Below are 56,783 nucleotides of genomic sequence, written 5' to 3'. Positions count from 1 at the left end.
GCGTCGCCCATCGGGCCACCGATCTCGAAGCGGCCGGTCGGGTTGACCAGCAGCCGGTAGCCGTCGGTGTCCAGCTTGATGCCGTCCTCGACCAGCTCGTTCAGGACGTGCTCGACCACGAACTCCTTGATGTCCGGAGCGAGCAGCGAGTCCAGGTCGATGTCGGAGGCGTGCTGCGAGGAGACGACGACGGTGTCCAGACGGACCGCCTTGTGGCCGTCGTACTCGATGGTGACCTGGGTCTTGCCGTCCGGGCGCAGGTACGGGATGGTCCCGTTCTTGCGCACCTCGGACAGGCGGCGGGAGAGCCGGTGCGCCAGGTTGATCGGCAGCGGCATCAGCTCGGGCGTCTCGTCGCACGCGTAGCCGAACATCAGGCCCTGGTCGCCCGCACCCTGCTTGTCCAGCTCGTCCTCGTCGCCCTCGACCCGCAGCTCGTAGGCGGAGTCGACGCCCTGGGCGATGTCGGGGGACTGCGAGCCGATGGACACCGAGACGCCGCAGGAGGCGCCGTCGAAGCCCTTCTTCGACGAGTCGTAGCCGATGTCGAGGACCTTGTTGCGGACGAGCGTCGCGATATCGGCGTACGCCTTGGTCGTCACCTCACCGGCGACATGCACCAGGCCGGTGGTGATCAGGGTCTCGACGGCGACCCGAGAGGTCGGGTCCTCCTTCAGGAGCGCGTCGAGGATGGTGTCGCTGATCTGGTCAGCGATCTTGTCGGGGTGACCCTCGGTCACAGATTCCGAGGTGAACAGGCGGCGGGACACATCGCTCCCTGGGGTTGCAGCGGCTGCTGGCTGATCATGGGCGGGACCGCCCGGGGGCTGCGCCCGATGCGGTTCCTGGGCCAGTTTATCCGGCGTATCCACCGGTCGAGCATCCCCGTCCCAAAGGACGGGCAGGCCATGACCTGGAACATACCTCGCCTCGAGCCGAAATACAGCAAGGCCCCCATGACAGAAAGCTGTCATGGTCCGAACGGGCGCTCCCTGCCCTGGATCAACCCACGGTGGCCACAATCCCTACCCAAGGAGGGCCGAAGGTCACGCAAATATCTTGTGAAGATCACGCGAAGAGCGGTCACGGACTCAGCCGAAACGGGCCGCCACCAGATCCCAGACGGTCTCGGCCAGAGCTTCCTTCGGGCCGTACGGAACGGGCGTCTCGGCGCCGTCCGCCGCGAGCACGACCGCCTCGTTCTCCTCCGAGCCGAAGGTCTTGTGCTCCCCCACCTCGTTCACCACGAGTAGATCGCAGCCCTTGCGGGCGAGCTTCGTGCGGCCGTTGACGAGAACGTCGTCGGTCTCGGCGGCGAAGCCGACGACGACCTGGCCGGGGCGGGCGCGATCGGCGGAGATTTCCGCCAGAACGTCCGGGTTGCGCACCAGAGCGACCGGTTCGGGCTCCTGCCCGTCCCGCTTCTTGATCTTTCCCGGGGCGTACCGCGCGGGCCGGAAGTCGGCGACCGCGGCGGCCATCACCACGGCGTCGGCGTCCGCGGCGGCCTTCAGGACCGCCTCCCGCAGCTGGACCGCGGTCCCCACCCGCACCACATCGGCACCGGCCGGGGCGGGCAGCTCGCTGTTGGCCGAGACAAGAGTCACCCTGGCGCCCCGGGCCACGGCGGCGCGGGCCAGGGCGTACCCCTGCTTGCCGGTGGAGCGGTTGCCCAGGTAGCGCACCGGGTCCAGCGGCTCGCGGGTGCCTCCGGCGCTGATCACCACGTGGCGTCCGGCCAGATCGGCGCGGGTCGCCCCGGGGCCGCGGGCCAGCACCCGGCGGGAGACCTCGAAGATCTCCTGGGGGTCCGGCAGCCGCCCCTTGCCGGTGTCCACACCGGTCAGCCGCCCGACGGCGGGCTCGATGACCACGGCGCCGCGGCGGCGCAGGGTCGCCACGTTCTCCTGGGTCGCGGGGTGCTCCCACATCTCGGTGTGCATGGCCGGTGCGAAGACGACCGGACATCGGGCGGTCAGCAGCGTATTGGTGAGCAGATCGTCGGCGAGGCCGTGGGCGGCCTTGGCGAGCAGATCGGCGGTGGCGGGGGCGACCACGACCAGGTCCGCGGACTGGCCGATGCGCACATGCGGCACCTCGTGGACGGACTCCCACACCTCGGTGCCCGCCGGATGCCCGGAGAGCGCCGACCAGGTCGCCTCGCCGACGAAGTGCAGCGCCGAGGCGGTCGGCACGACGCGGACGTCATGCCCGGACTCCGTCAGCCGCCGCAGCAGCTCACACGCCTTGTAGGCGGCGATCCCGCCGCCGACCCCCAGCACGACCCTGGGCTTGTCCGCCATGGCCATCGCTCGCCTCTTCCCCGCCGATTACGATTCCCGCCGCTTACGAACGGATACGTACCCATGACACACCACGAGCCCGGCAGCGAGGCCGCCGGGCCGGTGATGAGTGATTTCCGGGCCTTACTGAGCCGGGCCCTCGATGGCCTCGGAGGTCAGCAGACCCGCGTTGATCTCGCGGAGCGCGATCGACAGGGGCTTCTCGTGGACGTGGGTGTCCACCAGGGGGCCGACGTACTCGAGCAGACCCTCACCGAGCTGCGAGTAGTACGCGTTGATCTGGCGCGCACGCTTGGCCGCGTAGATCACGAGGCTGTACTTCGAGTCGGTCGCTTCGAGCAGCTCATCAATCGGAGGGTTGATGATGCCCTCGGGCGCGGTCATGGGAGAGGACACTCTCTAGCCTTCCTTATTACGCCTCATGGCAAGAATGAATTGAAGATCAAGCCACTCGCATCAAGGCTAGCAGCTCAGTCGCCACGTCCTCGACGGAGGTATTGACCAGGGTCGTATCGAACTCGGATTCGGCGGCCAGCTCGACGCGCGCCGCCTCCAGCCGCCGCTCGATGACCTCGGGGGCCTCGGTCCCCCGGCCGGTGAGCCGACGGACCAGCTCCTCCCAGCTGGGCGGGGCGAGAAAGACCAGCTGGGCCTCCGGCATGGACTCGCGGATCTGCCGCGCGCCCTGCAGGTCGATCTCCAGCAGCACCGGCTCGCCCGCCTCGAGCCGGTCGATGACCGCTTCACGGGGGGTGCCATAGCGGTTACCGGCGAACTCGGCCCACTCCAGCAGCTCACCGTTGGCGATGAGCTTGTCGAACTCACCGTCGTCCACGAAGAAATACTGGACACCGTGCCGCTCACCGGGGCGGGGCCTACGGGTCGTGGCGGAGACCGAGAGCCAGACCTCGGGGTGTGCTTTGCGCATATGCGCGACGACCGTGCTCTTGCCGACCCCGGAGGGGCCGGAGAGCACGGTCAGCCGCGGGCGTACTGGATGTGCTGCCATGCAGCAGATTATCCAGGTTCCCGAGCGTGCCGGGAAACGTCAGCCTGCGGCGCCCCCGAACTCACGCTCGAGGGATGCGATCTGGTTGGAGCCGAGCCCGCGCACACGACGGCTTTCGGAGATGCCGAGCCGCTCCATGATCTGCTTGGCGCGGACCTTGCCGACGCCCGGCAGGGACTCCAGGAGGGCGGAGACCTTCATCTTGCCGATGACATCGTTCTCCTGGCCCTGCTTGATGACCTCATGCAGAGACGCGCCGGAGTGCTTGAGCCGATTCTTGACCTCGGCGCGCTCCCGGCGAGCCGCGGCGGCCTTTTCGAGCGCGGCTGCGCGCTGTTCAGGGGTAAGGGGCGGAAGAGCCACGCCTACGTCACCTCGGATGTCGAACTGTCGGATAGGGACCGGTGAGGAACCTAGTCGGCCCTCACCTGCGGAGCAACGCGCAACGCAACAGCGCGTTCGCTCTCGTCGGAGACTAGCGGCCGATCCCGCTCCAGTCAGCGAGAACAGACGAAAAGTCCTGGTCAGACTCGCTCGACTTGGACATTCAGGGACAAAATAGCCCGGTTATTCAGCCACAGCACGCACGTCATCAGCCATTCGGGCCGCCGCCTCGACCAGCGCGGAGGCATCCGGCCCCTGTCCCAGGACCCCTCGGCTGACGCTCGGAACGACATTGCGGACCGCCGTTCCGAAGACCTCCGGAAGGTCCGCGGGGGTCGCGCCCTGGGCCCCGATGCCGGGTGCCAGCAGCGGCCCGTCGATCGCCAGATCCGCGCCGATCCGCGCCGCGGTGGCGCCGAGGGTCGCCCCGACGACCGCGCCGTACGAGCCGAGCGCGCCCTGTCCGGCCTCCTCGGCGTTCTCGGCCTTGAGGTGGGCCAGCACGGACGCCGCGACGGTCGTCCCGTCGTGCCGCACCGCGTGCTGCACCTCGGCGCCCTCCGGGTTGGACGTCAACGCCAGTACGAAGACCCCCGCACCGCTCGCCCGCGCCGCGTCCAGCGCCGGGCGCAGCGAGCCGAAGCCGAGGTAGGGGCTGACGGTGACCGCGTCCGAGAACAGCGGGCTCCCGGGGTCCAGGTAGGCGGCGGCGTACGCGCCCATCGTGGACCCGATGTCGCCGCGCTTGGCGTCCATCAGCACCAGCGCCCCGGCGTCCCGGGCGTCCGCCACGGCCCGCTCCAGCACGGCGATGCCGCGCGAGCCGAAGCGCTCGAAGAAGGCCGACTGCGGCTTGAGCACGGCGACGCGCCCGGCGAGCGCGTCCACGACGGTCCGCGTGAACCGCTCGAGCCCCGCGACGTCGTCCCCGAGCCCCCAGTCGGCGAGCAGCGAGGCATGCGGATCGATGCCGACACAGAGCGGCCCGCGCTCGTCCATGGCCCGGCGCAGGCGCGTACCGAAGGGGGTGGGCGTGGTCATGGTTCTCTCCTCGTAAAGGTGCGGCTACCAGCAGCGTTCCGGGGCGGTGACGCCCCACTTCCCAGCCCCTCGGGGGGACACCTCCCAGCGGTAGCTGGGGGAGATTGAGGAGCGGGGTCCAGGGGCGGAGCCCCAGCGGGGGTGTGGGGGCGGAGCCCCCACCCACTACTCGGCGCCGACCGCCTCGGCCAACGTGTCGTACGGGGACGCCGCCAGCCGGGCGGCCAGCCCGCGATGGATCGACCGGGCCCAGAACGGCCCGCGGTAGATGAACGCGCTATACCCCTGCACCAGCGTCGCCCCCGCAAGGATCCGCTCCCACGCGTCGTCGGCCGTCTCGATGCCGCCCACGCCCACGAGCGTGAGCCGGTCCCCCACCCGGGCGTACAGGCGCCGCAGCACCTGCAGCGAGCGGGCCTTCAGCGGGGCGCCGGACAGCCCGCCGGTCTCCCCGGTGAGCTCCGCGGAGGACGTGAGACCGAGCCCGTCCCGCGCGATGGTCGTGTTCGTGGCGATGATGCCGTCCAGCCCCAGTTCGACGGCGAGGTCGGCGACCGCGTCCACATCCGCGTCCGCGAGATCTGGCGCGATCTTTACCAGCAGCGGCACCCGGCGCCCGGTGACCGTGCGGTCGGCGGCCTCGCGGACGGCGGTCAGCAGCGGGCGCAGCTGGTCGACGGCCTGAAGATTCCGCAGTCCGGGGGTGTTGGGCGAGGAGACGTTGACGACGAGGTAATCCGCGTGGGCGGCAAGTCGCTCGGTCGAGGTCACGTAGTCGGCGACCGCTTCCGTCTCCGGGACGACCTTGGTCTTGCCGATGTTGACGCCGACCGTTGTACGGAAGGCGGCGCGGCGGCCCGCGAGCCGGGCGGCGACCGCGGCCGAGCCCTCGTTGTTGAAGCCCATGCGGTTGATCAGCGCACGGTCGCCGACCAGCCGGAAGAGCCGCTTTTGGGGGTTGCCGGGCTGCGGCTGCCCGGTGACCGTGCCGATCTCGACATGGTCGAAGCCGAGCATGGCCATACCGTCGATCCCGGCGGCGTTCTTGTCGAACCCGGCGGCGAGCCCGAACGGCCCGTGCATCCGCAGGCCCAGCGCCTCGGTGCGCAGCGCCTTGTCACGGGGGGCGAGGAGGGCGGCGAGATAAGTGCGCAGGACGGGGACGCGGGCGGCCAGCCGGATCCAGCCGAAGGCCAGGTGGTGGGCCTTTTCCGGGTCCATGCGCCGGAAGAGCAGGTGGAAGAGCAGCGAGTACATGAGGGGCTTTCTGCACGAGGGGAACACGCGGGAAGGGGCGCGTGAAGAGGGGGACACCGGCCGGTGTCCCCCTCTCTCGCCTCACTCCTCGCGGGCGGCGGTCAGATGTTCCGCGTGTTCCTGGAGCGACCGGACGCCGACCGTGCCCCGGCCGAGCGCCTCGATGCCCTGGACGGCGGCGGCGAGGGCCTGGACGGTGGTCAGGCACGGGACGCCGCGGGCGACGGCCGCCGTACGGATGTCATAGCCGTCGAGCCGTCCGCCGGTGCCATACGGGGTGTTGACGATCAGGTCCACGTCCCCGTCGTGGATGAGCTGGACGATGGTCTTCGTACCGTCCGGCCCCTCCCCCTCGCTGTGCTTGCGGACGACCGTGGCGTTGATGCCGTTGCGCTTGAGCACCTCCGCCGTGCCCGAGGTGGCCATCAGCTCGAAGCCGAGGGCGACCAGCTCCCGGGCCGGGAAGATCATCGAGCGCTTGTCGCGGTTGGCGACGGAGACGAAGGCGCGCCCCTTGGTGGGCAGCGCCCCGTACGCACCGGCCTGCGACTTGGCGTACGCCGCGCCGAAGACCGAGTCGATGCCCATGACCTCGCCGGTCGAGCGCATCTCCGGGCCGAGGATGGTGTCGACCCCGCGCCCCGAGGCGTCGCGGAACCGCGACCAGGGCATCACGGCCTCCTTGACGGAGATCGGCGCGTCCAGCGGCAGCGTGCCGCCGTCACCGGTCGCGGGCAGCAGGCCCTCGGCGCGCAGCTCGGCGACGGTCGCGCCCAGCGAGATCCGGGCGGCGGCCTTGGCCAGCGGTACGGCGGTGGCCTTGGAGGTGAAGGGGACCGTGCGGGAGGCGCGCGGGTTGGCCTCCAGGACGTACAGGATGTCCCCGGCCATCGCGAACTGGATGTTGATCAGTCCGCGGACGCCGACGCCGCGTGCGATGGCCTCGGTGGAGGCGCGCAGCCGCTTGATGTCGAAGCCGCCGAGGGTGATCGGGGGCAGCGCGCACGCCGAGTCGCCGGAGTGGATTCCGGCCTCCTCGATGTGCTCCATGACGCCGCCGAGGTAGAGCTCCTCGCCGTCGTAGAGCGCGTCGACGTCGATCTCGATCGCGTCGTCGAGGAAGCGGTCGATGAGCACCGGGTGCTCGGAGATGAGGCCCGCGTGGCGCTCCAGGTAGGCGGCGAGCGAGGTCTCGTCGTAGACGATCTCCATGCCGCGGCCGCCCAGCACGTAGGACGGGCGGACCATGACCGGGTAGCCGATCTCGGCGGCGATGCCCTTGGCCTGCTCGAAGGAGAAGGCGGTGCCGTACTTGGGGGCGGGCAGCCCGGCCTCGGTCAGCACGCGGCCGAAGGCGCCGCGCTCCTCCGCGAGGTTGATGGCCTCGGGCGAGGTGCCGACGATGGGCACGCCGTTGTCCTTGAGGGCCTGGGCGAGGCCCAGCGGGGTCTGGCCGCCGAGCTGGACGATCACGCCCGCGACCGGGCCCGCCTGCGTCTCCGCGTGGACGATCTCCAGGACGTCCTCCAGGGTGAGCGGCTCGAAGTAGAGCCGGTCGGAGGTGTCGTAGTCGGTGGAGACGGTCTCCGGATTGCAGTTGACCATCACGGTCTCGTAGCCCGCGGCGCTCAGCGCGAAGGAGGCGTGGACGCACGAGTAGTCGAACTCGATGCCCTGGCCGATGCGGTTGGGACCGGAGCCGAGGATGATCACGGCCGGGGTCTCGCGGGGCGCGACCTCGGACTCCTCGTCGTAGGAGGAGTAGAAGTACGGGGTCCTGGCGGCGAACTCGGCGGCGCAGGTGTCGACCGTCTTGTAGACGGGCCGGATACCGAGCGCGTGCCGCACCTCGCGGACCACGTCCTCGCGCAGCGAGCGGATTCCGGCGATCTGGGCGTCGGAGAAGCCGTGCCGCTTGGCCTCGGCGAGCAGCTCGGGGCCCAGCTTGTCGGCGGCGGCCAGCTCGTCCGCGACCTCCTTGATCAGGAACAGCTGGTCCACGAACCACGGGTCGATCTTCGTGGCGTCGAAGACCTCCTGCGGAGTGGCCCCGGCGCGGATGGCGCCCATGACGGTGTTGATCCGGCCATCGGTGGGGACGTCGGCCCGCTCCAGCAGCTCGGACTTCGCACCGGGCTCGCCGGTGAAGTCGAACTGGCTGCCCTTCTTCTCCAGCGAGCGCAGCGCCTTCTGCAGCGCCTCGGTGAAGTTACGGCCGATGGCCATGGCCTCGCCGACCGACTTCATGGTGGTGGTGAGGCGGGCGTCGGCGGCCGGGAACTTCTCGAACGCGAACCGCGGCACCTTGACCACGACGTAGTCGAGCGTGGGCTCGAAGGACGCCGGGGTCTTCTCGGTGATGTCGTTGGGGATCTCGTCCAGCGTGTAGCCGACGGCCAGCCGGGCGGCGATCTTCGCGATCGGGAAGCCGGTGGCCTTGGAGGCCAGCGCGGAGGAGCGGGAGACGCGCGGGTTCATCTCGATGACGATGACCCGGCCGTCCTCGGGGTTGACCGCGAACTGGATGTTGCAGCCGCCGGTGTCCACGCCGACCTCGCGGATGACCGCGATGCCGATGTCCCGCAGGACCTGGTATTCGCGGTCGGTCAGCGTCATCGCGGGGGCGACGGTGATCGAGTCGCCGGTGTGGACGCCCATGGGGTCGAAGTTCTCGATGGAGCAGACGACCACGACGTTGTCGTGCTTGTCGCGCATCAGCTCCAGCTCGTACTCCTTCCAGCCCAGGATCGACTCCTCCAGCAGCACCTCGGTGGTGGGCGAGAGGTTCAGGCCCTGGCCCGCGATGCGGCGCAGCTCGTCCTCGTCGTGGGCGAAGCCGGAACCGGCGCCGCCCATGGTGAAGGACGGGCGGACGACGACGGGGTAGCCGCCGAGGTGGTCGACGCCCGCGAGGACGTCGTCCATGGAGTGGCAGATGTACGAGCGGGCGGACTCGCCGTGGCCGATCTTGGCGTTGACGGCCTTGACGACCTCCTTGAACTGGTCGCGGTCCTCGCCCTTGTGGATCGCCTCGACGTTGGCGCCGATCAGCTCGACCCCGTACTCGGCGAGGGTGCCCGCCTCGTCCAGGGAGATGGCGGTGTTCAGGGCGGTCTGGCCACCGAGGGTGGGCAGCAGCGCGTCGGGGCGCTCCTTGGCGATGATCTTCTCGACGTACTCCGGGGTGATCGGTTCGACGTACGTGGCGTCGGCGATCTCCGGGTCGGTCATGATCGTGGCCGGGTTGGAGTTGACCAGGATGACCCGCAGGCCCTCGGCCTTGAGCACCCGGCAGGCCTGGGTGCCGGAGTAGTCGAACTCGGCGGCCTGGCCGATGACGATCGGGCCGGAGCCGATGACCAGGACGGACTGGATGTCGGTGCGCTTAGGCACGCTGGCCCTCCAACAGGGTGACGAAGCGGTCGAACAGGTACCCGGCGTCGTGCGGGCCCGCGGCGGCTTCGGGGTGGTACTGGACGCTGAATGCGGGGCGGTCGAGCAGGCGCAGCCCCTCGACCACGTTGTCGTTGAGGCAGACGTGGGAGACCTCGGCCCGCCCGTAGGGGGTGTCGCTGGGCGCGTCGAGCGGCGCGTCCACGGCGAAGCCGTGGTTGTGCGCGGTGACCTCGACCTTGCCGGTGGTGCGGTCCTGCACCGGCTGGTTGATCCCGCGGTGGCCGTACTTCAGCTTGAAGGTGCCGAAGCCGAGCGCGCGGCCCAGGATCTGGTTGCCGAAGCAGATGCCGAACAGCGGGGTGGACCGCTCCAGGACGGCGCGCATGAGCGAGACGGGGTGGTCGGCGGTGGCCGGGTCGCCCGGGCCGTTGGAGAAGAACACGCCGTCCGGGTTCACCGCGTAGAGGTCCTCCACGGTGGCGGTGGCGGGCAGGACGTGCACCTCGATGCCGCGCTCGGCCATCCGGTGCGGGGTCATGCCCTTGATGCCCAGGTCGACGGCGGCGACGGTAAAGCGCTTGGTGCCGATCGCGGGGACGACGTACGCCTCCCGGGTCGCCACCTCGCGGCTCAGGTCGGCACCCTTCATCTGCGGGGCGTCCCGCACCTTGGCGAGCAGCGCGGCCTCGTCGGCGAGCGCCTCGCCGGAGAAGATGCCGACGCGCATGGCGCCGCGCTCGCGCAGATGGCGGGTGAGGGCGCGGGTGTCGACGCCGCTGATGCCGACGACGCCCTGGGCGACCAGCTCGTCGTCCAGCGAGCGGCGGGAGCGCCAGTTGGAGGGCGTACGGGCCGGGTCGCGCACCACATAGCCGGAGACCCAGATGCGCCCGGACTCGGGGTCCTCGTCGTTGACGCCCGTGTTGCCGATGTGCGGGGCGGTCATGACGACGACCTGGCGGTGGTAGGACGGGTCGGTCAGGGTCTCCTGGTAGCCGGTCATGCCGGTGGAGAACACGGCCTCGCCGAAGGTCTCCCCCACGGCCCCGTAGGCGCGGCCACGGAAGGTGCGGCCGTCCTCCAGGACGAGTACGGCGGGGGTCTGGGCCCCCCTGGTGGAGGTCGTCATCGTGCGCCTTCCTGGTTGTGCTCGGTGTGCTTGACGTCTTCGTCGACGTCGAGTGCTTCGACCCAGGCCGCGTGCTCGGCGGCGTGGTCGGAGCGGAATCCGGAGTCGATCTGCCGCTCGCCGAGCTGCCAGGTGATGATCAGCAGCCCGCCCTCGGCGAGGACCTTGCCCGCGATGCCCTTGTCGAGCCGGGCGCCGCGGAGGCTTCCGGCCGGGATGAAGAAGTCCCGCGCGCCGGGCCGTACGGCGCTCACGCCCTCCTCGGTGAGGGTCAGCTCGACGCGGCTGCGGGTGCCGAGGCCCTGGGCCACGATGCGGTCGAGCCACTGCCCCGCGGTGGTGGAGCCGTGGTAGCGGCCGCTCAGCGTCAGCTTCGCGGGGCCCGGCTCGGCCGGGGCCTCGGGCAGCTCGGGCAGATCGCCCTGGAGCGTGCCGCGCCACTTCCAGCCCTCGCGCATCAGCCAGTACACCAGCGCGATGACGAGCAGCAGGCCGACGACCCAGCCGATGCGGGCGGCCCAGTCGGTGACGTCCTGGGACCGCTGCTCGGCCGCCAAGGAGATCAAAGGGTTAGGAGATATCACGCCAGCTTCCCGTCCACGACCGTCGCCCGGCCCCGCAGGAAGGTGTACGTCACCCGGCCCGGCAGCTCCCGGCCCTCGTAGGGAGTGTTGCGGCTGCGGGAGGCGAAGCCCGCGGGGTTCACCGCACCACGGTAAGCGGTGTCGAGGAGGGTGAGGTTGGCGGGCTCCCCGGCGGCGATGGGACGGCCCTGGCCGGTGAGGCGGCCGATGGCGGACGGCCGGGCGGACATCCGGTCGGCGACGCCCGCCCAGTCCAGCAGCCCGGTGTCGACCATGGTGTGCTGGACGACGGACAGCGCGGTCTCCAGGCCGACCATGCCCATGGCCGCCGCGCCCCACTCGCAGTCCTTGTCCTCGTGCGGATGCGGGGCGTGGTCGGTGGCGACGCAGTCGATGGTGCCGTCGGCCAGCGCCTCGCGCAGCGCCATGACGTCGGCCTCGGTGCGCAGCGGCGGGTTCACCTTGTAGACGGGGTTGTACGAGCGGACCAGCTCGTCGGTGAGCAGCAGATGGTGCGGGGTGACCTCGGCGGTGACGTTCCAGCCCTTGGACTTGGCCCAGCGGACGATCTCGACCGAGCCCGCGGTGGACAGGTGGCAGATGTGCACCCGGGAGTCGACGTGGGCGGCGAGCAGCACATCGCGGGCGATGATCGACTCCTCGGCGACGGCGGGCCAGCCGCCCAGGCCCAGTTCGGCGGAGACGATGCCCTCGTTCATCTGGGCGCCCTCGGTGAGCCGCGGCTCCTGGGCGTGCTGGGCGACGACGCCGCCGAACGCCTTCACGTACTCCAGGGCGCGGCGCATGATCACGGCGTCGTCGACGCACTTGCCGTCGTCGGAGAAGACCCGGACACCCGCGGCGGAGTCGTGCATGGCGCCCAGCTCGGCGAGCTTCTTGCCCTCCAGCCCGACGGTGACGGCGCCGATGGGCTGCACATCGCAGTAGCCGGACTCCCTGCCGAGCCGCCACACCTGCTCGACCACGCCCGCGGTGTCGGCGACGGGGAAGGTGTTGGCCATGGCGTGGACGGCGGTGAAGCCGCCGACCGCGGCGGCCTTGGTGCCGGTGAGGACGGTCTCGGAGTCCTCCCGGCCGGGCTCGCGCAGATGGGTGTGGAGGTCGACCAGGCCCGGCAGCAGGACCTGCCCGGCGGCGTCGATCACGGTGGCGCCGTCCGCGTCGAGGCCGGTGCCGACGGCGGCGATGCGCTCGCCCTCGATCAGCACGTCCCGCGGCTCGCCGCCGAGCACCTGCGCGCCGCGCAGCAGCGTCTTGGTCGTGTCGCTCATGGTTACTGGTTCTCCTCGGTGCGGGCGGCGGTGACGGCGGGCTCGTTGCCGCCGAGCAGCAGGTACAGGACGGCCATGCGGATCGAGACGCCGTTGGCGACCTGCTCGACGGCGGTGCAGCGGTCGGAGTCGGCGACCTCGGCGGTGATCTCCATGCCGCGGTTCATCGGGCCGGGGTGCATGACGATGGCGTGCTCGGGCATCCGGGCCATCCGGTCGGCGTCCAGGCCGTAGCGGCGCGCGTACTCCCGCTCGGTGGGGAAGAAGGCGGCGTTCATGCGCTCGCGCTGGACCCGCAGCATCATCACGGCGTCGGACTTGCCGACCACCGCGTCCAGGTCGTACGAGATGTCACAGGGCCAGCTCTCGACGCCGAAGGGGACGAGCGTGGGCGGGGCGACCAGGGTGACGTCGGCGCCGAGGGTGGACAGCAGGTGGACGTTGGAGCGGGCGACCCGGCTGTGCAGCACGTCGCCGACGATGGTGATCCGGCGGCCGGACAGGTCCTGGCCCACGCCGGAGGCCCCGGAGGCCAGCCGTCGGCGCATCGTGAAGGCGTCGAGCAGCGCCTGCGTGGGGTGCTCATGGGTGCCGTCGCCCGCGTTGACGACCGAGCCGTTGATCCAGCCGGAGGTGGCGAGCCGGTGCGGGGCGCCGGAGGAGTGGTGCCGGATGACGACGGCGTCGGCGCCCATCGCCTCCAGGGTGAGCGCGGTGTCCTTCAGGGACTCGCCTTTGGAGACCGAGGAGCCCTTGGCGGAGAAGTTGATGACGTCGGCGGACAGCCGCTTGGCGGCCGCCTCGAAGGAGATGCGGGTGCGGGTCGAGTCCTCGAAGAAGAGGTTCACGACGGTGCGGCCGCGCAGGGTCGGCAGCTTCTTGATCGGCCGGTCGGCGAGCCGGGCCAGCTCCTCGGCGGTGTCGAGGATCAGGACGGCGTCGTCGCGCGAGAGATCGGCGGCCGAGATGAGGTGACGCTTCATCCGGGTGCTCCGTGGGTGAGGAGGTGTGCGGGAATGCGGGCGGGCAGGCGCCTGGTCCGGTGCCGGGCCGCGAGGGCCCGCCCACCGGCGGACGGGGACCGGGTACCCGGGATCGCCGGGAGCCGTCGCCGTCGGTGCCGGGGCGCTACTTTCCGTCCGCTGAGGTGGTCTCGCGCAGGCCGAGGAGCACGCTGTCGCGCCCGTCCTCCTCGGTGAGCTGGACCTTGACCGTCTCCCGCAGCGACGTGGGGAGGTTCTTGCCGACGTAGTCCGCGCGGATCGGCAGTTCCCGGTGACCGCGGTCGACGAGGACCGCGAGCTGGACGGCGCGCGGCCGCCCGATGTCACCGAGGGCGTCGAGCGCGGCGCGGATGGTGCGGCCGGAGAAGAGAACGTCGTCGACGAGGACGACCAGGCGGCCGTCGACACCGTCGTCGGGGATCTCGGTGCGGGCCAGCGCGCGGGCGGGCCGCAGCCGCAGATCGTCGCGGTACATCGTGATGTCGAGCGAGCCGACCGGCAGCTCGCCGGGGGACCTGCCGGTGATCTCCTCCAGCCGGGCGGCGAGCCGCCGGGCGAGAAAGACACCGCGGGTGGGGATGCCGAGCAGCACCACGTCGTCGGCGCCCTTGGCGCGCTCGACGATCTCGTGGGCGATGCGGGTGAGAACGCGCGCGATGTCCGGTGCTTCCAGCACGGAACGCGCGGCATCCGAGGTACGAGCGTCCATAGATACGGACCTCCTTCTCCGCCTCACGGGACGGACCTTAAAGGACGTCGGATTTGCGCCATTCACAGTAGCAGGGGCGCATGGGGCGCTCGTCAACACCCCTGGCGAGAGCCCCTCCGCTCCATTCGGCTTGACGAATGGAGATTACGCTACGTAACCTTCACAGTGAGTTACCAGCCGCGCGGCGGAGCCGCACGTCGATTCAGTGTCCGGGGAGCTTTATGTCCAGCGAATACGCCAAACAGCTCGGGGCCAAGCTCCGCGCCATCCGCACCCAGCAGGGCCTCTCCCTTCACGGCGTCGAGGAGAAGTCCCAGGGCCGGTGGAAGGCCGTGGTGGTCGGATCGTACGAGCGCGGGGACCGCGCCGTGACCGTCCAGCGTCTCGCCGAACTGGCCGACTTCTACGGCGTCCCGGTGCAGGAGCTGCTGCCGGGCACCAGCCCGGCCGGGGCGGCGGAGCCGCCGCCGAAGCTGGTGCTGGACCTGGAGCGGCTGGCCCATGTGCCGGTCGAGAAGGCAGGCCCGCTCCAGCGTTACGCCGCCACGATCCAGAGCCAGCGCGGCGACTACAACGGCAAGGTGCTCTCGATCCGCCAGGACGATCTGCGCACCCTCGCCGTGATCTACGACCAGTCGCCGTCCGTGCTGACGGAACAGCTGATCAGCTGGGGAGTGCTGGGCGCCGACGCGCGCCGCGCGGTCCAGCACGAGGATGTGTGACGCGCGCCCTCAGCGCTCTCGCACCCTCTCCACCAGCAGAAACGTGCCGCCGGGGGCGGTGGAAGTGCCGTACGGCCTCCACCGCCCCCGGCGGCTTTGTGCTGACTGTCGCGCCTTACGCCTGGGTCTCCGAGTCCGCCTGGGTCTCCGCGTCGCGGCGCAGCCCCGGCTTCAGCTCCTTGAGCCGTCCCAGCAGGCCGTTGACGAACGACGGCGAGTCGTCGGTCGAGAACTCCTTGGCGAGCTGCACCGCCTCATCGATCACCACCGCGTCCGGCGTCGCGTCCTCCCACATCAGCTCGTAGGCGCCGAGCCGCAGGATGTTCCGGTCGACGACGGGCATCCGGTCCAGCGTCCAGCCCACCGCGTAGGTGGCGAGCAGCTCGTCGATGCGGGCGGTGTGCTGCGCATACCCCTCGACGAGCTGCATCGTGTATTCGCTGACCGGCGGCTGCCGGTCGTCGGTCCGGGCGTGCCGAATCCAGTCCGCGAGAACGGTCTGCACAGAGCTGCCACGCTGGTCGGCCTCGAAAAGGATCTGAAAGGCACGCTTACGGGCCTTGTTGCGGGCAGCCACGGTTAGTTGTTCACCCGACCGAGGTACTCGCCGGAACGGGTGTCAACCTTGATCTTTTCACCGGTGGTGATGAACAGCGGGACGCCGATCTCATAGCCGGTCTCGAGCTTGGCGGGCTTGGAGCCACCGGTCGAGCGGTCGCCCTGGACGCCGGGCTCGGTGTACTCGATCACCAGCTCGACGGCGGCGGGCAGCTCGACATACAGAGGGTTGCCCTCGTACATCGCCACGACCGCCTCGAAGCCCTCGAGCAGATACCGGGCGTTGTCGCCGACGACCTCGGGGGTGATGTAGATCTGGTCGTAGGTGTCCATGTCCATGAACACAAAGCTCTCGCCGTCCTTGAACGAGAACTGCATGCCGCGCTTGTCGACGTTGGCCGTCTCGACCTTCACGCCGGCGTTGAAGGTCTTGTCGACCACCTTGCCGGACAGCACGTTCTTGAGCTTGGTGCGCACGAAGGCAGGGCCCTTGCCGGGCTTGACGTGCTGGAACTCGACGACGGACCAGAGCTGGCCGCCGTCAAGCTTGAGCACAAGGCCGTTCTTGAGGTCGTTCGTGGATGCCACGGTTGCGGGATCTCCTGGACTACAGCTGGTGGAGACCAGAGAGCCGCGGTGCGCCGTTATCAGCCAATGCCGTCAGCCGAAGACTGTCAGCCAGGACTACAGCGCGAGCAGCTCTTTGGTCGTGATGGTGAGTAGCTCGGGTCCGCCGTCCGCCTCGGGGCGGACGACGAGCGTGTCGTCGATCCGGACACCGCCCCGGCCCGGGAGGTGGACCCCCGGTTCGACGGTGACCGGCACACAAGCGTCCAGTTTACCCATGGCCGACGGCGACAGCCGAGGGTCCTCGTCGATTTCCAGGCCCACACCGTGTCCGGTACGCGCTTCCAGCCCCTCCCCGTACCCCGCGGCGTCCAGCACCTGACGGGTCACCCGGTCCACGTCCCGGTAGCCCGTACCCGGCAGCAGCGCCTCGCGTCCGGCCCGCTGAGCGGCGAAAACGACGTCGTACAGCTCGACCTGCCAGTCCGCGGGCGAGGGCCCGATGACGAACGTACGGCCCACCTGACAGCGGTACCCCCGGTAGTCGGCGCCCAGGCAGATGGTGAGGAAGTCGCCCTCCTCCACCCGGCGGTCGGTGGGCAGATGCCCGGCCCGGCCCGCGTGCGGCCCCGCCGCGACCACGGTGGGGAACGCCGGTCCGTCCGCCCCGTGATCCACGAGTCGGCGCTCCAGCTCCAGCGCGAGATGGCGCTCGGTACGGCCCACCAGGATCGACTCCAGCAGCTCGCCGAGCGCCTGGTCGGCCAGCTCCCCGGCGATCCGCATGCAGGAGATCTCCTCGTCGTCCTTGACGATCCGCAGCTGCTCCACGGTCCGCCCCAGATCGGCGAGGCGCAGCCGCGGAGCGGCGGTGCCGACCGCCCGGTGGCGGGCCACGGTCAGATCGTGCTCCTCGACGGCCAGCGACTCGGCGCCGTCCGCCGCCGCCAGGTCGGCGGCGGCCACGGCCGGGTCGCCGTCCGGCCCGGACAGCATGAGGAGCCGCAGATCCTCCGGATGCGGACCCGGGCCCGGCCCCCATGACCACGAGGACGCGTCGGGCGCCACCAGGACGTCCTGGACGGGCCCGAGCAGCAGGGTGGCGCCGGGGGGCGCGTCGCCGCACAGATAGCGCACGTTGGCGGGCCGGGAGACCAGGGCGGCCTCGCTCCCGGCCGCCGCGTACTGGTCGTGCAGGCGGGCACGTCGGGCCGCGTACACCTGGGACATGTCCCTGAGCGTACGCACTCCGCCCCGCCCCGGCCGTCCGGAAGGGTCCGGATGGGGGCCGGAGGCGAACCGGGCCTCAAAAAGAGGGCGGGCTCGCGATGGAGCGGGCCACCACCTCGTCCAGCATGCGGGCGGTGGTCTCCACGTCGTACGTCGAGTTGTCGATGATCGGCAGGCCCGAGCCGTACCAGCCGGCCATCCGGCCGTGGATGCGGGCGACCTCTTCGTCGCTGAGGCGGCGGTTGCCGCTGCGGGCCGCGTTGCGCTCCAGGACGATTTCGAGGCCGGGCAGCACCACCACGGGGAGCAGGCCGGGGCCGACGTGCCGCTTCCAGCCACCGAGGCCGACGACGGGGCGGTCCGGGAAGACGGCGTCGTCGAGGATGCAGGAGATGCCGTTGGCGAGGAAGTTACGGGCGGCGAAGCCGCAGGTGCGGCGGGCGAGACGATACTGCGCCTCGGAGTTCTCGTTCCAGCCCGACTGGGGGTTGGCGAAGCCCGACCTGACCCATTCGCGGACGTCGTCGAGGCTGATGTGGGCGGTGGGCACCCGGCGGCGGTCGGCCCAGTAGCGGGCGACGGTGGTCTTGCCCGCCCCGGCCGGTCCGATGAGCAGCACGGCGACGGCGGTCTGCGAGGCGTCGGCCATCGCCGGGTCGGCGGGCGGGTGGGGCAGCGGGACGGGCCCGCCGGGCGGCAGCTGGATGTGGCCGGTGGTGTTCGCGCGGTCGACGGGCGGCGCGGGGGGCGGCTGCGGGGTGGGATGCCCGCCGGCCGGTGGATGGCCCGCCACCGGGGGCGCGGGTGCGGGCGGCGCGGGCACCGGGGGCACGGGCACCGGCGCCATGGGCGCCGCGGGGTGGACGGGGTGAGCGGGGTGCACGGGCGGGGCCGGTGCGGCGGGCACCGGAGGTACGGGCGGGGCCGGGTGGTGCGGGTGGGGACCGGGGGGCTGACTCGCGCTCTGGGCCCAGCCTGCGTCCTGCATCCGGTGGCACTCCGTCTCGTACAGGCGGCAGTCGTGACGGACAACTGTCGCGTGGTGACGCGGCGCTGAGGCCGCTCCTACCGAACGGTACCTGCCCAGACCGCCGCTGTGTGAACGCCCGGGAAACCCGATGAGTGCCCGCTTCAACGCGCCAGCCAGGCAATTCGTGCGGCGGCACTCTCAACTGCGGGCATATTCACGGGTATTCGAAAGCCCGCGGCGGTGCCGCGGGCTTCGATGGCGATGACACAGTTGTGACGGAAGCCGGTCAGCTCGGCGAGGTCTCCCGGGAGATCTCCGCGTACGCCGCGAGCAGCACCGCCGGGTCCGGCCCCTCCAGCACGGTCGGCTTGGCGATGCCGTCCAGCACGATGAAGCGCAGCAGGTCACCGCGGGACTTCTTGTCGACCTTCATGGTCTCCAGCAGCTTGGGCCACTGGTCGCCGCGGTAGGTGAGCGGCAGGCCGACGGACTCCAGAACGGCGCGGTGCCGGTCGGCGGTGGCGTCGTCCAGACGGCCCGCGAGACGGCCCAGTTCGGCGGCGAACACCATGCCAACGGAGACGGCGGCGCCGTGCCGCCAGTTGTAGCGCTCGTTCTTCTCGATGGCGTGCGCGAGCGTGTGCCCGTAGTTGAGGATCTCGCGCAGCCCGGATTCCCTGAGGTCGCTGGAGACGACCTCGGCCTTGACCCGGATGGAGCGCTCGATCAGCTCGGCGGTGTGCACACCGCCGGGGACGCGGGCCGCGGCCGGGTCCTGCTCGATCAGCTCCAGGATGGCCGGGTCGGCGATGAACCCGGCCTTGATGACCTCGGCGAGGCCGCTGATGTAGTCGTTGACGGGCAGCGAGTCCAGCGCGGCCAGGTCGCACAGCACCCCGGCCGGGGGGTGGAAGGCGCCGACGAGGTTCTTGCCCTCGGCGGTGTTGATGCCGGTCTTGCCGCCGACCGCCGCGTCGACCATGCCGAGCACGGTCGTCGGAACGGCGATCCAGCGCACCCCGCGCAGCCAGGTCGCGGCGACGAAACCGGCCAGGTCGGTGGTCGCGCCACCGCCGACGCCGACGATGACGTCGCTGCGGGTGAAGCCGGTCTGCCCGAGCGCCTTCCAGCAGTACGCGGCGACCTCGGCGGTCTTGGACTCCTCCGCGTTCGGCAGCTGGATCGCGATGGCCTCGTACCCCTGGTCGGCGAGGTCCTGGCGGATCGCCTCACCGGTATCGGCCAGCGCCTCGGGGTGCAGCACGGCGACACGCTTGGCGTTCTCGATCAGCCCGGGCAGCTCGCCGAGGAGCTGGCGGCCGACCAGCACCTCGTACGGCGCGGTGCCCGCGGTGCCGCCGACCTGGATGCGCGTGGGGGTTTCGGTGCTCATGCCTTCTTCAGCTCCAGTGCGTCCATGACGGCGTCGGCGACCTCGTCGGGGGTACGGCCCTCGGTCGTCACGACGGCCCGGGCGACTTCGGTGTACAGCGGACGGCGCTGCTCCATCAGCTCGCGCCAGCGCTGGCGGGGGTTGACGGCGAGCAGCGGGCGCGGGGCGTCCAGGCCGGTGCGCTTGACGGCCTCGGCGACGCCCATCTCCAGGAAGACCACGGGGAGGCCGGTGAGCAGGGCGCGGGTCTCCGGGTCGAGGATCGCGCCGCCGCCGAGCGCCAGCACGCCCGGGTGGCCGGTGACGGCGGCCCGCACGGCCTGCTTCTCCAGCTCGCGGAAGTGGGGTTCGCCCTCGTCGATGAAGATCTCGGAGATCTCCTTGCCCGCGGACTCCACGATGTCGGTGTCGGTGTCGCGGAACGTGGTGTCCAGCCGCTCCGCGAGCACCCGTCCGACGGTGCTCTTCCCCACGCCCATGGGCCCGACCAGGACGGCGGCGGGCCCCTCCGGTGTGCCGGGGCCGCTCACCGGATGGCCAGGCTGTCGAGGAAGCCCCGCACGTTACGGCGGGTCTCGCCGACCGAGTCGCCGCCGAACTTCTCGGCGACCGCGTCCGCCAGCACCAGGGCGACCATGGCCTCGGCGACGATGCCGGCGGCGGGCACCGCGCAGACGTCCGAACGCTGGTGGTGGGCCTTGGTGGCCTCGCCGGTGCTGACGTCGATGGTGGCCAGCGCGCGCGGCACGGTCGCGATCGGCTTCATCGCGGCCCGTACCCGCAGCAGCTCGCCCGTGGTCAGCCCGCCCTCGGTGCCGCCGGAGCGGCCGGAGGAGCGCTTGATGCCCTCGTCGGTCGACACGATCTCGTCGTGCGCCTGGGAGCCGGGCACCCGGGCGAGGTCGAAGCCGTCGCCGACCTCGACGCCCTTGATGGCCTGGATGCCCATCAGCGCGGCGGCCAGCCGCGCGTCCAGTCGGCGGTCCCAGTGCACATGCGAGCCGAGGCCCACCGGCACGCCGTACGCCAGCACCTCGACCACGCCGCCGAGGGTGTCGCCGTCCTTGTGGGCCTGGTCGATCTCGGCCACCATCGCCTTGCTCGCGTCGGCGTCCAGGCAGCGCACCGGGTCGGCGTCGAGCCGCTCGACGTCGGACGGCTTGGGGTAGACGCCGTACGGAGCCTTGGCGGCGGCCAGCTCGGTCACATGGGAGACGATCTCGATCCCGGCGGTCTCCTTGAGGTAGGAGCGGGCGACGGTGCCGAGTGCGACGCGGGCGGCGGTCTCGCGGGCGCTGGCGCGCTCCAGGATGGGCCGGGCCTCGTCGAAGCCGTACTTCTGCATTCCGGCCAGGTCGGCGTGGCCGGGGCGGGGGCGGGTCAGCGGCGCGTTACGGGCCAGCCCGTCCAGGATCTCGGGGTCGACCGGGTCGGCGGACATGACCTGTTCCCACTTGGGCCATTCGGTGTTGCCGACCATGATCGCGACCGGGGAGCCGAGGGTCAGACCGTGCCGGACGCCACCGATGAAGGTGACCTCGTCGCGCTCGAACTTCATCCGCGCCCCGCGGCCGTATCCGAGCCGCCGCCGCGCGAGGGCGTCCGCCACCATATCGGTGGTGATCGGCACCCCTGCGGGCAGTCCCTCCAGCGTCGCCACAAGCGCGGGGCCGTGCGACTCCCCCGCGGTCAGCCAGCGCAACCTGCTCAACGGTGCTCCCTCATGCTCGCCCCTCGACGTCTCGTGGCGTGGCCGGATGCGGCCCTGGCCCGCCTGCCTCCGATCCTCCCACGTCCGCCGAAGGGCCCGGGGTGGTGGTCCACCAGACGGACCTGTGCGTGAGACGCGGGAGGCGCGTCAGGGGCGGCAGCGAAGGGGGCGGAGGGCGCCGAGGGCCGTCACCGGGAGCGGGCGGCGAGGGCCGCCTCGCCCGCCTCGCGCATCGCGGCCAGCGGCGCCGGGGCGTGCCCGGTGATCTGCTCGACCTGCCCCACGGCCTGGTGGATCAGCAGGTCCATCCCGCCGACCACCGCGCCGCCGCGCGCCGACCAGGCGGCGGCCAGCGCGGTCGGCCAGGGGTCGTACAGGACGTCGAAGAGCGCGCCGGGGCGCTCGGGGACCGACGCCGCGAGCGCGTCGGTCGTTCCGGCGGGGGTGGTGGCGATCACCAGCGGGGCGTCGAACGCCTCGCCCGCGGCGCCCCAGTCCGCCGTGCGCACCGCCACGCCCAGCCGCTCGCCCCACTGCCGCATCTCGGCCGCCCGGGCGTCGCTGCGGACGTACGCGGTGACCTCGCCGTCGCAGACGCGGGAGAGCGCGGCCAGGGCGGAGGAGGCGGTGGCTCCGGCGCCCAGGACGGCGGCCCGTTCCACCCGCTGGACGCCGCGCTCGGCGAGCGCCGCCACCATGCCCGGGATGTCCGTGTTGTCGCCGAGCCGCTGCCCGTCGTCGGTCAGGACGACCGTGTTGACCGCCTCCACCGAGGCCGCCGTGTCGCTGACGCGGTCCAGCAGCGGGATGACCGCGCGCTTGAGCGGCATGGTCACGGAGAACCCCGCCCAGTCCGGCTCCCCCGGCGTGCCGAGCCGCTCGAAGAAGCCCGGCAGCGCCGCCTCGTCCAGTTCGACGGTGCCGTAGTGCCAGCCGTCGAGGCCCATTTTCCGGTACGCGGCGTTGTGCAGCGCCGGGGACAGGGAGTGGGCGACCGGCGAGCCGAGCACGGCCGCGCGGCGGGTGTACGACATGTCTTTCCTCAGCCGTTGTTCTCACGCTGCTGCTTGTTGAACTTGTCGACCCACTTCTGGTGTTCCGCGTAGGTCTTGGAGAACTGGCTCTTGTTGCCGATCGCCACGAAGTAGTACCAGCCGTCGTTGGTCGGGTTCATCGACGCCTTGAGCGCGTCCGCGCCGGGGTTCCCGATCGGGCCCGGCGGCAGACCGTTGTAGAAGTAGGTGTTGTACGGGTTGTCGTAGCCCTTGATCTCGCTGATCGAGATGTCGAGCTTACTCTGGTTCTTGATGTAGTTGTACGTCGAGTCGAATTCCAGCTTGCCGTTGGTCTGGCTATTGCCGGGCTCCAGCCGGTTGTAGACCACTTCGGCCATCTTACGGAAGTCGCTGTGGGTGATGCCCTCCGCCTGGACCAGGCTCGCCACAGTGATGAGTTGCAGCGGGCTCTTGAGGCCCAGCTCCTTGGCCTGGCCCTCCAGGTCCTGCTTCGCGTAGTTCCGCTTGGCCTCGGCGACCATCTTGCGCAGCACGTCCGCGGGCTTGGCGTTCTTGCCGACGCTGTAGCGGGACGGGTAGAGGAATCCTTCCAGCGGATCCTTGATCTTCGCATTGTCATTCGCCCAGGAGGGCAGCCCGAGGTTCTTGGCCTCCTTCTTGGCAATGCCCGCCGTGGTGCCCGCCTTGACGCCGGTCTTCTTGTCGATCGCCGCGTAGACCGCGGCATCGCGCATGCCCTCGGTGACGATCAGCGCGTTGTTGCCCGCGGGGCTGAGCATCAGCTTCACCGCAGCCTCGCCGGACATTTCCTTACGGAGGCTGTAGGCGCCCGGCTGGACGAACTTGCCGCTGTCCTCGACGGCTTCCACAAAGGCGCCGCTGCTCTTGACCACGCCCTTTTCGGCGAGGATGCTGCCGATTTCGGCATTTCCCGAGCCGTCGGGGACGTCCACCTCGACCTGACCGGTGCCCTGGCCCTCGTAGTCCGGCGCCGGGCCGAAGCGGGTCTGATAGAAGTCGTAGGCGAAGTAGCCGCCCCCGCCGACGGCGCCCACCAGGACGACGGTGACGAAGAGGCAGGCGACCCCGCTGCGGCGTTTGGTCCCGGACTTCGCCTTCTTGGACTTCTTGCCCTTCTTGGAGCGGCCCTCGGAGCCGTCGTCCTCAGCGGCGTCCGCCGCGCTGCCGGTGCCGCTGTCGTCACGGAAGAACGGATGGTCGTCCGCCGGGCTGTCCTGCGGGGATGACTGCGGTTCCGGTGCCTGCTGCGGCTCCTGCGTCTGCTGCTGCGGCACCTGCGGCATCTGCTGGGTCTCCCCCGGCATCTGCGCCTGCGCGTTCTGCGACGGCTCGTGCGCCACCTGCTGCGGGAAGCCCTCCTGCTGGGGGAAGACGTCCTGCTGGGGGAAGACGTCCTGCTGCGGGTAGCCCTCCTGGGCACCACCTTGGGCCGCGTAGCCGTAGGGGTCGTTCGGGTCCATCCCGGCGCCGTACGAGCCGTCCCAGCCGCCGGTGTCGTAACCCTGCTGCTGTACCTGCTGGTCCCACGCCGACTGCTGTTGCTGCTGCGGGAACGCCTGGGCGTTCTGCGGGTATCCGTGCGGGTACTGCTGGTGCCCGTAGGGGTCCTGCCCGTAGACGTCCTGGCCGTGGGTACCCGGGGCGTAGCCGTCCTGCGCGTAGCCGTCCGGTGTGTAGGGGACCTGCCCGTAGGGATCGCTGGGGTCCTGCGGGTACGGCTCCTGACCGGTCACCGCCGGATGCCCGCCCCACCCCTGGTCCCCGTACAACGGGTCCTCGGGATGCCACGGTTGGGAGCCGGGTCCCCGGCCGTACTCAGTCATCGAACCCCTAGCGATGGCGGTGGCAGCCACCGAGTGCGCTCGCGGCACAAGCGGCGGCTGCCATGTCGCGCGGAACGTTACCGTATCGCGATCAGATGACCACTTCGACGGCCTCGCCCGGCGCCCGGCCGGAGGCCCGCTCGGTCTCCAGCGCGCTCTGCAGAATGACTACCGCGGCTGCCTGGTCAACGACCGAACGGCCCTTCTTGGACGACACCCCGGACGCCCGCAGGCCATGCGCCGCTGTGACGGTCGTCATACGTTCGTCCACGAGCCGTACGGAGACCGGCTGGACCCGCCGCGCCAGCTCCCGGGCGAAGGTGCGCACCTTGGCCGCGGCCGGCCCCTCGCGCCCGTTGAGCGAGCGCGGGAGGCCGATCACCACCTCGATGGGCTCGTACTCCTCGACGAGGGCCGCCAGCCGCTTGTGGGCGGCCGGGATGTCGCGTCCCGGCACGGTCTCCACGGGGGTGGCGAGGATCCCGTCGGGGTCGCACGAGGCGACCCCGATCCGGGCGTCCCCGACGTCGATGGCGATACGCCGGCCGCGCCGCACGGCTACTGGCCCGATTCCGCGACGAGCCGCTCGACGGCCTCGATGGCGTCGCCGACGGCGGCCGGGTTCTGGCCGCCGCCCTGGGCGACGTCCGGCTTGCCGCCGCCTCCGCCGCCGAGCGTCTTGGCGGCGGTGCGGACCAGGTCACCGGCCTTGAGACCGCGCTCGCGGGCCGCCTCGTTGGTGGCGATGACGGTCAGCGGGCGGCCGCCTCCCACGGTGAACAGGGCGACGACGGCGGGCCGGTCGACGGCCCCCGACTTCTGGTCCAGCCGTGCGCGCACGTCCAGCACCAGCTTGCGCAGGTCGTCGGCGGTCGTGCTGTCCGGCACCCGGCCGGTGGCCAGGGCGACGCCCCGGACGTCCTTGGCGCCCTCGGCGAGCCCGGCGGCGGCCTGCAGCACCTTCTCGGCGCGGAACCGCTCGATCTCCTTCTCGGCGTCCTTGAGCTTGGCGAGCATGCCGGAGATCTTCTCCGGAAGCTCCTCCGGGCGGCCCTTGACCAGGTCGGTGAGCTGGGAGACGACCGTGTGCTCACGGGCGAGGAAGTTGTACGCGTCCACGCCCACCAGGGCCTCCACGCGGCGCACGCCGGAGCCGATGGAGGACTCGCCGAGCAGCTTCACCAGGCCCAGCTGGGCGGTGTTGTGGACGTGCGTACCGCCGCACAGCTCCTTGGAGAAGTCGCCGATGGTCACCACGCGCACCCGGTCGCCGTACTTCTCGCCGAACTCGGCGATGGCGCCCTGCTTCTTGGCGTCGTCCATGCTCATCACCTCGGCGGTGACGTCGAGTTCGCGGGAGAGCACCTCGTTGATCTTCTGCTCGACGTCGGTGAGCACCGTGCCGGGGACGGCGGTCGGCGAGCCGAAGTCGAAGCGGAAGCGGCCGGGCGAGTTCTCCGATCCGGCCTGGGCGGCTGTCGGGCCCAGGGCGTCGCGCAGCGCCTGGTGGGTGAGGTGGGTGGCGCTGTGGGCGCGGGCGATGGCCCGGCGGCGCTTGATGTCGATCTCGGCGTACGCGCCGGAGCCGACCGTCACCTCACCGACCTGGACGACGCCCTTGTGCACGCTGACGCCGGGCACCGGCTGCTGGACGTCCCGCACCTCGACGACGGCGCCGGAGGCCAGCTTGATCTTGCCGGTGTCGGCGAGCTGGCCGCCGCCCTCGGCGTAGAACGGCGTGCGGTCGAGGACGACCTCGACGTCGTCGCCCTCGGAGGCGGCGGGCGAGGAGACGCCGTCGACCAGCAGGCCGACGACGGTGGACTCGCCGGAGGTGTCGCTGTAGCCGGTGAACTGGGTCGAGCCGGAGGTGTCGGCGACCTCGCGGTAGGCGGACAGGTCGGCGTGGCCGGTCTTCTTGGACTTGGCGTCGGCCTTGGCGCGCTCCCGCTGCTCCCGCATCAGACGGCGGAAGCCGTCCTCGTCCACCGAGAGGCCCTGTTCGGCGGCCATCTCCAGGGTGAGGTCGATCGGGAAGCCCCAGGTGTCGTGGAGCAGGAACGCCTTGTCGCCGGGAAGCACGCTGCCGCCCGCGGCCTTGGTGTCGGTGACGGCGGTGTCGAGGATGTTGGTGCCGGCCTTGAGCGTCTTCAGGAAGGCCGACTCCTCGGCGAGCGAGACGGTCTCGATGCGCTTGCGGTCGGTCAGCAGCTCCGGGTACTGCTGGCCCATCGTCTTCAGGACGGTGTCCACCAGCTCGCCGACGACCGGCTCGGCGGCACCGAGGATGCGCATGTTGCGGATGGCGCGGCGCATGATGCGGCGCAGCACATAGCCGCGGCCCTCGTTGCCGGGGGTGACGCCGTCGCCGATGAGCATGACGGAGGTGCGCATGTGGTCGGCGACCACGCGCAGCGATACGTCGGACTCATGGGCGGCGCCGTAGGCGACGCCGGTCAGCTCGGTGGCCTTGTCCATGACGACGCGCAGAGTGTCGGTCTCGTACATGTTCTGCACGCCCTGCAGGATCATCGCGAGGCGTTCGAGGCCGAGACCGGTGTCGATGTTCTGGCTGGGCAGCTCGCCGAGGATCGGGAAGTCCTCCTTGCCCTCGCCCGCCCCGCGCTCGTACTGCATGAAGACCAGGTTCCAGATCTCCACGTAGCGCTCGTCGTTGACGGCCGGGCCGCCCTCCACGCCGAACTCCGGACCGCGGTCGTAGTTGACCTCGGAGCAGGGGCCGCAGGGTCCGGGGACGCCCATGGACCAGTAGTTGTCCTCCATCCCGAGTCGCTGGATCCGCTCGGCGGGGACGCCGACGACGTCGCGCCAGATGCGCTCGGCCTCGTCGTCCTGCTCGTAGACGGTGATCCAGAGCCGCTCGGGGTCAAGACCGTAGCCACCGTCCGCCACGGAGCCGGTGAGCAGCTCCCAGGCGTAGGTGATGGCGCCTTCCTTGAAGTAGTCGCCGAACGAGAAGTTGCCGCACATCTGGAAGAAGGTGCCGTGCCGGGTGGTCTTGCCGACCTCTTCGATGTCCGGCGTACGCACGCACTTCTGCACGCTCACGGCGCGCTTGTAGGGCGGCTGGACCTCGCCCAGGAAGAACGGCTTGAAGGGGACCATGCCCGCGTTGACGAGCAGCAGGGTCGGGTCGTCCGCGATGAGCGACGCCGACGGCACGACGGTGTGCCCGCGCTCCTCGAAGAAGCGCAGCCAGCGGCGGCGGATTTCAGCCGACTCCATCAGTGGTCCTCATTTCGGGCGTTCGGGTAGGGGTGGCGGGACGTGTGGGTGAGCTGGGCCCGGCCGCGCTGGGCGGGCAGCTGCGTGAGGTCGTTGGCGGGCGCCGAGGTCAGGCCCAGGGCGTCCTTGAGGGCCGCCTCGCGGTCGGCCATGCCCTCGCGCACGTCGAGCGCGAAGACCTTGATCCGCCGTCCGGCGAGCACCGCCCGGTCGGCGGCCTGCGCCGCCAGACTCTCGGGGGTGAGCTGATTGAGCTTGCGCTGGACCTTGGTGGTGGCCCACACACCGGCTGCGACGCCGGTGGTGAACCAGAATGTGCGGCGGAACATCCGGTCTCTCAGCCCTTCGATCCACGGTTGCGGCGGCCGCCCCGGCGGGCGGACGGCAGGGTCTTGCCGATGACAACGGTGCGCGGGGGCGCGTCGTCGGGCGCCTTTCGGCCGATCGCGCGCCGGACGCCGTAGCTGAACGCCGCCACCTTGACCAGCGGTCCGCCGAAGGCGGAGGAGACGGTCGAGGACAGCGCGGAGGCGTTCGAGGTGACCTCCTGGACGTCGGAGGCGATCGAGTCCACCCGCGCGAGCTGGGTGTTCGCCTCGCGCACGGTCGCGGACGCCTCGCTGAGCAGCGGCACCGCCTGCTCGGTGACCTCCGCCACCAGCCGGGTGGTCGCCTTGAGCGTCTGGGCGAGCCTCACCAGGGCAAGGGCGAGGAAGGACACCAGGATCGCCCAGAAGACGGCCACAAGGATCCCGGCCACCTCTCCACCGGACACGTTGCACCGCTCCCTGCTGCCGATCACGTCGGTCGTCGTCGTTCAGGTCGTCCGTCGTTCGAGTCGTCCGTCGCCCGTCGGTCTCGGGCGGTCATCCGGGCGCGGGCGGCAGGTATCGACCCTATCGCGCCGGGCAGGTCCGGCCGAAACGCATTCCGCTCGGCCCCCGTCCGGCCAAACAGCCCGCGGGTTCCCCTCGACGCAACGGTCGACGGGGAACCCGCGGGCTGGATGAGCTTGAGTAACAGGCCGCTGGATCAGCGGGCGTAGTACTCGACGACGAGCTGCTCGTCGCAGATCACCGGGACCTCCTTGCGGTTCGGGTCCCGGTCGAGGCGGAAGGCGAGCGCCTTCAGGTTGACCTGCAGGTAACGCGGGGTCTCGCCGTCGGTGTCGTAGCCACCCTCACGCGCGACCTGGAAGGGGTGCTTCTCGCGGCTGCGCTCGCGGACCATCACCACGTCGTCCGGGCGGACCCGGAAGGAGGGCTTGTCGACCTTGCGGCCGTTGACCTCGATGTGACCGTGGACCACCATCTGGCGGGCCTGGTAAATCGTGCGGGCGATTCCCGACCGCAGGACGAGCGCGTCCAGACGGCGCTCAAGCTCGATGATCAGGGCCTCGCCTGTCTTGCCTTCGACCTTCCGAGCGCGGTCGTAGGCACGGGCCATCTGGCGCTCGCTGATGTCGTACTGAGCGCGCAGGCGCTGCTTCTCCAGCAGCCGGACCTTGTAGTCACTGGTCTGCTTGCGGCCACGGCCGTGCTCGCCGGGCGGGTAGGGACGGGCCTCGAAGTACTTGACGGCCTTCGGCGTCAGCGCAATGCCGAGCGCCCTGGACTTCTTGACCTTGGGACGCGACTGGTTCACGTGGAACGAACCTCCATGTAAGTTAGGTGAGCCTTACCTTAGCCGAGGAGAACGCATGTTTCGACCTGGGATCCCCCTGCCCAGCACTGGTCAGAGCCTTCAGGAGGGTCAGCCGCGTCCCAAGGAAGACGCCCTGCGGCCGACGGCGGCAGAGCGTGTACGGACTCTCGTTGATGCCAAGGCTACGGCGTCGTTGACGATTCCCGGAATCGAGGTCCCCGACGAGCTGGGCACCGACGGACCGGCCGCCCGCACCGTAACCCCGGACGGCGATGTGCTGTTGCTGGTGTCCGGCGGCTCACCCGCGGCCCGCGCCGCGGCGTACGCGCAGGACGACGACCTGACCTGCGTGATGGAGATCACGGATGTCGCCCCGGTCTCGGTGCCCCAGCGGATCCGCGGCCGCGCCTGGGTCGCCGGGTGGCTCACCCCCGTACGCGGCGGCGACCGCGCCGCGAGCGCGGCACTGCTCGCCCAGCAGCATCCGGTCGGAGAGCTGCTGGGCCTCGGAGACGCCCTCCAGCCCGACTCCACCGCGGGTCCGCGCGCGCGGACCGCCGCCTGGACGCTGCTGCGGCTGGAGGTCGCCGAGGCTTGTGTGGACGACCTGTGGGGCGCGGACGGCGTCGAGCCGGACGAGTTCGCGGAGGCCACCCCGGACCCGCTCGCCCCGCACGAGGCCGAGCTGCTGCAGCATCTGCACGCGGCCCACAGCGACCAGGTGCGCGGGCTGTGCGCGCTGCTGGGCGAGCGCTCGTCCACGGCGTGCACCCGCGGCCCCGCGATCCCCGTGGCCCTCGACCGCTTCGGGCTGCGCGTCCGCTTCACGGACGACGCCGACCAGCCGTTCGACGCGCGCTTCGACTTTCCGGAGCCGGTGGAGAGCGTCTCCGAACTGCGCCGCGCGATGCACGCCCTGTTCGAGGCGGCCGCCGACTAGGCCCCGAACCCGGGGCGGCCTACGAGGACTCCGGAGGCGGGTCGCCGCGCAGCCGCGCCCGGACCCGCTCGACCACATCGGCGTACCGGGCCTCCGCCCCGTACCGCGTCGGCTCGTAGTAACGCTTCCCGTGGATCTTGTCCGGCGCGTACTGCTGCGCCGCGATGCCGCCCGGCAGATCGTGCGGATACAGATACCCCTGGGCGTGGCCGAGCTTTTCGGCGCCCTTGTAGTGCCCGTCCCGCAGATGCGGCGGCACCGGGCCCGCGAGCCCCGCCCGGACGTCCGCCAGCGCCGCCCCGATCGCCGTCGTGGCCGCGTTGGACTTGGGCGCGAGCGCCAGCGCGATCGTGGCGTGGCTCAGCGTCAGGGCCGCCTCGGGGAAGCCGATCAGCGCGACCGCCTGCGCCGCCGCCACGGCGGTGGGCAGGGCGGTCGGGTCGGCCAGCCCGATGTCCTCACTGGCCGAGATCATCAGCCGCCGCGCGATGAACCGGGGGTCCTCCCCCGCTTCGATCATCCGCGCCAGATAGTGCAGCGCGGCATCCACATCCGAGCCGCGGATCGACTTGATGAGAGCGCTTGCCACGTCATAGTGCTGATCACCGGCCCGGTCGTAGGTGACCGCGGCCCGGTCGACCGCCTCCTCCAGCGTGGTCAGGGTGATCTCCGCCTCGCCCTTGGCCAGCGCCGACCCGGCACCCGCCTCCAGGGCGGTGAGCGCCCGCCGGGCGTCGCCGCCCGCGATCCGCAGCAGATGCCCCTCGGCCTCCTCGGGGAGGGTGACCGCGCCGCCGAGCCCCCGCTCGTCGGCCAGCGCCCGGCGCAGCAGCCCGCGCAGGTCGTCGTCGGTGAGCGACTCCAGGGTGAGCAGCAGCGAGCGGGACAGCAGCGGGGAGATCACCGAGAAGTACGGATTCTCGGTGGTGGCCGCGATCAGGGTGACCCAGCGGTTCTCCACGGCGGGCAGCAGCGAGTCCTGCTGCGCCTTGCTGAAGCGGTGGATCTCGTCCAGGAAGAGCACGGTCTCCCGGCCGTACGCCCCCGAGGAGCGGCGCGCGCCGTCGATGACGGCCCGCACCTCCTTCACCCCCGCGGTGATCGCCGAAAGCTCCACGAACCGCTTCTGGGTGGCCTGGCTGACGACGTACGCGAGCGTGGTCTTCCCGATGCCGGGCGGGCCCCACAGCAGGACCGAGGACGGCCCGGCCGGACCTCCGCTGCCCTCGCCGACCAGTCTGCGCAACGGCGATCCGGGGCGCAGCAGATGCTGCTGGCCCACGACCTCGTCCAGCGTGCGGGGGCGCATGCGCACGGCCAGCGGACTGCTGGACGGGTCCTTCTCCTGGCGGTCCTCGGCGGCGGCGGTGAACAGGTCTGGCTCCACCCGGAAAGCCTATGACACGGCACTGACAGCGCTGCCGGGCGGCGGCGCTGTCAGTGGGGGTGGGCTGTCAGTGGGGGTGGTAGGCCCGCTAGCCCTGGGCTCCGGTCCAGAAGTCCCACCAGCGGGTGAGAATCAGCATCCCGATCACGCCGATCCACATCACCGGCACGACCCAGTGGAACTCCAGCAGTCCGCGCCGCAGCCCGTCCGGTGCCGGGAGGTACCGGTGCTTGAGGTTGTGGCCGGTGACGTAGCAGAACATCACGATGGTGGCGACCCAGGCGAGGGAGCACCACAGGCACAGCGAGCCGATGACGTACAGCGACTCGTACTGGAGCCAGGTCACGAAGCCGACCCCGAAGAGGGTGCCCGCGTTGAACGTCAGCCAGTACCAGCGCGGGAAGCGCGCCCCGGCCAGCAGGGACATGCCCACGCAGATCACGATGCCGTACGCGACCAGGCCGAGCATCGGGTTCGGGAAGCCGAACGCCGCAGCCTGCTTGCTCTCCATGATGTTGCCGCAGGAGACCACGGGGTTGAGGCTGCAGCCGGGGGTGAAGACCTTGCCCTCGGCCTTGTACTCAAGGATCTTGTTCTTGTCGAGCGTGATGACCCAGGCCGCCAGCAGCCCCATCGCGCCGGTGATCACGAGCAGGAGCGCGAAGGCGCGGCCGCCTCCCGTTCCGGTCCGCGCGCCGTCCCGCGCCTCGTCGGACTCCACGTCGTCCATCACTGTCGTCGCCATATCGCCGTCCGTCGCTCTCCACACTGTCCGGCCCCGTCGGGCACGGCCATTGTGCCCCAACCCACGGTGCGGTACTGCCACGTTGCCGGGGCCCGGCCATCTTCCCGGGTCCCCCGTTCAGCGGACATAAGGGCGGCCCGAGGGGGCCGGAATCCCGCCCCCGGAGGGGCGGGACCGGCAAGCGGGTGGCGGTGTCGACTCGCAGGATGAATCGGTCCCGCCGCGTTGACGCGCCGTGCGGCGGTCAGCCCAGCTTCGCCTGGACCGTGGTCACGATCTTGGACAGCGGAACGGCCTCCTGGTCGCCCGATTCCATGTCCTTCAGCTGGACCACGCCCTCTGCGAGGTCCCGCTCGCCCGCCACGATCGCGTACCGCGCGCCGCTCCGGTTCGCGGCCTTCATCGCGGCCTTGAGCCCCTTGCCGCCGTACGCGAAGTCCGTCGCGACGCCTTCCTTGCGCAGCTCGCCGACGACCCCGAAGAGGACCTTCCGGGCCTCCTCCCCAAGCGGCACGGCGAAGACGCTGGTCGCGTCGGGCAGGTCCAGCCGGACGCCCTCGGCCTCCAGCGCGAGCACCGTACGGTCGACGCCGAGCGCCCAGCCCACCGACGGCAGGGCGGGGCCGCCGATCATCTCGGACAGGCCGTCGTACCGGCCGCCGCCGCCGACCGCGGACTGCGAGCCGAGCCCGTCGTGGACGAACTCGAACGTGGTCCGGGTGTAGTAGTCGAGGCCGCGGACCAGCTTCGTGTCGTCCTCGAACTCCACGCCCTGCGCGGTGATCAGCTCGCGCACCCGCGCGTGGTACTCGCGGCAGGCGTCGCACAGGTAGTCGCGCAGCAGCGGCGCGCCGGCCAGCTGGTTCTGGACGGCTTCGCGCTTGTCGTCGAGCACCCGCAGCGGGTTGATGTCGATGCGCCGCCGGGTGTCCTCGTCCAGGTCGAGCCCGCGCAGGAAGTCCTGGAGGGCGGCCCGGTAGACGGGACGGCACTCGGCGTCGCCGAGCGAGTTCAGCAGGATCCGGAAGTTCCGCAGCCCCAGCGACCGGTACGCGTCGTGCGCGAGGATGATCAGCTCGGCATCCAGGGCCGGGTCCTCGGCGCCGATCGCCTCGGCGCCGACCTGCGAGAAGTGCCGGTAGCGGCCCTTCTGCGGGCGCTCGTAGCGGTAGTACGAGCCGGAGTACCAGAGCTTGACCGGCAGGCTGCCCGCCTTGTGCAGGTTGGCCTCCAGCGCGGCGCGCAGCACCGACGCGGTCCCCTCGGGGCGCAGCGCCAGCTCGTCGCCGCCCTTGGTGGTGAGGGTGTACATCTCCTTCGTGACGATGTCGGTGGACTCGCCGACGCCGCGCGCGAAGAGCTCGACGTTCTCGAAGCCGGGTGTCTCGATATAGCCGTAGCCGGACCGCCGCAGCGGGGTGGCGATGGCGTCCCGCACCGCGAGGTAGGTCGCGGAGACCGGCGGGATCAGGTCGTAGGTGCCCTTGGGGGCCTTGAAGGTGCTCAAGGTGGGTTCTCTCGTCACATTCCTCGTCGCGGAGGCGCGGCCGCGTCGGCGGCGTCTCCGGGGCCGGCGGCCACCTGCTGCAGGAAGGGGTTGGTGGCGCGCTCGCGGCCGATGCTGGTCTGGGTGCCGTGGCCGGACAGCACCACGGTCGAGTCGTCGAGCGGCAGGCACACACGGGCCAGGGACTCGAGGATCTCGGCGTGGTCGCCGCCGGGCAGATCGGTGCGTCCGATGGAGCCGGCGAAGAGCAGGTCGCCCGAGAAGAACACCGAGGGGATGTCCGCCTGTTCGGGCAGCCTGAAGGTCACCGACCCCTTGGTATGGCCCGGCGCGTGCGCGACGGTGAACTCCATTCCGGCCAGCTTCAGTTCGGCGCCGTCGGCCAGCTCCTTGACGTCGTCCGGTTCGCCGACGGTCAGCTCGCCCATGAGCTGGGTGCCGATGGACCGTCCGAGTGCCTTGGCCGGGTCGCTCATCATGAAGCGGTCGGCGGGGTGGATCCAGGCCGGTACGTCATGGGCGCCGCAGACCGGGACCACCGAGGCGACGTGGTCGATGTGGCCGTGGGTGAGGATGACGGCGACGGGCTTGAGCCGGTGTTTGGCGACGGCCTCCTCGACGCCTTGGGCCGCCTGGTGGCCCGGGTCGATGATCACGCACTCCTCGCCTGCGGCGGGGGCGACCAGGTAGCAGTTGGTCCCCCAGGCCCCGGCGGGGAACCCGGCAATGAGCACGATCGTCCTTAAATGTCGTCCGGAAGAGTCGGCCGGCGGAAGAATGTCGGCAGCTCCAGAGCCTACCGGCGGCGGCCCCGGCACAGCGAACCCGTATACGGTACGGCCGAGCCCTCCGGCAGGACACCGAATGGCATACGGCGTGAGGAGACGACCCGGTGGTCAGTAGCGAGCAGCGGCGGCGGCAACTCGCCCGGGAGAAGTACCTGCGGCAGCAGCAGCGGCGCGAGACGGCGCGGCGCAAGTCGCGCCAGCGCAATGTGGTGATCGCCTCCGTGCTGGCCGTGGTGCTGGCAGGCGGCGGCGCCGTGGCGGCCGCGGGCGCGTTCTCCGGGGACGACAAGGACAAGAAGAAGGACGACGCCGCCGCGTCCACTCCTTCGGCCCCCGCCACCAGCAAGGCGCCGGACCCGTGCGCCAAGGAGGCGAAGGCGGTCGCGGGCAAGAAGCCGAAGAAGATGTCGTTCAAGAAGGAGCCCGCGGTCTCCGTCGACGAGTCGGCTTCGTACACGATGAAGCTGGAGACCACCTGCGGGGGCATCTCCGTCGACCTGAACGCCGCCAAGGCGCCGCACACGGTCAACTCGTTCGACTTCCTGGCGGGCAAGGGGTACTTCGACCACACCAAGTGCCACCGCCTGGTGAACCAGGGGATCTACGTGCTGCAGTGCGGTGACCCGCAGGGCACCGGCGCGGGCGGCCCCGGCTACACCCTGCCGGACGAGAACCTGAAGGACCCCTCGCTGAAGGGGAACAAGTACCCGGCCGGCACGGTCGCGATGGCGAACCAGTACAACGCGCAGACCAAGAAGGGCCGGGATAGCGGCGGCAGCCAGTTCTTCCTGGTCTACGAGGACAGCCAGCTGCCGCCGGACTACACCCCCTTCGGGAAGGTCTCCGAGGACGGCATGAAGGTCCTGAAGAAGATCGGCAAGGCCGGAGCGGCGGCCCCCGATCAGATGGGGAACACCGCGCCGAACGCCAGCGTGGTGATCAACAAGGCGACGGTCACCAAGTCCTGAGGTCGCCGGGCGTGCGTACTGCGAAATTTCGGTCGCGCAGGATACGGACAGCCGGGGCACCGGTCGCCTATGTTGGCGGTGTGCAGGGTGTCTGCCGCGATGGCCGCACCACCCTGCTGGGAGACCGGCCCGGGCGTCGCTGCCCGGCCGGAAGAAACTGTGGACGATGCCCGCGGGCCGCACGCCCGCCCCGGCATCATGTGGAGGAGGCGCTGTGAGCAGCGAGCCTTGGGGCCGCGTCGACGAGGCGGGGACCGTGTACGTGCGTACGGCCGACGGTGAACAGGTCGTCGGATCGTGGCAGGCGGGATCGCCCGACGAGGCCCTCGCCTACTTCGAGCGCAAGTACGACGGTCTGGTCGTCGAGATCGGCCTTCTCGAGCGCCGGGTCAAGACCACCGATCTGTCGGCCAAGGACGCCACGGCGGCCATCGAGCACATCCGGCAGCAGGTCGACGAGCACCATGTGGTCGGCGATCTGGACGCGCTGCGCAAGCGGCTCGACCAGCTCGCGAAGGATGTCGAGGCGCGCCGTGAGGAGCGCCGGGCGGCCAAGGCGGTCCAGACCGACGAGGCCCGCCATGCCAAGGAGGCGCTGGTCGCCGAGGCCGAGGAGCTGGCGGCCAGCGAGCAGTGGCGGGCGGCCGGGGAGCGGCTGCGCGCCCTGGTCGACACCTGGAAGGGCCTGCCGCGGCTGGACCGCAAGACGGACGACCAGCTGTGGCACCGCTTCTCGCACGCCCGCTCGGCGTTCTCCAAGCGGCGCAAGGCGCACTTCGCGGCGCTGGACGCGCAGCGCGAGGAGGCCCGGCAGGCCAAGGAGAAGCTGGTCGCCGAGGCGGAGGCGCTGTCCGGCTCCACCGACTGGGGGCCGACCGCGGCCCGCTACCGGGAGCTGATGTCCGACTGGAAGGCCGCGGGCCGCGCGCAGCGCGAGCACGAGGACGACCTGTGGAACCGGTTCCGGGGCGCCCAGGACGTCTTCTTCCAGGCCCGGGGCGCGGTCTTCGCCGAGCGGGACGCCGAGCAGCGGGAGAACCTGACCCGCAAGGAGGAGCTGGTCGCCGAGGCCGAGAAGCTGCTGCCGATCTCGGACCTGAAGGCGTCCCGCGCGGCGTTCCGGTCGATCAACGAGCGGTGGGAGGCCGTCGGCCATGTGCCGCGGGACGCCCGGGCCAAGATCGAGGGTCGGCTGCACGCGGTCGAGCGCGCCTTCCAGGAGGCCGACGAGACCGAGTGGCGGCGTACGAACCCCGAGGCGCGGGCGCGCGCCCAGGGACTCACCGGCCAGCTTCAGGACGCCGTCGACAAGCTCCGTTCCCAGATCGACGCGGCTCGCGCGGCGGGGAACAACGCGAAGGCCGACAAGCTCTCCAAGGAGCTGGAGGGCCGGCAGGCGCTGCTGGACCAGGCGCTCAAGGGCCTGGAGGAGTTCGGCGGCTGACGCCTGGCACCTGACACGGCAAGCGCGAACGGCGGCCCCGGGAGACCGGGGCCGCCGTTCGCGTTGCCGCGGCGCTCTACGGCGCTCTACGGCGTTTTCTCAGCGTGCCCGGGCCGATGTGACCCGATAGACGTCGTAGACGCCCTCGACGCCGCGTACGGCCTTCAGGACGTGTCCCAGATGCTTGGGGTCGCCCATCTCGAACGTGAAGCGCGAGGTGGCCACCCGGTCGCGGGAGGTCTGCACGGCCGCGGAGAGGATGTTGACGTGCTGGTCGGACAGGACGCGGGTGACGTCCGACAGCAGCCGGGACCGGTCCAGCGCCTCGACCTGGATGGCGACCAGGAAGACCGACGACTGGGTGGGCGCCCATTCGACGTCGAGGATGCGCTCCGGCTGCTGGGACAGCGAGTCCACGTTGACGCAGTCGGCCCGGTGGACGGAGACGCCGCTGCCGCGGGTGACGAAGCCGATGATCGGGTCGCCCGGCACCGGCGTACAGCAGCGGGCAAGCTTGACCCACACGTCCTCGACGCCCTTGACCACGACGCCCGGGTCGGCGTTGGCGCGGCGCTTGGAGCGCCGGATGGGCGGGGCGGTCTCGGCGATGTCCTCGTTGGCGGCCTCCTCGCCGCCGAGGGCCGAGACGAGCTTGCCGACCACGTTCTGCGCGGAGACATGGCCCTCGCCGATGGCCGCGTAGAGCGAGGAGATGTCCGGGTAGCGCATCTCGTGGGCGAGGGTGACCAGCGAGTCGCCGGTCAGGATCCGCTGGATCGGCAGGTTCTGCTTGCGCATCGCCCGGACGATCGCGTCCTTGCCCTGTTCGATGGCCTCGTCGCGGCGCTCCTTGGAGAACCAGCCGCGGATCTTGTTGCGGGCCCGCGGTGACTTGACGAAGCCCAGCCAGTCGCGGGACGGCCCGGCACCGGCCGCCTTGGAGGTGAAGACCTCCACCAGGTCGCCGTTGTCGAGGGTCGACTCCAGCGGCACCAGCCGGCCGTTGACCCGCGCCCCGATGGTGCGGTGGCCGACCTCGGTGTGGACGGCGTACGCGAAGTCCACCGGGGTGGCCCCGGCCGGGAGCGCTATGACGTCGCCCTTGGGCGTGAAGACGAAGACCTCGTTGCGGGACAGGTCGAAGCGCAGCGACTCCAGGAACTCGCCCGGGTCCTCGGTCTCCTTCTGCCAGTCCAGGAGCTGCCGCAGCCACGCCATGTCGTTGACGGCGTCGTCCTTGCCCGCCTTGCCCCGGGGCACGTCGGTGCGCACCTTGGAGGTCCCGGCGACGGCCTCCTGCTTGTACTTCCAGTGCGCGGCGATGCCGTACTCGGCGCGGCGGTGCATGTCGAAGGTGCGGATCTGCAGCTCGACCGGCTTGCCGCTGGGCCCGATGACCGTCGTGTGCAGCGACTGGTACATGTTGAACTTGGGCATCGCGATGTAGTCCTTGAACCGCCCGGGCACCGGGTTCCATCGCGCGTGGATGGTCCCCAGGGCCGCGTAGCAGTCGCGGACGGTGTCGACGAGCACCCTGATGCCCACCAGGTCGTAGATCTCGGCGAAGTCCCGGCCCCGCACGATCATCTTCTGGTAGACGGAGTAGTAGTGCTTGGGGCGGCCGGTCACGGTCGCCTTGATCCGGGCCGCCCGCAGATCGCCCTGGACCTGGTCGGTGACGACGGCCAGGTACTCGTCGCGCTTGGGGGCCCGCTCGGCGACCAGCCGGACGATCTCGTCGTACATCTTGGGGTAGAGGATCGCGAAGGCGAGGTCCTCCAGCTCCCACTTGATGGTGTTCATGCCCAGCCGGTGGGCGAGCGGGGCGTAGATCTCCAGCGTCTCGCGGGCCTTCTTTTCCTGCTTCTCCCGCTTCAGGTAGCGCATGGTGCGCATGTTGTGCAGCCGGTCGGCGAGCTTGATCACCAGGACCCGGGGGTCCTTGGCCATCGCGACGACCATCTTGCGGACGGTCTCGGCCTGGGCGGCCTCGCCGAACTTGACCTTGTCCAGCTTGGTGACGCCGTCGACGAGCAGGGCGACCTGGTCGCCGAAGTCGCGGCGCAGGGTGTCCAGGCCGTATTCGGTGTCCTCGACGGTGTCGTGCAGCAGCCCGGCCATCAGGGTGGCCGGATCCATACCCAGCTCGGCGAGGATCGTGGTCACCGCGAGCGGATGGGTGATGTACGGATCGCCGCTCTTGCGCTTCTGGCCGCGGTGCCAGCGCTCGGCCACCTGGTACGCGCGCTCGATCTGGCGCAGGGTGGCGCCGTCCGCCTTGGGGTCGTTGCCGCGCACGATGCGCAGCAGCGGCTCCAGGACGGGGTTGTACGGGCTGGAGCGCTGCACGCCGAGGCGGGCGAGGCGGGCGCGCACGCGGTTGGACGAGCCGGAGCGCGGGGCCGGGCTCTGCGTGGTGCGCGGCGCGGCCGGGGCGGGCCGAAGCTCGCCGCCGCGGCCTGCCGCGGGGGGCGTCGGCCGCGTCTGCTCGGGGGCGGCGGATGCCGGTGCCGGACGGTCCGCGCCGTTTCCGGGCGTGGCGGAGGCCGCCGTCGTCTGCTCGGCGGCGGCGGTCGCGTCCGGCTGCGGACGGACTCCGGGGGAGAGCGGCTGGGCCTCGTCTGGCAAGAGAGCACTCCTCAAGCGGTCCGGACCCCGGGGGGTCGGGGTGCCAATGGTATCGATCCCGCCACTCCGCTTGCCTCTCGGCCGCGATGTCCGGGCAACGCAGGAGGGCGGGGACCTGTTCCTTGCGCAGGTCCCCGCCCTCCGGCGGCGGTGTCGGCGGATTCCGGTCAGACCGTGATCAGGGCCTCCAGCGGGGCGCTGTCCAGCGCGCTCAGCAGCCGTCTGCGGCCCTCCAGGAAGCCCAGCTCCATGAGCACGGCGACGCCTGCGACCTGGGCACCGGCCCGCCGGATGAGCTGGAGCGACGCCTCCGCGGTGCCGCCGGTGGCGAGCACGTCGTCGATGACCAGGACCCGGTCGCCGGGCTCCAGCGCGTCCGCGTGTATCTCGATCTCCGCGGTGCCGTACTCCAGCTCGTACGCCTGCCCCAGGGTCGCCCCGGGGAGCTTGCCCGCCTTGCGGACCGGTACGAAACCGATGCCCGCGCGCACGGCGGCCGGGGCGGCAAGGATGAAGCCCCGCGCCTCCAGGCCCACGACCTTGTCCGCCCGGTGGCGCACGCACAGCTCGGCGAGCGCCTCGGTCAGCGCTGAGAAGGCCGCGGCGTCGGCGAGCAGCGGGGTGATGTCCTTGAACATCACGCCCGGCTGCGGATAGTCCGGCACGTCCTGGATCCGGCTGAGCAGCAGCCCGCGCAACTCCTCGGTGCCGAGCGGTCCGGCGGCGGTCGTCTCGCTCATCGGCGCTTCCCCGACGGTCGGCCGCGGCCCCGGTTGCGGGAGGCGGGCTGGCGGCGCTGGCCGACGACTCCGGCCGGGGCCGCGTCCTCCAGGTCCGCTTCGTCGCCCTCGTCGGCCGGGTGGTCCTCGTCCTTCGCCCCACGCTCGGCCTCGGCCTTGGCGGCCGCCGCGCGCTTGGCGCGCACGCGCTTGGCCAGCGCCTTCATCTGCGGGTCGCGGCTCTTGAAGTCGGAGACCAGCGGGGTGGCGATGAAGATCGAGGAGTACGCACCGGCGGCGAGGCCGACGAACAGGGCGAGCGAGATGTCGTTGAGCATGCCCGCGCCGAGCAGACCGCCACCGATGAAGAGCATCGCGCCGACCGGCAGCAGCGCCACGACCGTGGTGTTGATGGACCGCACCAGGGTCGAGTTGAGGCTGCGGTTGGCCACCTCGGCGTAGGTGTAGCGGGTCTGCTTGGTGATGTCCCTGGCGCCCTCCTTGAGACCGTCGAAGACCACGACGGTGTCGTAGAGGGAGTAACCGAGAATCGTCAGCAGACCGATCACGGTGCCCGGGGTGACCTCGAAGCCGACCAGCGCGTAGACACCGACGGTGATGGTGAGGTCGTGCACCAGGGCGATCAGGGCGGCCAGCGCCATTCGCCATTCGAAGGCGATGGCGAGGTAGATCACCACCAGGACCATGAAGATCGCGAGGCCCTGCCAGGCCTTTCCGGCGATCTCCTCACCCCAGCTCGGGCCGACCAGCTGGGTGTCGATCTTGTCGGTCTTGACGCCCAGCTCCTTGGCCAGGTTCTCCTGGACCGGCACGGCCTCCTTGGTGCCCAGCTCGCTGATCTGGATCCGCATGCCCCCGCCGCCCAGCTCCTGGACGACCGCGGTGTGGCCGCCGGACGCCTTCTCGGCGACCTCCTGGGCCTGGGAGACCGAGATCTTGCTGCTCGGGGTGTTGAAGACCGCGCCGCCGGAGAACTCGATGCCCATGTTGAGGCCGCGCACCGCCAGACCGGCGATGGCCGTGATGGTGATCAGTATCGAGATGGCGTACCAGATCTTCCGCTTGCCGACGAAGTCGTAGCCGACCTCGCCTCGGTAGAGCCTGGCGCCGAGATTGCCGAGTCGCGACATCTCACGCCTCCTTCGTGTCGGCGGGGCCGGGGGCGGCGGGACGACTGCGGCGCAGCGGTGGTTTGGCCCCGAGACGCTTGGGGTCCAGACCGGACCACGGATGGCCGTTCCCGAAGAACGGGCGGCGGGCGAGGAGGGTCATCAGCGGCTTGGTGAACAGGAACACCACGACGACGTCGAGCAGCGTGGTCAGCCCCAGAGTGAAGGCGAAGCCCTTCACCTTGCCGACGGTCACGATGAACAGCACCGCGGCGGCCAGGAACGACACGAAGTCGGAGACCAGGATGGTGCGCCGGGCCCGGGGCCAGCCGCGCTCGACGGCCGGGCGCAGCGAGCGTCCCTCACGGATCTCGTCACGGATGCGCTCGAAATAGACGATGAACGAGTCGGCGGTGATACCGATCGCCACGATCGCACCACAGACGGCCGGCAGGTTCAGCGCGAAGCCGATGCCCGGGCCGAGCAACACCATGATCGTGTACGTCAGTATGGCGGAGGCCATGAGGGACGCCATGGCCACCAGGGACAGACCGCGGTAGTAGACGACCAGGTAGATCACCACGAGGGCGAGGCCGATCGCACCGGCGATCAGACCGGCGTTCAGCTGCTCACCGCCGAGGGCCGCGGAGACAGTGGTCTCGTCGGCGATGTCGAAGGACAGCGGCAGCGCGCCGTAGGACAGCACGTTGGCCAGGTCCGCGGAGCTCTGCTGGGTGAAGCCGCCGGAGATGGTGGCCCGGCCGCCGGTGATGGCGCCCTGGGTGACCTCGGGGTCGGAGACGACCTCGCCGTCCAGGACGATCGCGAAGCGGTTCTGCGGGGACTGCTGCTTGGTCAGCTCACCGGTCGTCTTCGCGAACTTCTTGGCGCCCTTGTTGTTGAAGTCGAGCTGCACGATCCAGCCCGAGGCGTTCTGGCTCTCGAAGACGGACGAGGCGTCGTCGACGTCGGTGCCCTCGACCTCGGAGGGGCCGAGGACGAACTTGGAGTCACCCTTCTGGCTGCAGGCCAGAACGGGCTCGGTCGGCTTGCTGTTCGCCGCCTTCTCGGCCGCCGCGGCGCGCCCGGCCGGCTTGGTGCAGTCCAGCGCCGCGAAGTCCTTGGCCAGCTTCTCCTGGCCCTTCTGGCTGGGGGCGTCCGAGGGCTTGCCCGTCTGACCGCTCTCGGGGGTCTTGGTCGGGGTGGGCGTCGGCGCCGCCTTGTCGGCCTTCAGGGCCTCGGGGATGGCCCGGCCCTGGGTGCTGGCGCTGGGGGTGGGCGAGCCCTTGGGCTTCTCGCTGCTGCCCTGGTCACCCTTGTCCGCGCTGCCCTTGGAGGCGCTCGCGGAGGGAGACGGGGTGGAGCCGGGCTGCTTGGTCTTGCCGCCGGACGTGGTGGTCACCACGGGACGGAAGTACAGCTGAGCGGTGGTGCCCACCTGCTGCCGGGCCTGCTTCGCGTTCGTCCCCTTGGGGATGTTCACGATGATGTGCTTGTCGCCCTGCGTCTGGACCTCGGCCTCGGACACACCCAGGCCGTTGACCCGCCGCTCGATGATGCTGACGGCGGTGTTCATGTTGGCCGTGTTGATCGCGTTGGGCTTGCCCGGCTGGTTCTTGGCCTCCAGCGTGAAGCTGGTGCCGCCCGCGAGATCGATTCCCAGCCGCGGTGTGGTGTGACCGGAGAGGAACATCCCCCCGATGAGCGCCACCATGGCGATCACGATCACGGCCAGCGCGCGCCCGGGCTTGCCCTGTGACCCGGGGGACTTGCGGCCCTTCTTCGGTGCTGCCACCTTGTCGTATCTCCCTGTCCAACCGCCCCGAAGCGGGTGTGCGCGGGGCGGCCACGAAGTCTTGTGGGGGTGTGCCCCCGCCGGAGCCTAGAGCGTCCATGAAACACGGCGCGCCGAGCGGGGGCACGCCGTGGTTCACACTGCAGGACTACTTCGCGTCGGCGCCGCCGTCCCGCTTTTCGTCCTCGGGCGCGTCGGCCGTGGCGGCGGCGTCCTTGCCGAGGTCGATCTTCTTGGCGTCGGCCTTCTCGCCCTCCGGCTCGCCGTCCGCCTCCGCCTTGTCGGCGGAGTCCGCGTCGCCCGCGGGGGTGGTCAGCGAGGAGGCGTCGTCGGGGACGACAGGGGTGTCGGCGCCGTCGACGGCTCCGTCGGCGTCGTCCGCGCCGTCATCGGGGTCGATGCCGTGGACGATGTGGTTGTACTCCGCGTCGGAGAGGACGGCGCCGATCGCGTTCTTCGCGTAGATCGCGTGAACGGCGGGGGCCACCTCGAGGAGGACCGTGTCGTCGTGGACCTCCTTGACCGTCGCGTACATGCCGCCGATGGTCCGCACGCCGGTGCCCGGCTGCATGGTGTCGCGCATCTTTGCGGCCTGGCGCTGCTTGTTCTTGGCCGACCGCGTCATCAGGAACATGGCCCCGATAAGCACGATGAACGGCAGGAGAGTCACGATATTCACGGGACGGAGATCCTTCACACGACCGCTGGGGCGCGGCCTGGTCTACGGGGGTGGGTATGCCATACGGAAGAACGGACGGCACACGGACGGCATCGGCGGAGTCTAAGCGAGCCCACGCCTATGGAACAACGCCCGGCGTGGCACCGGGGTTCCTGACCCCACCATTATTCGCTCTTCACGCCATGATGCCGGAGCATACGCGCCTTCACGCCTCAAACAGGCCGCTCTGGCCGCCCCCGGCGGCGCGCTGCGGCGGGGTGAGGCCCAGGTGCTCCCAGGCCGCGGGGGTCCCGATCCGGCCCCGGGGCGTACGGGCCAGCAGGCCCTCGCGCACCAGAAACGGCTCGGCGACCTCTTCCACGGTCTCACGCTCCTCCCCCACCGCGACCGCCAGGGTGGACAGGCCCACCGGGCCGCCGCCGAACAGCTTGAGCAGGGCGCTGAGCACCGCCCGGTCCAGCCGGTCCAGGCCCCGGCCGTCCACGTCGTAGACCGCCAGGGCGCTCGCGGCGATCTCCCGGGTGATGAGGCCGTCCGCCTTGACCTGGGCGTAGTCGCGCACCCGGCGCAGCAGCCGGTTGGCGATACGGGGCGTGCCGCGGGAGCGCCCGGCGATCTCGGCCGCGCCCTCGGGATCTATGGTCAGCTCCAGGAGCCGGGCGGAGCGGTGGATCACGCGCTCCAGCTCGGCGGGGGCGTAGAACTCCATGTGGCCGGTGAAGCCGAAGCGGTCGCGCAGCGGGGGCGGCAGCAGTCCGGCCCGGGTGGTCGCGCCGACCAGGGTGAACGGCGGCAGCTCCAGCGGGATGGCGGTGGCCCCGGGCCCCTTGCCGACGATGACGTCGACGCGGAAGTCCTCCATCGCCATGTACAGCATCTCCTCGGCGGGCCGGGACATGCGGTGGATCTCGTCCAGGAACAGCACCTCGCCCTCGGTGAGCGAGGAGAGGATCGCAGCGAGGTCGCCCGCGTGCTGGATGGCCGGGCCGGAGGTGATGCGGATCGGGGCGCCCATCTCGGCCGCGATGATCATCGAGAGGGTGGTCTTGCCGAGCCCGGGCGCGCCGGAGAGCAGCACGTGGTCGGCGGTGCCGCCGCGCTGCCGGGCCGCCTTGAGGACCAGGTCCAGCTGCTCGCGGACCCGCTCCTGGCCGACGAACTCCCCCAGGTCCTTGGGGCGCAGGGCGGCCTCCACCGCCTGGTCGTCCCCGTCGGCGTCGGCGCCCACCAGCCGGCTGCCCGCGTCACCGGGCAGGGCGCCGGACAGGGCGTCGTCGGCGTCGGCCGGTGCGGTCTCGTCCCAGTTCACTGCGTTTCGCCTCGCGAGATCTCATCGAGCGGTCCGGCCGGGCGCGGCATGGCGCACCGGCGGCCGGTCAGCGGGTGCGGTTCAGGGTCTGCAGGGCGGCCCGCAGCAGCTGCGCCACCTGCGGCGCACCGCCCTCGGCCAGGGCCGCTTCGGCCTGCGGGGTGACGGCGGCCACCGCCTCGTCGGCCTCCCGGGTGGCGTACCCGAGGCCGACCAGGGCGGTGTGCAGCTGGTCGCTCCAGCCCGCGGCCGCGGGCGGGCGGGCGGCGGGCACGGTCCGGCCGACCGGCTCGCCGAGCCGGTCCTTCAGCTCCAGCAGCAGCTTCTGCGCCCCCTTCTTGCCGATGCCGGGGACCGCGGTGAGCGCCTTCTCGTCACCGGTGGAGACGGCGAGCCGCAGCGTGTCCGGCGCGTGCACGGCCAGCATGGCCTGGGCGAGCCGGGGTCCGACCCCGCTGGCGGTCTGGAGCAGCTCGAAGACCTGGCGCTCGTCGTCGTCCGCGAAGCCGTACAGCGTCAGGGAGTCCTCGCGGACCACGAGCGAGGTGGCGAGCCGGGCGGGCTCGCCGATCCGCAGCCCGGACAGGGTGGCCGGGGTGCACTGGACCGCCATCCCGACCCCGCCGACCTCGACGACGGCGGTGTTCGGGGCGAGCGCCGCGACCGGACCGGAGACGAACGCGATCATTTGGTACGGCCTTTCATGGGGCGGCTCAGGGTGCGGTGGGCGGCGACGGCCTGCTGCAGCCGGTTGGTCGCGGGGGCGCGCCAGATGTGGCAGATGGCGAGCGCCAGGGCGTCGGCGGCGTCGGCCGGTTTGGGCGGGGCGTCCAGCCGCAGCAGCCGGGTGACCATGGCGCCGACCTGCGCCTTCTCGGCTCGCCCCGAGCCGGTGACGGCCGCCTTGACCTCGCTGGGGGTGTGCAGCGCGACGGGCAGCCCGCGGCGCGCCGCGCAGAGCATCGCGACCGCGCTGGCCTGGGCGGTGCCCATGACGGTCCGCACGTTGTGCTGGCTGAACACCCGCTCCACGGCTACGAATTCGGGCCGGTGCGCGTCCAGCCACTCCTCGATGCCGCGCTCGATGAGGACGAGGCGGTCGCCGATCCCGGCGTCCGCCGGGGTCCGTATGACGCCGACGCCCAGCATCCGCAGGGGGCGGCCCGCCACCCCGTCGACCACGCCGATACCGCACCGGGTCAGCCCCGGGTCCACGCCCAGCACCCGCACCGCGCCCCTCCCCTCCGTCACGCTTCGGTCATGTGTTCCTGCAGGCTAGCGGCTGCCACCGACAGCACCGGCCGACAACGCCGACGGGCCGGTGGGGTGTGTCCCCGCCGACCCGCCCGCCATACGTGTGCTGATGTGCCGTCAGGCGTCGACCTTGGCCATGACCTCGTCGGAGACGTCGAAGTTGGCGAAGACGTTCTGCACGTCGTCGCTGTCCTCGAGCGCGTCGATCAGCTTGAAGATCTTGCGCGCGCCGTCCTCCTCCAGTTCCACCTGCATCGTAGGCACGAAGTTGGTGTCGGCCGAGTCGTAGTCGATGCCCTCCTTCTGGAGCGCCGTGCGGACCGCGACCAGATCGGTGGCCTCGCTGAGCACCTCGAAGGACTCGCCGATGTCGTTGACCTCCTCGGCGCCCGCGTCGAGCACCGCGGCCAGCACGTCGTCCTCGGCCAGCTCACCCTTGGGGACGATCACGACGCCCTTGCGGTTGAACAGGTACGACACCGAGCCCGGGTCGGCCATCGAGCCGCCGTTGCGGGTCATCGCCACGCGGACGTCGGAGGCGGCGCGGTTGCGGTTGTCGGTCAGGCACTCGATGAGCACCGCGACACCGTTGGGGCCGTAGCCCTCGTACATGATCGTCTCGTACTGGGCGCCGCCCGCCTCGAGACCGGCACCGCGCTTGACCGCGCTGTCGATGTTCTTGTTCGGGACCGACTGCTTCTTGGCCTTCTGGATGGCGTCGTAGAGCGTCGGGTTGCCCTCGATGTCGGCCCCGCCCATCCGGGCCGCCACCTCGATGTTCTTGATCAGCTTCGCGAAGAGCTTGCCGCGCTTGGCATCGATCACGGCCTTCTTGTGCTTCGTCGTAGCCCATTTAGAGTGGCCGGACATCCGCCTGTCTCCTTCGCGTTACCCATTCCTGCACGAACGTCTGCGATCCTACCGGGATCGCCGCTCAGCGCGCGGCCCCCACCATGTCGACGAACAAGGCGTGCACGCGGTGGTCACCGGTCAGCTCCGGGTGGAACGAGGTCGCGAGGACATTGCCCTGCCGGACCGCGACCGGGTGGCCCTCGTACGTCGCCAGCACCTCGGCGCCGCCGCCCACCGATTCGACCCACGGCGCGCGGATGAAGACGCCTTCCACGGGGCCGCCGTCGATGCCCTTGATACCGACCGCGGCCTCGAAGGACTCGTTCTGGCGGCCGAAGGCGTTGCGACGCACGATCATGTCGATGCCTCCCACGGTCTCCTGGTCGTCCCGGCCGTCGAGGATCTTGTCCGCGACCATGATCATACCGGCGCAGGTGCCGTACACCGGCAGGCCCGCGCGGATGCGCTCGCGCAGCGGCTCCAGCAGCCCGAAGATGACCGCGAGCTTGGACATGGTGGTGGACTCGCCGCCGGGGATCACCAGACCCTCGACCTCGGCCAGTTCCTCGGGGCGGCGCACCGGCCGGGCCTGGGCGCCGGCCGCGGCGAGCGCGGCCAGATGCTCACGGACGTCGCCCTGGAGGGCGAGCACGCCGATGAGGGGAGTCTCGGACGTCTCGGACACGGTACGGGGACCTCTCGGGTGTCAGGGTGAAACGCGTCCGGTGGACGGCCCGCGGGCGGCGCGGGCCGTCCACCGGACGTGGGGACGCGGGGGTTACCAGCCGCGGTTGGCGTACCGCTCGGCCTCGGGGAGGGTGTCGCAGTTGATGCCGACCATGGCCTCGCCCAGGTCGCGGGACGCGTCCGCGATGACCTTCGGGTCGTCGTAGAAGGTGGTCGCCTTCACGATCGCCGCGGCGCGCTTCGCCGGGTCACCGGACTTGAAGATGCCCGAGCCCACGAAGACGCCCTCCGCGCCGAGCTGACGCATCAGCGCGGCGTCGGCCGGGGTGGCGACACCACCGGCGGAGAACAGCACGACGGGCAGCTTGCCGGTCTGCGCGATCTCCGCGACCAGCTCGTACGGGGCGCGCAGCTCCTTGGCGGCGGCGAACAGCTCGTGGTTGTCCAGGCCGCGCAGCCGGGCGATCTCGTTCTTGATCTGGCGCAGGTGACGGACCGCCTCGACGACGTTGCCGGTACCGGCCTCGCCCTTGGAACGGATCATCGCCGCACCCTCGGCGATCCGGCGCAGCGCCTCGCCCAGGTTGGTGGCACCGCACACGAACGGGGTGGTGAAGGACCACTTGTCGCTGTGGTTGACCTCGTCGGCCGGGGTCAGCACCTCGGACTCGTCGATGTAGTCGACGCCCAGGGACTGGAGCACCTGCGCCTCGACGAAGTGGCCGATGCGGGACTTCGCCATGACCGGGATGGAGACCGCGCCGATGATGCCGTCGATCATGTCCGGGTCGGACATCCGGGCCACGCCGCCGTCCTTGCGGATGTCGGCCGGAACCCGCTCCAGCGCCATGACCGCGACGGCACCGGCGTCCTCGGCGATCTTGGCTTCCTCCGGCGTGACGACGTCCATGATCACGCCGCCCTTGAGCTGCTCGGCCATGCCGCGCTTGACGCGGGCGGTGCCGGTCGCGGGAGCCGCCGGATTCTCTGCGGACGGGGACGTGCTGGCGGACGTGGTGGACACGGTTTGACCTCACTCGATAGTGAAAAGTGCGATGAACCCATCGTAGGGCCGTTCGATACCTGTTCATGACCCGGCCATCCGGTCCGGGTCATGGACATGTGTGATACACGCATGAACGAAACCCGGTCCGGGCGGGCCCCGGCAAGGGCCAATCGCAGGCCGGTGGCTCTCGGGTGATGAGGCCGGTGGCTCCGACGCCCGCCCTGCCGCCTCAGTGCGCGGCGCGTGCCACCAGGGCCGCCGGAGGCTCGTCGTCCATCTCGAACGCCAGCGGAAACGGGGCATGGCCCGCCAGCCGGAACCAGCGCACCTTGCGGTGGCGGCGCAGCGCCCGCGCCGCCCGCACCGCGTCGTTGTGGAACCGCCGCGCCATCGGCACCCGGCGAACCGCCTCCGCCAGCTCCTCCAGCGCCGCCTCGCCGCCCGGCGCCTCCCGCACCGCCTCGACCTGCGCGGGCTCCTCGAAGACCGCCCGCAGCGCCTGGCTCAGCTCGCTCTCGGCGACCTCACGGTGCTCCTCCTCGGCCTGCCGGGCGGCGTGCGCGGCCTGGTAGAGCACCATCGAGGAGGCGGGGTCGAGCACTCCGGCGGTGCCCAGCTCCTGGGTGACCGACGCGCGGCGCAGCAGCTGCGCGTCCAGCGCCGCCCGCGCCGCGTCCTGACGGCTGTGCAGCCGGTCCAGCCGCCCCGCGGTCCAGCTCAGATAGACGGCGACGACCACCAGCGCGACCGCGACCCAGATCAGTGTGCTCACGCCGCGCCACGCTACCGCCTGCCGCCCCGGCTTTCCGCCCCCGTCGTGGGTCGGTCCTAGTCCCGGGTCAGGCCCAGCCGGGTCAGCAGGCCGACGCGGTCGTCGGCGTCGACGGACGACGTACCGTCCGTCACCGTCTCGTAGACCGCCAGGACGTCCGCCCCCACGGTCGACCAGTCGAAGCGCCGCACATGGCGGCTGCCCCGCTCGCGCAGCTCGGCGAGCCGGTCCGGGTCGCCCAGCAGCCGTACCGCCGCGGCCGCCAGCGCGTCCGCGTCCTCATTGGCGAACAGCTCACCCGCCGCTCCCCCGTCCAGCACCTGGGCGAAGGCGTCCAGGTCGCTGGCGAGGACCGCGGCGCCCGCGGACATGGCCTCGACCAGGATGATGCCGAAGCTCTCGCCGCCCGTGTTGGGCGCGACGTACACGTCCACGCTGCGCAGGAAGCGCGCCTTGTCCTCGTCGCTGACCATCCCCAGGAACTCGACCCGGTCCCGCAGCCGCTCCGGGAGGTCCGCGACCGCCTCCTTCTCGTCGCCGCGCCCGGCGACCAGCAGCCGGGTTCCGGGCCGCTCGGCGAGGATCTTCGGCAGGGCGCGCATCAGCACCGGCAGCCCCTTGCGGGGCTCGTCGATGCGGCCGATGAACCCGATCGTGTCGCCCTGCCACTCGTCCTTCGGCTCGGCGTCGGCGAAGAAGCCCACGTCGACGCCGTTGGGGATGACGACGGCGTCGCCGCCCAGATGCTCGACCAGGGTCCGCCGCGCGTACTCGCTGACCGCGATCCGCGCGCTGATCTTCTCCAGCGCGGGCTGCAGGATCGGATACGCCGCGATCATGGCCCGCGAGCGCGGGTTGGAGGTGTGGAAGGTGGCGACGATCGGCCCCTGCGCCGCCCAGCAGGCGAGCAGCCCGAGGGAGGGCGAGGTGGGCTCGTGGATGTGGATGACGTCGAAGGCGCCGTCGTGCAGCCAGCGCCGCACCCGGGCGGCGGACAGGAAGCCGAAGTTGAGCCGGGCGACCGAACCGTTGTACGGCACCGGGACCGCGCGCCCCGCCGAGACGACGTACGGCGGCAAGGGGGTCTCGTCGTCCGCGGGGGCGAGGACGGAGACCTCGTGGCCGCGCCGGATGAGGTGCTCCGCCAGGTCGCGGATGTGGAACTGCACTCCGCCCGGGACATCCCAGGAGTAGGGGCAGACGATCCCGATCCTCAACGTTTCTCCATTCCAGGACCGTGATCCGGTCCAGGACCGTGGTCCAGGTCGGCCAGCCACAGCCGCTGGAGCATGTGCCAGTGCTCCGGGTGTTCGGCGATCCCCGAGGCGAAGGCGTCGGCGATGTGCTGGGCCATGACGGCAGTCTGATCGGCGCGCGTGCCGCTCTCCGGCACCTCGACGGGCGGATGGACCCGGCCCCGCATGACCGGGGACTCGTCGTACCACAGGGTGACCGGCAGCAGCAGCGCGCCGGTCTGCGCGGCGAGCCGCGCCGGGCCCGCGGGCATCTTCGCCGTCTCGCCGAAGAACGACACCTCCACGCCGGAGGCGGACAGGTCCCGGTCGGCCACCAGGCAGACCAGGCCGCCCGCCCGCAGCCGCCGCGCCAGCGTCCCGAACGCGGCACCGCCCTGGTGCGGCAGCACCTCCATGCCAAGACCCTCGCGGTAGGCGACGAAGCGGTCGTACAGCGACTCCGGCTTCAGCCGCTCCGCGACCGTGGTGAACGGCACCCCCAGTTCGGTGGTGACCCAGGCCCCGGCGAGGTCGTAGTTGCCCATGTGCGGCAGGGCGAGTATCACGCCGCGGTCGCTCGCCAGCCCGTCCGCCAGATAGTGCGCGTCCTTGATCTCCACGCCGCCGCGGATGCGCTCCGCGCTCCACGTCGGAAGCCGGAAGGACTCCATCCAGTAGCGCATGTACGAACGCATGCCCGCCCGGGACAGCTCGGCCAGCCGCCGCGGCGAGGCTTCGGGGACGACGCGCGCGAGATTGGCCTCCAGGCGCAGCACGCCCTTGCCGCGCCGCTTCCACGCCTGGTCGGCGATGCGCTGCCCGAGCGCCACGGCGACCGGCTCGGGGAGCTTCTTGACCGTGCTCCAGCCGAGCCCGTACAGCGCGTCGGTCAGCCGGTCCTTCACCGTGTCTCGCCCCCCTGGGGCACCGCGCGCTCCGTGGCGTCCGCCTCGGCGGCCTCCCGGCGCACGGTGACCACGCGCTGTACGAGGGTCACGGCACTGCCCACGGCCACGATCCACAGCCCGATCGGCAGCAGGATCTCGATGTGCGGCACGCCGAAGATGTGCAGGCCGGAGAGGCCGCAGGCGACCAGCGAGATCACCAGTCGCTCGGCCCGCTCGACCAGCCCGTTGACGTTCACCGGCAGCCCGATGCTCTCGCCGCGCGCCTTGGTGTACGACACCACCTGGCCACTGGTGAGACAGAAAATCGTCACCGCACACAGCACATTGTCGTCGCCCCCGCCCGCGTACCACAACGCCAGACCGCCGAAGATCGCCCCGTCGGCGACCCGGTCCAGCGTCGAGTCGAGGAACGCGCCCCAGCGGCTGGAGCGGCCCAGCTGCCGTGCCATATTGCCGTCGACCAGGTCCGAGAAGACGAAGAGCGTGATGACGACGGTGCCCCAGAAGAACTCGCCGCGGGGGTAGAAGACCAGCGCACCCGCGATCACACCACCGGTTCCGGTGAGCGTCACCGCGTCCGGGCTGACGCCGAGGCGGATGAGCAGGGCGGCGAACGGTGTGAGAACACGCGTGAAGAAAGCACGCGCGTACTTGTTCAGCATGGCCTTCCCGGTGGGTCGATACGGGCCGGATGGCCAAGAGGCCACCGGCTGGCCCATCGTAGCCAGGCGCTACCGGGGCGCCGCGCACCTGTCGGACCGCTCCCACGCCCCTCCCGTGTGATGCCCGGATGTGCGACGTATGGACGCGCCGTGACCTCGGTGGAAAGCTCGAAGTATCGCAAGGTGTCGACCTGGAGGCGAGACACATGGGCGACAAGACGAACACACACCCAGGGGCCGCCGGAAGGGCAGCGGCGGCCGACCGGCCCAGCTCCCTGCGGAACGTGGTGCTGGTCGGCCACAGCGGGTCCGGGAAGACGACGCTGGTGGAGGCCCTCGCGCTGGCGACCGGCGCGATCAACCGGGCCGGCCGGGTCGAGGACGGCGGCTGCCTCTCCGACCACGACGAGATCGAGCACCGGCAGCAGCGCTCGGTGCAGCTGTCCCTGGTCCCCGTCCAATGGGGCGGGGTGAAGATCAATCTTCTGGACACCCCGGGCTATGCCGACTTCGTCGGGGAGCTGAGGGCCGGTCTGCGAGCAGCGGACGCGGCCCTTTTCGTCGTTTCGGCGGCCCAGGACGCGGTGGGCATCGCGGGCGCCACCCGCATGGTCTGGGAGGAGTGCGCGGCGGTCGGGATGCCGCGCGCCATCGTGATCACGCACCTGGAGGCGGCCCGCGCCAGCTTCGAGGAAATGACCGAGATCTGCCGTCGGACCTTCGGCGGCGACGACCCCGACGCCGTCCTGCCGCTGTACCTGCCGCTGCGCGGCGAACCGGCCCCGGACGGGCACGCCCCGGTGACCGGGCTGATCGGCCTGCTCTCCCAGCAGGTCTACGACTACTCCTCGGGGTCCCGGACCGAGACCCCGCCCACCGACGGCCAGGTCCCCCTGGTCTCGGAGGCCCGCGACCGGCTCATCGAGGGGATCATCGCCGAGAGCGAGGACGAGACCCTCATGGACCGCTATCTGGGCGGCGAGAAGATCGATGTCAAGACGCTGATCGACGATCTGGAGAAGGCCGTCGCCCGCGGCAGCTTCCACCCCGTGCTGGCCGCCGCGCCCGCCGCCGACGGCTCCCGGCAGGGCCTGGGCACCACCGAGCTGCTGGAGCTGATCACCCGCGGCTTCCCCACGCCGCTGGAGCGCGAGGCCCCCGCGGTCACCACTCCGCAGGGCGCCGCGTGCCCGGCGCTGGCCTGCGACCCGGACGGGCCGCTGGCCGCCGAGGTCGTCAAGACCTCCTCCGATCCGTATGTCGGCCGGATCTCGCTGGTCCGGGTCTTCTCCGGGACACTGCGCCCGGACGAGACGGTGCACGTCTCGGGGCACGGCCTCGAGGACCGCGGCCATGAGGACCATGACGTGGACGAGCGGGTGGGCGCCCTGTCCACGCCGTTCGGCAAGCAGCAGCGCACGCTGTCCCAGGCCATCGCGGGCGACCTGGCGTGCGTCGCCAAGCTGACCCGCGCCGAGACCGGGGACACGCTGTCGGCCAAGGACCGGCCGCTGCTCATGGAGCCCTGGCAGATGCCCGACCCGCTGCTGCCCGTCGCCATCGAGGCGCACAGCAAGGCGGACGAGGACAAGCTGTCGCTGGGCCTGTCGCGGCTGGTGGCCGAGGACCCGACGATGCGGCTGGAGCAGAACCCGGACACCCACCAGGTGGTGCTGTGGTGCCTGGGCGAGGCCCATGTGGACGTCGCCCTGGAGCGGCTGCGCGCCCGGTACGGGGTGCAGGTGGACGGGGTGCCGTACAAGGTGGCGCTGCGCGAGACGTTCGGCGGCAAGTCCGCCGGGCGCGGGCGGCATGTCAAGCAGTCCGGCGGGCACGGCCAGTACGCCATCTGCGAGATCGAGGTGGAGCCGCTGCCGGGCGGCTCGGGCATCGAGTTCGTGGACAAGGTCGTCGGCGGCGCGGTGCCCCGGCAGTTCATCCCGTCCGTCGAGAAGGGCGTACGGGCCCAGGCGGCACGCGGCGTCTCCACCGGCAACCCGCTGGTCGACGTGCGGATCACGCTGCTGGACGGCAAGGCGCACTCGGTGGACTCCTCCGACGCCGCGTTCCAGACGGCGGGCGCGCTCGCGCTGCGCGAAGCGGCCGCCGACACCTGGATCGAGCTGCTGGAACCGGTGGTCAAGGTCGGCGTCCTGATCTCCGACGACTATGTCGGCGCCGTCATGAGCGACCTGTCCGGGCGGCGCGGGCGGGTCGTCGGCACCGAGCAGTCGGGCGGCGGCCGGACCCTGATCCAGGCGGAAGTCCCGGAGATCGAGATCGGCCGGTACGCGGTCGACCTGCGGTCGCTGTCGCACGGCACCGGGCGGTTCAGCCGCTCGTACGCCCGGCACGAGCCGATGCCGCCGCAGGTGGCCGAGCGGATGCGCGGCGAACGGGCCGGCGCCGGGGCGTAGGTCACGGGCCGCGGATCAGCCGCCCGCCCCGGCGGAGTTGGGGCGGGCGGCGGTCCGCGAGCGCCTGTGAGCGGGGAAGTTATCCACAGGTCACCACGCACTGGCGACAGGCGGTACGCACCCCGGATACGCTGAGGTCGCAGCGCAAGCAGCGTGCGGTATTGGGGGCGTTGGTGACGGACGGATTCGATTTCAGTCCCGGGGCACAGGTGCCCCTGTCCGGGTCTGCGGGAGAGACGGCGGCGACACAGGCGCTCGCCTCCGCCGCCTACCGTGACGACCCGGTGGCGAAGCTGCTGGAGGCCAACTCCGAGTGGACGGTCTCGGAGGTGAAGGCGCCCAAGATCTCGCTGTTCGAGCCGAACCTGGGCGAGGCGTTCTCGCGCGCCGTGCAGCTGCGCATGCTCGGCGGCGGCCGCAACCAGGTGATCCAGTCCTTCGGCACCGAGCCCCAGACGATCGTCGAGCACTGCCTGGCCGCCAACCGGATCCGCAAGGTCCGCGACGCCCGCCTCACCGTCGTCATGGTGATCTTCGGGCTGCTGTTCCTCCCCGGGGCGCTGCTCTGGCTCGGCGCCTTCCAGCTCCGCCGCTCGGTGGCAGGCGCCCAGGACAAGCGGATGGGAGCGCTGGGCACCGTCCTGATGGCGGCGCTCGGCGTCTTCGTCCTCATCTTCCTGGTCAAGCTGCCGTTCAACGGCTTCTGGGGCATATACCTGCGGGGCGTGGTGGTCGTCCCGGTGATCGGCTGGTTCATCGCCAAGCAGATCTGCGAGCGCACCGCCAAGGAGCTGCGGGACTACTGGGGCGGGCTGGTCTCGGGCACCGGAGTCGGCGCCAAGGTGCCGGAAACCGTGCCCAACCACCCGGGCCAGACCTCCGCCGAGGTGCTGCGCAAGTCACTGCACAAGCTCACCGCCGAGCAGTACAGCAACGTTGTCTTCTACGCCGGGGCCAAGGGCATACTCGGCATGGGCACCCGCTGGGGCAGCTGGCAGCTCGCCGAGGACCTGGTGTCGGCCGACCCCGACAAGGAGATCGACCCCTTCCGCAGCTGGGATGTCATACGGGCGATCCACGACCAGCTCCGCATGCTGGAGCGCACCCCGCTGCACACCGGTGGCTTCACCGCCCCGCCCCAGGTGCGCCACTGGGTGGTCTCCGCCGTCACCGAGGGCGCCAAGTCGGTCGAGCGCAGTGGCACTTCCGAGGAGGAAGGCTTCCAGATAAAGGGCGTCGAGCTGCAGCGGATCTGCGATCAGCAGCAGTTCGGCGCCGGTGACCGGCACTACCTGGGCGTGCAGTTCGTGCTGTGGGACGGCCAGTTGGTGATCACCCTCATGATCACGGTGACACTGCTGCACAAGACGCTGCGGATCGAGGTCACCGGGCATGCGCTGGGCCCGGTGAACCCGCTGTTCTTCGGCAAGCCCTCGGCGCCCTCGAAGACGGTCGCCAAGACCTTCCGGTTCTGGGAGACCAAGTCGGTCCCGCTGCCGATCGTGAAGCCCGCGGAGGTGGTGCGGCTCGCCGCGCGCGCCCCCTTTACCTGGTACCCGCCGGTCCTCGACCACCTCGGCGGCAAGCTCGTGCTGCCCGAGCCGTTCGGGCTGCGCCACGCCTGGGCCGACAAGCCCTGGCGGCACCGCTTCATGGCGGACGACGCGCTGCGGACGGCCGCCCCCGTGCTGCGGGTGGTCCACGAGGCGGCGATCGGCGTGCTCAAGCACCACGGCGTGGACACCGAGCGCTTCGGCAACCGCTCGCTGGCCCTCAGCGGCCAGGTCCAGGACGCCGCCCCGAAGAAGGCCGACCTGTACGACGCGTAGCACCCGGCGCATGACAGGGGCGGGGGGGGGGGGGGGGGGGGGGGGGGGGGGGGGGGGGGGGGGGGGGGGGGGGGGGGGGGGGTGGGGGGGTGGGGGGGGGGGGGGTGGTCAGG

Annotated in this window: 52 protein-coding genes; 6 read left to right on the top strand and 46 right to left on the bottom strand. The window is 71.1% G+C overall.

Features of this window, described 5'->3' with window-relative positions; translation table 11 throughout:
* The 13 genes from metK to pyrR all read right to left on the bottom strand — a co-directional run.
* On the bottom strand, positions 1-770 hold a 770-nt coding region (gene metK / locus ACZ59A_RS36100), incomplete at its 3' end, for a methionine adenosyltransferase (RefSeq protein WP_470967665.1).
* A 321-nt stretch (positions 771-1,091) separates the two neighbouring features.
* Positions 1,092-2,309 (bottom strand): bifunctional phosphopantothenoylcysteine decarboxylase/phosphopantothenate--cysteine ligase CoaBC, encoded by a 1,218-nt coding sequence (coaBC, locus tag ACZ59A_RS36095; protein WP_470967662.1) that lies wholly within the window; start codon positions 2,307-2,309, stop codon positions 1,092-1,094.
* A 117-nt stretch (positions 2,310-2,426) separates the two neighbouring features.
* The gene (gene rpoZ, locus ACZ59A_RS36090) at positions 2,427-2,687 is read right to left on the bottom strand and encodes a DNA-directed RNA polymerase subunit omega (protein ID WP_020867048.1); all 261 of its coding nucleotides are present in this window, start codon (positions 2,685-2,687) and stop codon (positions 2,427-2,429) included.
* Positions 2,688-2,745: 58 nt separating this feature from the next.
* Positions 2,746-3,312 carry a guanylate kinase gene (gmk, locus tag ACZ59A_RS36085; RefSeq protein WP_470967658.1) on the bottom strand — a complete coding sequence of 189 codons (567 nt, stop codon included), beginning with the start codon at positions 3,310-3,312 and terminating at the stop codon, positions 2,746-2,748.
* A 39-nt stretch (positions 3,313-3,351) separates the two neighbouring features.
* The gene (locus ACZ59A_RS36080) at positions 3,352-3,675 is read right to left on the bottom strand and encodes an integration host factor (RefSeq protein ID WP_009713618.1); all 324 of its coding nucleotides are present in this window, start codon (positions 3,673-3,675) and stop codon (positions 3,352-3,354) included.
* 204 nt (positions 3,676-3,879) lie between these two features.
* On the bottom strand, positions 3,880-4,737 hold the full coding sequence (gene pyrF / locus ACZ59A_RS36075) for an orotidine-5'-phosphate decarboxylase (protein ID WP_470967656.1): 858 nt from the start codon (positions 4,735-4,737) through the stop codon (positions 3,880-3,882).
* Between the two features lie 165 nt (positions 4,738-4,902).
* Positions 4,903-5,994 carry a quinone-dependent dihydroorotate dehydrogenase gene (locus tag ACZ59A_RS36070; protein ID WP_470967653.1) on the bottom strand — a complete coding sequence of 364 codons (1,092 nt, stop codon included), beginning with the start codon at positions 5,992-5,994 and terminating at the stop codon, positions 4,903-4,905.
* Between the two features lie 81 nt (positions 5,995-6,075).
* Complete coding sequence (gene carB, locus ACZ59A_RS36065) at positions 6,076-9,387, bottom strand: carbamoyl-phosphate synthase large subunit (RefSeq protein ID WP_470967651.1); 3,312 nt, start codon at positions 9,385-9,387, stop codon at positions 6,076-6,078.
* Entirely contained in the window at positions 9,380-10,519 is a 1,140-nt protein-coding gene (gene carA / locus ACZ59A_RS36060) for a glutamine-hydrolyzing carbamoyl-phosphate synthase small subunit (protein WP_470967648.1), read from the bottom strand. The genes carB and carA overlap by 8 nt, the downstream gene beginning before the upstream one ends.
* Positions 10,516-11,085, bottom strand: a complete 570-nt coding sequence (locus tag ACZ59A_RS36055) for a PH-like domain-containing protein (RefSeq protein ID WP_470967646.1) — start codon at positions 11,083-11,085, stop codon at positions 10,516-10,518. Before ACZ59A_RS36055 ends, carA begins: the two co-directional genes overlap by 4 nt.
* Before the next feature lie 14 nt (positions 11,086-11,099).
* Positions 11,100-12,395 (bottom strand): dihydroorotase, encoded by a 1,296-nt coding sequence (locus ACZ59A_RS36050; RefSeq protein ID WP_470967643.1) that lies wholly within the window; start codon positions 12,393-12,395, stop codon positions 11,100-11,102.
* Between the two features lie 2 nt (positions 12,396-12,397).
* Positions 12,398-13,378, bottom strand: a complete 981-nt coding sequence (locus ACZ59A_RS36045) for an aspartate carbamoyltransferase catalytic subunit (protein ID WP_470967641.1) — start codon at positions 13,376-13,378, stop codon at positions 12,398-12,400.
* A 145-nt stretch (positions 13,379-13,523) separates the two neighbouring features.
* Positions 13,524-14,108 (bottom strand): bifunctional pyr operon transcriptional regulator/uracil phosphoribosyltransferase PyrR, encoded by a 585-nt coding sequence (gene pyrR, locus ACZ59A_RS36040; RefSeq protein ID WP_468046577.1) that lies wholly within the window; start codon positions 14,106-14,108, stop codon positions 13,524-13,526.
* 221 nt (positions 14,109-14,329) lie between these two features.
* On the opposite strand from pyrR, the gene bldD reads away from it, so the two are divergent.
* A complete protein-coding gene (gene bldD, locus ACZ59A_RS36035) occupies positions 14,330-14,830 on the top strand; it encodes a transcriptional regulator BldD (protein WP_014056259.1) in 501 nt (166 codons plus the stop codon).
* Positions 14,831-14,945: 115 nt separating this feature from the next.
* Here the strand turns inward: bldD and nusB are convergent, their stop codons facing one another.
* The 14 genes from nusB to rpsD form a co-directional block, all read right to left on the bottom strand.
* Positions 14,946-15,407, bottom strand: coding sequence for a transcription antitermination factor NusB (gene nusB, locus ACZ59A_RS36030; protein ID WP_470967637.1), 462 nt, complete (start codon positions 15,405-15,407; stop codon positions 14,946-14,948).
* A 2-nt stretch (positions 15,408-15,409) separates the two neighbouring features.
* Positions 15,410-15,976, bottom strand: a complete 567-nt coding sequence (gene efp, locus ACZ59A_RS36025) for an elongation factor P (protein WP_470967634.1) — start codon at positions 15,974-15,976, stop codon at positions 15,410-15,412.
* A 96-nt stretch (positions 15,977-16,072) separates the two neighbouring features.
* Positions 16,073-17,185 carry a M24 family metallopeptidase gene (locus tag ACZ59A_RS36020; RefSeq protein WP_470967632.1) on the bottom strand — a complete coding sequence of 371 codons (1,113 nt, stop codon included), beginning with the start codon at positions 17,183-17,185 and terminating at the stop codon, positions 16,073-16,075.
* Positions 17,186-17,261: 76 nt separating this feature from the next.
* Positions 17,262-18,173 carry an AAA family ATPase gene (locus ACZ59A_RS36015; protein ID WP_470967629.1) on the bottom strand — a complete coding sequence of 304 codons (912 nt, stop codon included), beginning with the start codon at positions 18,171-18,173 and terminating at the stop codon, positions 17,262-17,264.
* 268 nt (positions 18,174-18,441) lie between these two features.
* Positions 18,442-19,548, bottom strand: coding sequence for a 3-dehydroquinate synthase (gene aroB / locus ACZ59A_RS36010; RefSeq protein WP_470967627.1), 1,107 nt, complete (start codon positions 19,546-19,548; stop codon positions 18,442-18,444).
* Positions 19,545-20,027: a shikimate kinase gene (locus ACZ59A_RS36005; RefSeq protein ID WP_468046989.1), complete on the bottom strand. Its 483-nt coding sequence runs from the start codon at positions 20,025-20,027 to the stop codon at positions 19,545-19,547. The genes aroB and ACZ59A_RS36005 overlap by 4 nt, the downstream gene beginning before the upstream one ends.
* Positions 20,028-20,074: 47 nt before the next feature.
* Positions 20,075-21,259 carry a chorismate synthase gene (gene aroC, locus ACZ59A_RS36000; RefSeq protein WP_470967625.1) on the bottom strand — a complete coding sequence of 395 codons (1,185 nt, stop codon included), beginning with the start codon at positions 21,257-21,259 and terminating at the stop codon, positions 20,075-20,077.
* A 188-nt stretch (positions 21,260-21,447) separates the two neighbouring features.
* Complete coding sequence (locus ACZ59A_RS35995) at positions 21,448-22,293, bottom strand: shikimate dehydrogenase (RefSeq protein ID WP_470967622.1); 846 nt, start codon at positions 22,291-22,293, stop codon at positions 21,448-21,450.
* A gap of 8 nt (positions 22,294-22,301) precedes the next feature.
* A complete protein-coding gene (mltG, locus tag ACZ59A_RS35990; protein ID WP_470967619.1) occupies positions 22,302-24,119 on the bottom strand; it encodes an endolytic transglycosylase MltG in 1,818 nt (605 codons plus the stop codon).
* Positions 24,120-24,210: 91 nt separating this feature from the next.
* The gene (gene ruvX, locus ACZ59A_RS35985) at positions 24,211-24,675 is read right to left on the bottom strand and encodes a Holliday junction resolvase RuvX (RefSeq protein WP_055557549.1); all 465 of its coding nucleotides are present in this window, start codon (positions 24,673-24,675) and stop codon (positions 24,211-24,213) included.
* Between the two features lie 2 nt (positions 24,676-24,677).
* Positions 24,678-27,365, bottom strand: coding sequence for an alanine--tRNA ligase (alaS, locus tag ACZ59A_RS35980; RefSeq protein ID WP_470967617.1), 2,688 nt, complete (start codon positions 27,363-27,365; stop codon positions 24,678-24,680).
* On the bottom strand, positions 27,365-27,694 hold the full coding sequence (locus ACZ59A_RS35975; RefSeq protein WP_468046558.1) for a DUF6167 family protein: 330 nt from the start codon (positions 27,692-27,694) through the stop codon (positions 27,365-27,367). The genes alaS and ACZ59A_RS35975 overlap by 1 nt, the downstream gene beginning before the upstream one ends.
* 8 nt (positions 27,695-27,702) lie before the next feature.
* Positions 27,703-28,140, bottom strand: a complete 438-nt coding sequence (locus ACZ59A_RS35970) for a DUF948 domain-containing protein (RefSeq protein ID WP_470967614.1) — start codon at positions 28,138-28,140, stop codon at positions 27,703-27,705.
* 257 nt (positions 28,141-28,397) lie between these two features.
* The gene (gene rpsD, locus ACZ59A_RS35965) at positions 28,398-29,009 is read right to left on the bottom strand and encodes a 30S ribosomal protein S4 (protein WP_470967612.1); all 612 of its coding nucleotides are present in this window, start codon (positions 29,007-29,009) and stop codon (positions 28,398-28,400) included.
* Between the two features lie 193 nt (positions 29,010-29,202).
* On the opposite strand from rpsD, the gene ACZ59A_RS35960 reads away from it, so the two are divergent.
* Entirely contained in the window at positions 29,203-29,949 is a 747-nt protein-coding gene (locus tag ACZ59A_RS35960) for a DUF2470 domain-containing protein (RefSeq protein WP_470967609.1), read from the top strand.
* 19 nt (positions 29,950-29,968) lie between these two features.
* On the opposite strand, the gene ACZ59A_RS35955 is transcribed toward ACZ59A_RS35960, so the two are convergent.
* The 4 genes from ACZ59A_RS35955 to ACZ59A_RS35940 form a co-directional block, all read right to left on the bottom strand.
* Positions 29,969-31,336 carry a replication-associated recombination protein A gene (locus ACZ59A_RS35955; RefSeq protein WP_470967607.1) on the bottom strand — a complete coding sequence of 456 codons (1,368 nt, stop codon included), beginning with the start codon at positions 31,334-31,336 and terminating at the stop codon, positions 29,969-29,971.
* 88 nt (positions 31,337-31,424) lie between these two features.
* Entirely contained in the window at positions 31,425-32,081 is a 657-nt protein-coding gene (locus ACZ59A_RS35950) for a vitamin K epoxide reductase family protein (protein WP_468046548.1), read from the bottom strand.
* A gap of 244 nt (positions 32,082-32,325) precedes the next feature.
* On the bottom strand, positions 32,326-33,588 hold the full coding sequence (gene hisS, locus ACZ59A_RS35945; RefSeq protein WP_470967604.1) for a histidine--tRNA ligase: 1,263 nt from the start codon (positions 33,586-33,588) through the stop codon (positions 32,326-32,328).
* 14 nt (positions 33,589-33,602) lie between these two features.
* Complete coding sequence (locus tag ACZ59A_RS35940; protein ID WP_470967601.1) at positions 33,603-34,322, bottom strand: MBL fold metallo-hydrolase; 720 nt, start codon at positions 34,320-34,322, stop codon at positions 33,603-33,605.
* A gap of 158 nt (positions 34,323-34,480) precedes the next feature.
* Here ACZ59A_RS35940 and ACZ59A_RS35935 point away from each other — a divergent pair, with 158 nt between their 5' ends.
* Both ACZ59A_RS35935 and ACZ59A_RS35930 read left to right on the top strand, forming a co-directional pair.
* Positions 34,481-35,344 carry a peptidylprolyl isomerase gene (locus tag ACZ59A_RS35935; protein ID WP_470967598.1) on the top strand — a complete coding sequence of 288 codons (864 nt, stop codon included), beginning with the start codon at positions 34,481-34,483 and terminating at the stop codon, positions 35,342-35,344.
* A 214-nt stretch (positions 35,345-35,558) separates the two neighbouring features.
* Complete coding sequence (locus ACZ59A_RS35930; RefSeq protein WP_470967595.1) at positions 35,559-36,788, top strand: DUF349 domain-containing protein; 1,230 nt, start codon at positions 35,559-35,561, stop codon at positions 36,786-36,788.
* 99 nt (positions 36,789-36,887) lie between these two features.
* On the opposite strand, the gene ACZ59A_RS35925 is transcribed toward ACZ59A_RS35930, so the two are convergent.
* From ACZ59A_RS35925 to pgsA, 15 genes are all read right to left on the bottom strand, one after another.
* Positions 36,888-39,416: a RelA/SpoT family protein gene (locus tag ACZ59A_RS35925; RefSeq protein WP_470967593.1), complete on the bottom strand. Its 2,529-nt coding sequence runs from the start codon at positions 39,414-39,416 to the stop codon at positions 36,888-36,890.
* 167 nt (positions 39,417-39,583) lie between these two features.
* The gene (locus tag ACZ59A_RS35920) at positions 39,584-40,156 is read right to left on the bottom strand and encodes an adenine phosphoribosyltransferase (protein ID WP_468046536.1); all 573 of its coding nucleotides are present in this window, start codon (positions 40,154-40,156) and stop codon (positions 39,584-39,586) included.
* Positions 40,153-41,286 (bottom strand): protein translocase subunit SecF, encoded by a 1,134-nt coding sequence (gene secF, locus ACZ59A_RS35915; RefSeq protein ID WP_470967590.1) that lies wholly within the window; start codon positions 41,284-41,286, stop codon positions 40,153-40,155. Before secF ends, ACZ59A_RS35920 begins: the two co-directional genes overlap by 4 nt.
* A 1-nt stretch (position 41,287) precedes the next feature.
* Positions 41,288-43,060, bottom strand: a complete 1,773-nt coding sequence (gene secD, locus ACZ59A_RS35910) for a protein translocase subunit SecD (RefSeq protein WP_470967587.1) — start codon at positions 43,058-43,060, stop codon at positions 41,288-41,290.
* A gap of 148 nt (positions 43,061-43,208) precedes the next feature.
* Positions 43,209-43,739, bottom strand: a complete 531-nt coding sequence (yajC, locus tag ACZ59A_RS35905) for a preprotein translocase subunit YajC (protein ID WP_470967584.1) — start codon at positions 43,737-43,739, stop codon at positions 43,209-43,211.
* Positions 43,740-43,944: 205 nt separating this feature from the next.
* Entirely contained in the window at positions 43,945-45,048 is a 1,104-nt protein-coding gene (gene ruvB / locus ACZ59A_RS35900; protein WP_470967581.1) for a Holliday junction branch migration DNA helicase RuvB, read from the bottom strand.
* Between the two features lie 67 nt (positions 45,049-45,115).
* Positions 45,116-45,736: a Holliday junction branch migration protein RuvA gene (ruvA, locus tag ACZ59A_RS35895; protein ID WP_468046526.1), complete on the bottom strand. Its 621-nt coding sequence runs from the start codon at positions 45,734-45,736 to the stop codon at positions 45,116-45,118.
* The gene (gene ruvC, locus ACZ59A_RS35890; protein WP_470967703.1) at positions 45,733-46,278 is read right to left on the bottom strand and encodes a crossover junction endodeoxyribonuclease RuvC; all 546 of its coding nucleotides are present in this window, start codon (positions 46,276-46,278) and stop codon (positions 45,733-45,735) included. Before ruvC ends, ruvA begins: the two co-directional genes overlap by 4 nt.
* A 141-nt stretch (positions 46,279-46,419) precedes the next feature.
* The gene (locus ACZ59A_RS35885) at positions 46,420-47,172 is read right to left on the bottom strand and encodes a YebC/PmpR family DNA-binding transcriptional regulator (protein WP_470967578.1); all 753 of its coding nucleotides are present in this window, start codon (positions 47,170-47,172) and stop codon (positions 46,420-46,422) included.
* Positions 47,173-47,236: 64 nt separating this feature from the next.
* Positions 47,237-47,839, bottom strand: a complete 603-nt coding sequence (gene pdxT, locus ACZ59A_RS35880) for a pyridoxal 5'-phosphate synthase glutaminase subunit PdxT (RefSeq protein ID WP_470967575.1) — start codon at positions 47,837-47,839, stop codon at positions 47,237-47,239.
* Positions 47,840-47,932: 93 nt separating this feature from the next.
* Entirely contained in the window at positions 47,933-48,865 is a 933-nt protein-coding gene (pdxS, locus tag ACZ59A_RS35875; protein ID WP_468046519.1) for a pyridoxal 5'-phosphate synthase lyase subunit PdxS, read from the bottom strand.
* Positions 48,866-49,076: 211 nt separating this feature from the next.
* Positions 49,077-49,619: a hypothetical protein gene (locus ACZ59A_RS35870; RefSeq protein WP_468046517.1), complete on the bottom strand. Its 543-nt coding sequence runs from the start codon at positions 49,617-49,619 to the stop codon at positions 49,077-49,079.
* A 56-nt stretch (positions 49,620-49,675) separates the two neighbouring features.
* Entirely contained in the window at positions 49,676-50,836 is a 1,161-nt protein-coding gene (locus ACZ59A_RS35865; protein ID WP_470967573.1) for a glycosyltransferase family 4 protein, read from the bottom strand.
* Positions 50,833-51,759: a phosphatidylinositol mannoside acyltransferase gene (locus ACZ59A_RS35860; protein ID WP_470967570.1), complete on the bottom strand. Its 927-nt coding sequence runs from the start codon at positions 51,757-51,759 to the stop codon at positions 50,833-50,835. Before ACZ59A_RS35860 ends, ACZ59A_RS35865 begins: the two co-directional genes overlap by 4 nt.
* Positions 51,756-52,481: a phosphatidylinositol phosphate synthase gene (pgsA, locus tag ACZ59A_RS35855; RefSeq protein ID WP_470967567.1), complete on the bottom strand. Its 726-nt coding sequence runs from the start codon at positions 52,479-52,481 to the stop codon at positions 51,756-51,758. The genes ACZ59A_RS35860 and pgsA overlap by 4 nt, the downstream gene beginning before the upstream one ends.
* A gap of 149 nt (positions 52,482-52,630) precedes the next feature.
* Between pgsA and ACZ59A_RS35850 the strand changes: the two genes are divergently transcribed.
* Together ACZ59A_RS35850 and ACZ59A_RS35845 are read left to right on the top strand one after the other, a co-directional pair.
* Positions 52,631-54,841 carry an elongation factor G-like protein EF-G2 gene (locus ACZ59A_RS35850; RefSeq protein ID WP_470967565.1) on the top strand — a complete coding sequence of 737 codons (2,211 nt, stop codon included), beginning with the start codon at positions 52,631-52,633 and terminating at the stop codon, positions 54,839-54,841.
* 173 nt (positions 54,842-55,014) lie between these two features.
* Complete coding sequence (locus ACZ59A_RS35845; protein ID WP_470967562.1) at positions 55,015-56,670, top strand: hypothetical protein; 1,656 nt, start codon at positions 55,015-55,017, stop codon at positions 56,668-56,670.
* The last annotated feature ends 113 nt before the right edge of the window (positions 56,671-56,783 follow it).

The sequence above is a fragment of the Streptomyces sp. NPDC040405 genome (genome assembly GCF_055595765.1).
The sequence above is the reverse complement of the archived record's forward strand: the minus strand, read 5'-3'. Positions and strand labels throughout refer to the sequence as shown.

Excerpts from the sequence above, each read along its gene's own strand:
- coaBC (WP_470967662.1), bottom strand. The coding sequence starts at position 2,309 with ATGGCCATGGCGGACAAGCCCAGGGTCGTGCTGGGGGTCGGCGGCGGG.
- rpoZ (WP_020867048.1), bottom strand. The coding sequence starts at position 2,687 with ATGACCGCGCCCGAGGGCATCATCAACCCTCCGATTGATGAGCTGCTC.
- gmk (WP_470967658.1), bottom strand. The coding sequence starts at position 3,312 with ATGGCAGCACATCCAGTACGCCCGCGGCTGACCGTGCTCTCCGGCCCC.
- pyrF (WP_470967656.1), bottom strand. The coding sequence starts at position 4,737 with ATGACCACGCCCACCCCCTTCGGTACGCGCCTGCGCCGGGCCATGGAC.
- ACZ59A_RS36070 (WP_470967653.1), bottom strand. The coding sequence starts at position 5,994 with ATGTACTCGCTGCTCTTCCACCTGCTCTTCCGGCGCATGGACCCGGAA.
- carA (WP_470967648.1), bottom strand. The coding sequence starts at position 10,519 with ATGACGACCTCCACCAGGGGGGCCCAGACCCCCGCCGTACTCGTCCTG.
- ACZ59A_RS36050 (WP_470967643.1), bottom strand. The coding sequence starts at position 12,395 with ATGAGCGACACGACCAAGACGCTGCTGCGCGGCGCGCAGGTGCTCGGC.
- ACZ59A_RS36045 (WP_470967641.1), bottom strand. The coding sequence starts at position 13,378 with ATGAAGCGTCACCTCATCTCGGCCGCCGATCTCTCGCGCGACGACGCC.
- pyrR (WP_468046577.1), bottom strand. The coding sequence starts at position 14,108 with ATGGACGCTCGTACCTCGGATGCCGCGCGTTCCGTGCTGGAAGCACCG.
- bldD (WP_014056259.1), top strand. The coding sequence starts at position 14,330 with ATGTCCAGCGAATACGCCAAACAGCTCGGGGCCAAGCTCCGCGCCATC.
- ACZ59A_RS36020 (WP_470967632.1), bottom strand. The coding sequence starts at position 17,185 with ATGTCCCAGGTGTACGCGGCCCGACGTGCCCGCCTGCACGACCAGTAC.
- ACZ59A_RS36015 (WP_470967629.1), bottom strand. The coding sequence starts at position 18,173 with ATGCAGGACGCAGGCTGGGCCCAGAGCGCGAGTCAGCCCCCCGGTCCC.
- aroB (WP_470967627.1), bottom strand. The coding sequence starts at position 19,548 with ATGAGCACCGAAACCCCCACGCGCATCCAGGTCGGCGGCACCGCGGGC.
- ACZ59A_RS36005 (WP_468046989.1), bottom strand. The coding sequence starts at position 20,027 with ATGGGCGTGGGGAAGAGCACCGTCGGACGGGTGCTCGCGGAGCGGCTG.
- ACZ59A_RS35995 (WP_470967622.1), bottom strand. The coding sequence starts at position 22,293 with ATGTCGTACACCCGCCGCGCGGCCGTGCTCGGCTCGCCGGTCGCCCAC.
- mltG (WP_470967619.1), bottom strand. The coding sequence starts at position 24,119 with ATGACTGAGTACGGCCGGGGACCCGGCTCCCAACCGTGGCATCCCGAG.
- alaS (WP_470967617.1), bottom strand. The coding sequence starts at position 27,365 with ATGGAGTCGGCTGAAATCCGCCGCCGCTGGCTGCGCTTCTTCGAGGAG.
- ACZ59A_RS35975 (WP_468046558.1), bottom strand. The coding sequence starts at position 27,694 with ATGTTCCGCCGCACATTCTGGTTCACCACCGGCGTCGCAGCCGGTGTG.
- ACZ59A_RS35950 (WP_468046548.1), bottom strand. The coding sequence starts at position 32,081 with ATGGCGACGACAGTGATGGACGACGTGGAGTCCGACGAGGCGCGGGAC.
- ACZ59A_RS35920 (WP_468046536.1), bottom strand. The coding sequence starts at position 40,156 with ATGAGCGAGACGACCGCCGCCGGACCGCTCGGCACCGAGGAGTTGCGC.
- secF (WP_470967590.1), bottom strand. The coding sequence starts at position 41,286 with ATGTCGCGACTCGGCAATCTCGGCGCCAGGCTCTACCGAGGCGAGGTC.
- ruvA (WP_468046526.1), bottom strand. The coding sequence starts at position 45,736 with ATGATCGCGTTCGTCTCCGGTCCGGTCGCGGCGCTCGCCCCGAACACC.
- ACZ59A_RS35885 (WP_470967578.1), bottom strand. The coding sequence starts at position 47,172 with ATGTCCGGCCACTCTAAATGGGCTACGACGAAGCACAAGAAGGCCGTG.
- pgsA (WP_470967567.1), bottom strand. The coding sequence starts at position 52,481 with ATGGGCCAGCCGGTGGCCTCTTGGCCATCCGGCCCGTATCGACCCACC.
- ACZ59A_RS35850 (WP_470967565.1), top strand. The coding sequence starts at position 52,631 with ATGGGCGACAAGACGAACACACACCCAGGGGCCGCCGGAAGGGCAGCG.